Genomic DNA, 49,730 nt, shown 5'->3' on the forward strand with positions numbered 1-49,730 from the left:
ATGGATGTCTACGCTAGTGTTGGACATCGCGCCTCTTCCCGTGCTGTCGCTATCGATAAATACACGATAGACATCATAAGGCGCAACCTTATCCCAAGGCTGATAGGAAGCTTGGAGCCGTTTTTTGCTTATGTATCCGGATAGAAGCTCATTGGTGTAATATACGACTTTATGATTGGGCTCAATCCCAGCCTCTACTGCTTGGCTGCCGTCCTGAATCTGCTGCAATTGCTGCTGAAGCTGCTGGTAGGCTGCCCACCCTTTCGCTATCGCTTCTCTCTTATCCAGTAGCGGCAGGACCTCCGACTCTTTGTATGCCTGCTGAGCGGGTATAACAATTTGCAAGATAACAAATAATATAAAACCAATAACAGCTGCGATCGGCAGCGCCTTGCCCCGACGTTTCGGTATATTCCGACTGTCATGATGAGAGATCAAGGATATCCTCCTTTATATGAGAAGTTGTTCTTTAGCTTAGCGAAATGAACAAGCAACGTCAAGAAAACAAGCGATCTATTCTGGCAATGCACGAAAACAGGGTATTGTAAGCGTTCTTTATAGAGATTTTATTCGTTTTCAGTGCATTTTTGAACTTAAAATCGCTTTGTGAAGAATGAGCGAAACGTATATAATCTCGTTATGAATTGTATATGGCCGAGTCTCATGCAATATGAGAGCGGGGGAACCGATCAACTGGGGTGAATTTCACAGTTGGATCCAATGACATCAAGCTAATGACAGAGGGATCCCATTGTGAATAGGGCGTCTTGACGTGCCCGAATCCGTCAGCTAACCTCGTAGGCATTTCGTCAGGATACCAGCGAACACAAAGCACTGGGGCATCCCGTGCTTTTTTTCGTGATTTCAGAAGAGGTGACATACGGTTGGAAACGCTAAAAAAGAAGTTACAGGCTAGCATGCTAACACCACCGCGGATACTAGCAGGGGGCTTTGCACTCATTATTTTACTAGGAAGTTTGCTTCTGATGCTTCCCATCTCAAACGCGAATGGAGAAGTCCTGCCCTTTGTAGATGCCCTCTTCACAGCAACATCAGCAACGTGCGTAACGGGTCTAGTCGTTGTCGATACCGGAACGAACTTTACGATGTTTGGGCAGATCGTCATTATCCTGCTCATTCAGGTTGGCGGTCTTGGATTCATGACGATGGCTACGTTGTTCGCGCTTGCTTTTAAGAAGAAAATTTCCTTGAAGGAACGACTTATTCTGCAGGAAGCGATGAACCAAGGTTCGATGGAAGGGATTGTTCGCTTGATTCGCAAGGTGCTGCTTTATGCCTTGGCGATTGAAGGAACGGCAGCGGTCCTATTCACGATACGTTGGGCCTTTGACATGCCCTTTGGGCAAGCTCTCTACTTCGGGATATTCCATGCGGTTTCCTTTTTCAACAATGCCGGATTTGATCTGTTCGGACAGGTAAGCGGACCATTCTCCAGCTTAACAAGCTATGTTGGAGACCCTCTAGTGAATATCGTCGCGATGTCCTTGATTATTCTAGGGGGGATCGGGTTTATTGTGTTGTCCGACTTGTTTGAATATAAGACGAAGAAGAAATTCTCGCTTCACACCAAGGTCGTCTTGTCGATGACAAGCTTTCTCATTGTGTTTGGTACGATTGTCATTTTCATTTTTGAATTTACAAACCCGGATACGTTAGGCAGTCTGAATTGGTTCGAGAAGTTCTGGGCTGCATTGTTCCAATCCGTCTCGCCCCGTACAGCAGGTGCCAATACGATCGATATCGGCCTAATGAGACAGGCGTCTCAGTTCTTTATCGTGCTGCTGATGTTCATTGGTGCTTCGCCTGGTTCGACAGGCGGGGGGATTAAGACGACGACCTTTACGATCTTGGTCGGTGCGGTAATCTCGATGATACGCGGCAAGGAAGACATTGTGCTGTTCCGCAATCGCCTTGCGAAGGATCGCTTGAATAAGGCGGTTACGCTCGTCTTGCTAGCTTTAGGTCTCGTCATCACCGTGACTATGATCTTGTCGACCACGGAGGACCATTCGTTCCTTATGATTTTGTTTGAGACCGTATCTGCGTTCGGTACCGTAGGGTTAACGATGGGCCTCACGACAGATTTATCTTTGATCGGGAAGATTCTAATCAGTCTAACGATGTTCATCGGACGACTTGGACCGATAACGCTAGCATACGCTGTTGGACCTAAGAATGAACGTGAGCTGTACCGTCATCCCGAAGGGAAGATCACGATCGGTTAAACACATGCAATCGCCAACGTTTAAAAGTTTGAAAGTACGCAATGATAAGCAAAGGATAGGGGATACTAGGAGATGGACTCACAGCAATTCGCAGTAATTGGGCTTGGCCGATTTGGTTCGAGTCTTGCCGAGGAATTAATGAAGCTTGGTCATCAGGTGTTGGGCATTGATCGTGACGAGGAAGTTGTCGACGAGATGAGCGAGAAGCTGACGCATGCTGTCGTTGCAGATGCAACAGATGAAGAGGTGCTTCGCTCGCTTGGCATTCGCAATTTCGATTGTGTCATCGTGGCGATCGGCGATGATATCCAGACGAGCATTCTTGTAAGCATTCAGGTGAAAGAACTCGGGGTGCACAAGGTTGTGGGTAAAGCACTGTCTGATCTTCATGGCAGGGTGCTGGAGCGGATCGGCGTTGATCGGGTCATCTATCCGGAGCGGGACATGGGGATACGGGTTGCGCATCATCTGGTATCGCCTAACCTGCTTGATTATATTGAGCTGTCCAAGGAATATACGATTGCCGAGCTTCGTGTTCCTAGCTGCCTGGATGGAAAGGAACTGCGTGAACTAGATCCTAGAGCAAGATTTGGCTGCAGCATCGTTGCCTTGAATAAGGCAAGCGGCATGATTATTGCCCCAACAGCTGACGATAAGCTGGCTGAAAAGGACATTATGGTATTGATCGGAACGAATCGCCAGATTGAAAGGTTCGAAGAAGAGTATCGAGTATAATTTGCATCAAAAGAGCCTTCACAAGCGTGCTAATGCTTGTGAAGGCTTTTTTTGTACAATAACCAATTACTTAATTCGGGTTCGGTATAGGATATGGCCTGTGACAAAGAATGCGCCTGCGATCAGAATCCAAGAAAGCAAAAGTGGATATGATTGTCTTGTATAGTCCATGATGTCGTATCCACTCGGCCAAAAATTCATGGCCATGACAAGGGCGGCGATGCTGATTACCCCAAACCATGCTCCATATTGATAGAAGATGGTGCCAAACATAAAGAAGAAGCTTGCAACAAGGAAGTATATCGTAATGAGCGTAAGGAAGTTGGTTACATCTAAACTCGCTGATAACGCTTCCTGGTGACCAATAATCCACGCGAACGTCAAGCTGATGACAGTATGAATGACGGTATTGATCACCGACACGATGAACAAGGATAAAGTGATGCTGATCCAAGAAGATACGCGATTGAATCCAAGGCCTCGAAGCAGGGCGAAGGTGTTGGTTCCGCTAATGATCCCTGCAACAAGCATGTAAATAGCCGCAGATGTAATGTTGATGTACGGGGCAAAGAGCGTGCTCTCCACAACCCATTCATCATCTTTCGTTGTTTCTTTCAGGATATCCATGAGATTAAAACTGATGTGCATATCGCCTAAATAAAAGGAGAATCCATTCAGTATAAATTGGAACAAAATGTTCAAAGTCAGCATGATGCCCCAGAAGACCAATAACGAACCCATCCAATCCTTCAGCTGAAGTCCCACATTCTTTTTTAGATTCATAATGCTTTCCCTCCCTGGATTGGCGCTTGATCATCGGTAAGATAAACGAACAGCTTCTGCAAAGAAGTGCTGCCAACATCAAGACCTTGTTTCTGCCATGTTTGCATATCGGCCTCCGTTACATCCCATACGATCGCTCCAAGATGTCCGCCCAGTTGTTCCTCGTGCAGCACGGTTTTCCCTGAAGTCGCGGCTCTGACTTCTTCTTGTCTCCCAGAAATTGTGCAAGCGCGGTTCAAAATAGAGTCGGTCGATGCTTGCAGCATGACTTGGCCCTGATGAATCATGGTAATGCTTTCGAAGATTTGCTCCGATTCATCAATCAGGTGAGTGGACAATAGTATCGTCCGAGGATGTCTCGTATAATCCTCCAGCAGATCATCATAGAACATTTGCCGCATAGCTGCATCAAGACCGAGCACAGGCTCATCAAACAGCGTGAGCGGAGAGCGGGAGGCTAGCCCTCGAACGGCGCCAAACAAGGATTTCATCCCTCTTGATAATTGATTATATTTTTTCTTGGGATCAAGCTTGTATCTGCTCATCAGATGCATCGCATATTCATCATCCCAATGAGGAGCGGTCATTTTGAAGAAAGCAAGCAGCTTCTTAAGCCTATATTCCTCCCATGTCTTCTCGGTCTCGCGAACATAGCAGATCTGGCTGAGGAGATGCTGCTGATCCTTGAGAACGGTGCCGTTCATAACGACTTGCCCTTGATCCGCGAAGTGGTAGCCCGAGAGAATATTCAGTAGCGTTGTTTTGCCTGCGCCATTGCGCCCTAAGAGGCCATGAATCATGCCAGCTTCAAAGGTAGCATGAATGGGATGCAGCGCGGTTGTGCCCTTAAATTGTTTGCTGATGCCCTGTAGTGTGATTGTCGCCTCAGACTGTATAGTCATCGCGGTTTCCCTCCTTGAGATTGTGGATCATTTGAATGAGCTCATCCTTTGAAATATGCACCGCTTGTGCTTCATGAATAAGACGCGGAAGTTCGATCTCTGCAAATTGCTTGCGTCGTTTCGCTAATACCATGTTCTTCGCTCCTTCGCTGACAAACATTCCGACACCCCTCTTTTTGAACAAAATGCCTTCATCGACCAGCAAATTAATGCCCTTTGCCGCTGTGGCGGGATTGATTTGCAAAATTTTCGCAAACTGGTTGGTTGAAGGGACCTGACCATTTTCCTCAATCGAATCATTTAGAATATCGTTCTCAATCAGCTCAGCAATTTGTAAATAAATGGACTTCGATTCATCGAGCAGCAATACATTCACCTTCTTCCTGATGGAATAGCAAGTATGACAGATATAGAGTGTTATGGGGTTCGTTTGTTTATTGGTTAATTACTTATGCAACTAACCATATCACCTAAGAAGTGCGTTTGCAAGCCCAAATTACGATCTTCAGGTAAAAAAGTGTCTTAACGAAAAAGAGCCACATTACAGGACGTAATGTGACTGCGATTATTTATAAATGAAATGGAGGCGATTGTTTGCAGGGAAAGCTTCAATGATAGGTGTAGGCTCGTGATGCTGGGCAGTACCTGATGCATAGACAGATATTCCGTCACCACAGCATGATACGACCCTGAAAAAGAAGTAAAGCAGTGTCATGCGGCCATCCTACCAATCGGCTCGGCCTGCAGAATCCGCAATAAATTGGCGGAAGGAATCGCTAAGCAAAGCGGATTCGGCATAGATCAGCGAGGTGATTCTTTCTGTCTGCTCCAGCTCCTTTAAGTGAACTACGGTCAAATCATTATCCTTCAGCCACTGCGTCCTCAAATAAGACTTGGGAAGAAGGGCAGAAGCCTGACAGGTTGCGAGCAAGCGGCCGATAGCCTCGAACGAATCAATCTCCATGCGAATATCCGGCATTACCCGATATCTTCGAAATAAGTCATCGATCAGCTTGCGATACCATGTTCCGTTGGAGAACAGCAGCATAGGCAGGCCGTTAAGCTTCTCCATCGTCCACTCGCTAAGATTCGATAGCTCGTGATTGTTTGGTACAACAAGCTCCAGGTGATCGGACAGAAGCGGGATCGAGATTAGCCCCTGCTCATGAATGGCATCTGCTACAATGCCGAAATCCGCTTCTTTTTCGCGAATAAGCGAGACAATCTCATGCGTCTTGCCTGTAATTAGCTTAAGCTGGGCCTCGGGATACTGCTCCTTGAACAAATTCACGAAGATGGGCAGCGTCGTTTGGAGTGTCGTGAGGCTTGCCCCTATCGTTACGATCTTTTGCCCTTCGGATTTATAGGAAGCAATCGACTTTAGATATTCAAGCTGCCGCTTGCGGATATCTACAGCAAATTCATAGGTAAGTTGACCAACCCGTGTAACCTCGAGACGTTTGCCATTGCGATTGAATAATTCGACATTCAGCTCCTCTTCCAGTCGAGCAATTTGTCGAGATAAGGCAGGCTGCGAGATATTGAGCCGCTTTGCCGCCTGATTAAGGCTCGTGTGCTCTATGACAGTAGCAAACGCTTCGAGAAGGTCTAGCATGGCTGTGTTCCTCCTTATTTGGGATGGAAAAATAGTCCTTAAAGAGTGACTTATGCACGTTAGTTATCATTTTTATAATAATCTTGCAATTCCATTATAAGGCATACAGGAGTATGATGGAAGTGTCACAGGTTGTTCACAACTGTGCCGCAATTGTGATCATTTGATACTGCGAAAGTGTGTAAAAGGATAGAGAAAGGCATTTTTTGGACGACAAATTGTTGACGCTTTCGACAGGCACAGGTAAAATGAGGATGTTTTATTACCAAAATATTCTGGTACAGAACGGAAAGGGGAAACGGCACACATATGAAACGGGGTTACTTTTACTCGCGCAAGCTGCATTCTCTTCTAGGTATCATCCCGCTAGGCTTTTTTATCTTGGAGCATATGATTACGAACTATGCCGCATTTGATGGCGGGAAAGCAGCATTTCAGGACAGCGTTAAGTTTTTGAATGAATTGCCGCTCATCTTTTTCTTGGAGCTCTTTGGGATATGGCTCCCGCTCTTATACCACGGTGTATATGGCTTGTATATCGCGTATACGTCCCGCAACAACGTAGGCAATTACAACTACGGTCGTAATATTGCCTTCATGATGCAGCGCATTACAGGTGTCATTACGTTCATCTTCGTAACGTGGCATTTGTATCAAACGCGCTTCCAGATTGCGATTGGCGAAGTTAGTCATGAAGAGCTTGGCACTCACATGAACGATATCGTGACTCAGCCGCTGATGTTCGTTATCTACATCATTGGAGTATTGGCTGCATCGTATCACTTCACGAACGGCTTGTGGGCATTCCTTGTAAGCTGGGGCATTACCGTTGGTCCTCGTGCACAGAAGGTATCTTCGATGATCTGCACAGGCCTCTTCGTATTGATGTCCGTTCTGTTTATTCTGTCCCTCATTGGATTCCGCAGCCAGGAATTCGAAGCAGCGGCAGCAGTTGTACAACAAGTTCAATCGGTAATCGTTTAAGGAGGGTAACGCACGATGGCTAATCAGAAAGTAATCATCGTCGGAGGCGGTTTGGCCGGCTTGATGGCAACGATTAAGGCAGCGGAAGCAGGCGTGCATGTTGACCTGTTCTCCTTAGTACCTGTAAAGCGGTCTCATTCCGTATGTGCCCAAGGCGGCATCAACGGAGCGGTGAATACGAAAGGTGAAGGCGACTCCCCGTGGGAGCACTTTGATGATACGGTATACGGCGGCGACTTCCTTGCGAACCAGCCTCCGGTAAAGGCAATGTGTGAAGCGGCTCCAGGCATTATTCACTTGATGGACCGCATGGGCGTTATGTTCAACCGTACGCCAGAGGGATTGCTTGATTTCCGCCGCTTCGGCGGTACGAAGCATCACCGTACAGCATTTGCTGGTGCAACGACAGGACAGCAGCTGCTGTATGCGCTTGATGAGCAGGTGCGCCGTTGGGAAGCAGCAGGATTGGTTAACAAATATGAATACTATGAGTTCGTCTCTGCGATTATCGATGATGAAGGCGTATGCCGCGGTATCCATGCACAGGACCTTCGCTCCATGGAAGCGAAAGCGTTCCCAGCAGATGCGGTTATTCTTGCATCCGGTGGACCAGGGATTATTTTCGGTAAGACGACGAACTCCGTTATTAATACAGGTACAGCTGCAAGTGCCGTTTACCAGCAGGGCGTACGTTATGCAAACGGCGAATTCATTCAGATCCATCCAACAGCGATTCCAGGCGACGACAAACTTCGCTTGATGTCGGAATCCGCACGCGGAGAAGGCGGACGCATCTGGACCTATAAAGACGGCAAGCCGTGGTACTTCCTTGAAGAGAAGTATCCAGCGTATGGCAACCTTGTTCCTCGTGATATCGCAACGCGTGAGATCTTTCACGTTTGCGTTGATATGAAGCTTGGCATCAACGGCGAGAACATGGTATACCTCGACTTGTCCCATAAAGATCCGAAGGAGCTTGATGTGAAGCTTGGCGGTATTATCGAGATCTATGAGAAATTCATGGGCGATGATCCACGTAAGATTCCGATGAAGATCTTCCCGGCCGTTCACTATTCGATGGGCGGCATGTGGGTTGACTATAATCAAATGACAAACATTCCTGGCTTGTTTGCAGCTGGTGAGTGCGACTATCAATATCATGGCGCGAACCGTCTCGGCGCGAACTCCCTTCTTTCCGCGATCTATGGCGGGATGGTTGCGGGACCGAAAGCAGTAGAATATGTTCGCGGCTTGTCGAAGGCAACGGAAGATGTTCCTTCCTCACTCTTTGACAAAGAATCGAAGCGGGAGCAGGAGAAGTACGAAAAGCTGCTTAAGATGGACGGCAATGAGAATGCCTATGTCATTCATAAAGAACTGGGCGAGTGGATGACAAACAATATGACCGTCGTCCGCTTCAACGACAAGCTGGAGAAAACAATCGTTAAGATTAAGGAACTGAAGCAGCGCTATCATTCCATTAATGTAAATGATACAGCGAAGTGGAGCAACCAAGGAGTAGCCTTTACTCGTCAATTGTGGAACATGCTTGAGCTTGCAGAGGCGATGACAAAGAGTGCATTGCTGCGCGATGAGAGCCGCGGTGCGCACTATAAGCCGGATTTCCCTGAACGTAATGATGAACAGTTCCTGAAGAGCTCTGTTGCAACATGGACGCCTGATGGTCCAGAGATTACGTACGAGGAAGTTGATGTGTCCCTAATCAAGCCGCGTAAGCGTGATTACACCACGGACAAGAAGAAAGGAGAAAAGTGATGGCGAACACGATGACAGCAGCAAAGACCGTTAAGTTTATTGTGACACGCCAGGATGCTCCGGATGCGAAGTCGTATACGGAGGAATTCGAAGTTCCTTATCGTCCAAATATGAACGTCATTAGCGCGCTCATGGAGATTCAGCGTAATCCAGTAGATGCGACAGGCAAGCATACAGCTCCAGTGTGTTGGGAGTCCAACTGCTTGGAAGAAGTATGCGGGGCATGCTCCATGGTGATCAACGGCAAGCCGCGTCAAGCGTGCTCTGCACTTATTGATCAATTAGAGCAGCCTATCCGCTTGGAGCCGATGAAGACTTTCCCGGTTGTCCGTGACCTTGTTATTAACCGTCAACGGATGTTCGACTCCTTAAAGCGAGTGAAGGCGTGGATTCCAATAGATGGTACGTACGACCTCGGACCAGGACCTCGGATGGCCGAGACGAAGCGCCAATGGGCGTATGAGTTGTCCAAGTGCATGACTTGCGGAGTTTGCTTGGAAGCATGTCCGAACGTCAATGACAAGACGAGCTTTATCGGTCCGGCCCCAATCTCCCAAGTTCGCTTATTCAATGCTCATCCAACGGGTGAGATGAATAAAGAAGAGCGTTTGGAAGCTCTGCTTGACGATGGGGGAATTGAGGGCTGCGGCAACTCGCAGAACTGCGTAAGATCATGTCCAAAAGGTATTCCATTGACGACCTCAATTGCGGAGATGAACAAAGATACGACCAAATTGATGTTCAAGCATTGGTTTAAAATGTAATCATATCGATAAGCTTATACATGCAGACCTTCAAGATCACGTGATGTGTGATTGAAGGTCTGCTTTTGTTACCCACTAAATAAGGCTTGTTCGTCTTCATTGTTGATTAAGATATGCTATTGTCTATCGGTGCAAAAAAGCCTCCGACTTCTGCCTTCCATCCTTAGAAGCGCACTCCGTCATAACCTTATTTTTCGGAAAGAAGCCTAAACTAAAATAAATTTGATAGCGTTTTCTTATTATACTTCGAAACTTACAGAAGCTGAAAAAATTATGGTAGGCGAACCTAAACAATTACGTTATAGTAAGGATTGGGGATTTTACCCTTTTAATTAATTCTCTCTCAGAAAGTGTAAAAGCGCGTTCTGAGCCAAGATCATTGATACGATGGGAGGACATCGTTCATGAAGGTTCATTGTGAAAAAGGAGGACTGTGCTCATGCAGAACATCCGTGTGGAGGAATGTGAAGCCGCTCGTCAATGATTGGGATCCCTTAGGCTTGCTTGCACTCGGAGCGCCAGACGATGAGTACGATTGCTTAACCTCTTTTCTTACGAATTTTATGGAGCAGAACGAAGAATGGGAGGCAGCACAGCTGCAGCAGGAATTAGAGCATTTTGTGGAGACGCATTTTGGAATAGGACCTTCCATGATGAAGGCTGACCGGAGAACGCTGTGGCAAAGCCAATTTGCAGCATTCTCCAGCAAGCTATGGATGTTGCGTGACTCTTTAATCTCCTTAGCCAAATCCCAAGTAGAGGAATCTCCCCGATTGGATCATGGCCCTTCATCATAGATCTCCATCTGTTCTGCCTCTCCAGCAGCTCAAACTTTTCTCTAGATTTCCGTTTATGTTCTAAAATGAAACCGCTTCGATCTCCTACTTCATGATCTTTTTCATCCACTTTAACGCGTTTTTAACGCCAGGATAGCGAAGGGAGAGATCGAAGCGATTCGTTTGAAACAATACGCTCTTCTGATGACTAAATGTATCGAAGCTCGCTTTGCCATGATAGCTGCCAATGCCGCTGTCGCCTACGCCGCCAAATGGCAGATATGGTGAAGCAATGTGCATCAGCGTGTCATTTACACAGCCTCCGCCGAAAGACAGCTTCGAAAGCACGTTATCTTGAAGTTTTCTATCCTTAGTAAATAAGTAGAGAGCAAGCGGCTTCGAGCGAGCCTGCACCGCTTGAACGACATCATCTATAGATGAGTAGGTCATGACGGGCAGCAAAGGGCCAAAGATCTCTTCCTGCATGATGCCATGCTCCCAGCTTATGTTCGTCAGCACAGTTGGAGCGATGCGTCTTCTAGCCTCATCATATTGACCGCCCCAAGCGATCTTCCCATCCTTAAGAAAGCCCGCCAATCGTTGATAGTGCTTATCGCTAATAATGGATGGATAGTTCGTAGAATCAAGCGGCAGCTCTCCGTAGAATTGCTCTACAGCCTTTTTCATTTCCTGCAAAAGAGCATCCTTTACAGATTCATGTACAACCAAATAATCAGGCGCAATGCAGGTTTGACCCGCATTGGTCCATTTGCCAAAGGCGGTACGCTTTGCAGCAAGCTCTAGATCGGCGTCTTGATGAACAATACATGGACTTTTTCCGCCAAGCTCCAATGTTACAGGGATAAGCCGCTCAGCGGCTGCCTTCATAACAATTTTGCCGATGCTGGTGCTGCCCGTGAAGAAGATATAGTCAAAAGGCATTTGCAAAAGCCACTCACTTTCTTCTACAGCGCCCTCAACGACCGTGACCTGTTCAGGTTCGAATGCATGCCTGATCAGCTTAACTAACATCGCGCTCGTATGCGGAGCCCATTCTGAGGGCTTAATGACAGCCGTATTGCCTGCCGCTATCGCACCGATCAGGGGCGCAACCGCGAGCTGGAACGGATAATTCCAAGGTGCGATAATCAAGGTTGTTCCATAAGGCTCAGGCATAATAACGCTTCGACTGCCGACATGGGTGATCGGCGTTCTGACTCTTTTTGGTTTCATCCAACGTCTTAATGATTTCAACGTATGTCTGGCTTCCATAAGCGTAAAGCCAATCTCCGTAATATATGACTCGGTATCACTTTTATCTAGATCCTGCTTCAGCGCATAGGTGATCTCTTGTTCATAATGCTCGATCGCTTGAATAAGCTTATGTAAAGCATGGATTCTCGCTTCAACTCCACGTGTACGCCCTTGAAGATAGAACTGCTTTTGTGTGTGCACGATCTGTTCGATGTCTGTTCGATTCATAAACAATCCTCCTTCGTTGCATTGCCATACTCTCTTATCATAATGTATCTAAGTTTGCATTGCATATGCTCGTGATTCATAATGGATGAGAGATGGTAAAGGGAGGAAATCATATTGAGGATTTCTGCAGATAGGAGTGAGCACTTATCTGAGGCGAACCCCAGCTCTATAGAGGAGACCGGAAGGAAGCAGAAGATAAGCAGAAGGAAGTTTTTACTAGGTTTGCTAGGAGGAGCTGCTGCTGTGCCTCTTGTGGCAGGAAGCTATGCAAGATGGATCGAACCCGATTGGCTTCAGGATCGAAAGCTGACCTGTTATTTAGATCGACTGCCGCCCTCTTTTGATGGGCTTACGATTGCCCATATATCAGACCTTCATTATGGGGATCATGTACATAGCGAGGACATAGAGCGAATCTTAGAGCGCGTAATGTCAGCAAAGCCCGATATCATATGCTTAACCGGTGATTTGGTTGACGACCGTTCCGGTCGAACCAACGGGATTGTAGAAGTGATGTCGAAGTTCCGGGCTCCCTTGGGACAGTATGCCGTGCTTGGCAACCATGATTACAGCAGAGGGGACGATATTGCAACGGATTTGCTGATCCAAGCAGGTTTTGACGTGCTGACCAATCAGCATCGAATGCTTCAAGCAGGAGGCGCCCACCTCGCTATAGCCGGCATTGATGACGCACTGGATGGATCTCCTGATCTGGACCGTGCATTGGGAGGCATTCCAAGCGGGACATGCTGTGTTCTGCTAGCACATGAGCCTGATATAGCAGATTGGTCGCTCACGAAAGAAGTTGATCTTCAGCTCTCTGGGCATAGTCACGGTGGACAAATCCGGCTGCCCTTTATTGGACCAATATTTCTTCCAAATCTTGGCGAGAAATATCCAGATGGCAAGTACATTTTATCGAGACCGTTAGGGCATCATTCCATCGATACTCCACTTACTGTATATACGAGCAGAGGCACAGGAACGTCCCTGCTTCCATTGCGATTTAGCTGTCCGCCGGAATGGACGCTGATTACGCTTAGGGTTGTAGCCGTGTAAATCTAGGTGTATAGTATCATCATCAGCTGTTATAGGGTAAAAAAAGCAGGTTTTCTTTTGTGGCAGCAGAACGAAGGGAGAAGATTCAAGTTGCAGAATATAGCGATCCTTTCTGATATTCATGGCAATCTTCAAGCACTCGAAGCGGTTCTCGCCGACATAGAACGCCAAGGCGCAGATCGATTGATATGCTTAGGGGATATGGTAGGCAAGGGACCGAATTCCGTTGAAGTAATGGATCTTCTACTGTCGGAGTGCGATGTGATTGTAAGAGGCAACTGGGATGAGCTTGTTGCCCGCAAGCAGGACGAATTGATTTTTCGCTGGCATGCTGATCAATTAGGAGAAGCACGTGTCGCTCAATTAGACGAGCTTCCATTCTCCTTTGACTGTCTAATTAGCGGTCGTCATATCCGTTTGCTTCATGCCTCTCCACAAAGTGTATTTCACCGTGTACAGCCTTGGGATCCTATTGAAAAGCGGCTTGGCATGTTTGAATTCACGCCTAGCCTAACAGAGCCTTTGCATCCATGCCAATCGCCGGATGTCGTGATATATGGTGATATTCATAACGCCTACGTCCAGCATCTGGAAGGAAAGACGCTTGTCAACGTCGGAAGCGTTGGCAATCCCCTAGACATGACGCAGGCATCCTATGTGATGCTTCAAGGTCAATACGGCTCCGTGGAGCAGGCTCCCTTCCGTATGCAGCTATGCCGTGTGCCATACGATATTGAGGCAGCTGTCCAAGCGGCAGAGCGATCCGATATGCCAGATATCAAGTCGTATGTGAGAGAGCTTCGCACAGGCGTATATCGCGGACTTCAGAAGAGTGAAGACGAAGGGTAATGTTCTTTTCAACATATACAATCAATGATAGTATAGATCTAAGTAGAAGACTGTAACGAGCCGGCGCTGTCCATGCGCCGGCTTTGTTCGGCTTGTGTAAGCGGGAAGGGTGGAGCAGCAAGTGAAAGCAGAACAATGGTTTACGCACCCCGTCGGCTTGACGGTGAGTGCGATTGTGTCAACACTACTATGGGGCAGCGCCATGCCTGCTATTAAGATCGGATATAGCGAGCTCCATATTCAGTCAAGTCAAATGTTTGAGCAGTGGGTATTCGCAGGTTACCGATTTACCTTGGCGGGACTGATGCTTGTCTTATTTGCCCTGCTGCTGGAGAAGAAGTCAAACGCGCAGGAGCCTCATGCAGCTGCAAGCGCTAAGCCATTGTCTACCGGACGCAAATGGTTTCTTGTTGCCAGGCTGGCATCGATTCAAACGCTGCTTCAGTATTTATTTTTCTATATCGGCCTTAGCCTAAGCACGGGAATGCAGGGTGCAATCATTACAGGAGCCACCTCGTTCTTCCAAATGCTCGTCGCACGGTTTATGGACCGCAGCGAGTGCTTCAGTGCGAATAAGACGTCAGGCCTCATTCTTGGATTTGCAGGGGTTGCGATTGTTACCTTTACGCAGGGCGGATTCCATATGCAGCTTGGGATCGGTGACGTCTGCCTGATCCTGTCGGCTTTCTGTGGCGGGTTCGGCAATGTGCTTGCCAAGCATGAAGCGAAGCAGCTTCCGGTCTTGTGGCTAACAGGAAGACAAATGCTGCTTGGAGGCATCGTGCTGACAATCATTGGTGCAGCTAAAGTAGGGATTGCTCCGTTTGCTTGGGATGCAAGCTCTTTGCTGCTGCTGCTTTATTTGGCCTTTTTGTCTGCAGCTGGGTTCGGACTGTGGAATCTGATTATGAAATACAACAGTGTAGGAAAGGTATCCATGTTCCTATTCCTCATTCCTGTATTCGGCGTGTTCTTGTCCGTTCTACTGCTTGGCGAACAGTTCAATGAGTGGATTCTGTTAGCCCTGATGCTTGTAGCAGTAGGAATCCTGGTTGTGAATCGCACTCCAAAGCATGTGAAGAAGTCGCAAGCCGCGCCTTCGTTAAATGTTACACAACCGTAATATTCCTGTTATCGTCACATAATGTTCTGGAGGTAATATAATAGGCAAGACCCCCTTTTGATGAAAATATATATCCCTTGAAGTGACCTGCGTTCGTGCAGGTCTTTTTTTTTGCGTATAAAAAAAGCTATCCGAGCAGCGTTGTCTGCTGACGAATAGCGATACCCTTACGTATGCAAGGGAACGATTTGCTTTTGCTTCTGTCTATAGAACACCCAGCGCTTAAAGCCGATTTCGTGCAGGCGCTGTGCGACCTCTTCCCACTCATCACCAACGCGGGAAGGCTTATGGGCATCGGAGCCAAACGTAACATCAACGCCAAAGTGAAGGGCACGCTCCAGCATATCATCAGATGGATACCAGCCGCCGCTTAGCTTTGTTTTGCCTGAGGTATTGATCTCGATCGCAACATCGCTCGCTGCGATAATCTTTAGCGTTTCATCAATCACTTCAGGCGTGCTGATATCGGAGAAGGCGGGATAATTACCTTTCATGGCGTCAATATGGCCAAGAATCTGGAACATGTTCGATTCAGCAGAAGCCCGAATGAGACGATAATATTCGGACTTCGTCTCCATCGCCTTCTCGTTAGACAGGCCCTTCCAGCGTGATTTATTGAAGATGCTGACCCCATAGGTATGATGAATCGAGCCGATGATATAGTCAAACGGGTATTGGGCGAGCGCTTGGTGATAAACATGTGCAGACTCAGGGAAAAAGTCAGACTCAATTCCAAGCAGAACCTCGATCTTTCCTGCGTATTCCTCTTTTAGCTTCAGAACTTCTTGGACATAGCCGCTGAATTCGCTCTTTTTCATCGTGATCTTAGGAAAGGGCTGATCCTCTTCGTAAGCAAAGTAAGGGGAGTGATCGGAGATACCGATGACTTGAAGGCCATGCTTGATGCCTGCCTCGATATAATCTCGTATGTTGCCATCTGCATGTCCGCAGCGAAAGTGATGGGTATGCAGGTCAAATTTCATGATGAGTCCTCCAATCCTGTAAGCTACTAACATTATGGTTATAAGCGCATGAATTATTCAGACGCATAAAAATGATCTTCCGGCATCCCCTTCAAGTCATTCAAAAATTGCTGCATCGCAGAGTTCAAATAACGGCCTGACCGATAGATGACTCCGACGGGATGAGCGGTCTCAAGCTCCTTGATATGCACCATCTTGAGGGAGCCGCGCTTAAGCTCTGCAGAGACGGACAGCTTGGAGATGATGGCTGCGCCAAGATCAAGCTCGACCATACGCTTTACTTCTTCACTGCTTGAGAGCTCCATGACAATATGAGGTTGGAAGCCATGCTCACGGAATACATCATCTGCGAACCGTCTTCCGACTGTATCTGGTGAGAGCATAATCAGCGGAACATTTTCCAGCATGTCAATGGTAACCGTTGTGGATTGCGCTAGAGGGTGCTTCGGATTCACAACGAGCTCAAAGGTGTCGTAGTAGAGGATAGATGTGATAAGGTTAGGATTTTGATCCGTGAGATATCCGATTCCGATGTCTACACTGCCGCTCTCAATATGTGCTGCAACCTGTGAGGAGGACATCGAGAAAATGCTTGTCTTGATGAGGGGATATTGGTCTTGAAAATAAGATAGGATGCGAGGCAGAATCTGTATCGCAATCGATGTAGTCGTTCCCAGCACGATGTGCCCTTGAGGGATTTGATTGAGATCAGTCAACTTCTGCTTGAGATCTTCCACGACACGCAAGATGCTCTCTGCATGTTCGAGAAATACTCTTCCACTGTCCGTTAAGGTAACCGGCTGGTTTCGATCGATCAGAACGGTCTTGAATTCATCCTCCAGACTTTTGATCTGAGCCGATACGGCTGGCTGTGTCAGATTAAGCAGCTCTCCTGCCTTGCGAAAGCTCATCGTCTTCGATATCGTGATCAGCGTTTCCAGTTGGCTTAAGTTCATCTAACATCCCTCCCCATTGGTTTATGTGTGGTCTTATGCATAAATCATGTGGCAATCGCATGATATACAGCCACAGTTTCGAATTGCTAACTTTTGCATGAATAGAAAACTCATTGGTCAGTACCAATACGAAAACATGCGCACGACTGTTTTACCCAAATTAGAATGGATAAGTTTCGTACGGTTGAACCGAAACCAAGCGTTCGATGTGTCGACAGCCTCACTTCTTAACGCAGCTGCTCAACCATGCATGATTTCATAAGCGTCATGATTATATTACCCGTCACAAAAAACATTTATCAGCTTAGCCGGATCAATAAATAAAGTTTCTCGTTACACTAATTATAGTGTATGATCCGTTTAGGGGCAATGCTAGGAGCTCATGGGAACCCGCACCGCAGCATATGCATCAGTATCTTTACAAATTCTTGAATAGTCTATGCAACTGATTATGCCATACGATGAAGTTGAAATTTGATCGAAGGTGGAGATACGTATGCAGGCAAAGCAGCTGCGCTATTGGATGCTGTATGATTGGGCGAACTCAGCATTTGCAACAACCATGCTGGCCGCCGTACTGCCGATCTATTATCAGACGGTAGCAGGAAAAGGATTGGAGCAAGCATCAAGCTATTGGGGATTCACGCAAACGATCGCAATGCTGCTCGTTGCTCTATCGGCACCTGTACTTGGCGCGATGGCCGATTTGTCACAGCGAAGAATGGCATTCTTGCGCGTATTCGCCTATATGGGAGCCTTAAGCTGCGTGGCCATGAGCTTTGCAGGCGAAGGGGATTGGGTCCTTGTATCGCTGCTGTTCATTGTTGGGACGCTAGGCTTCTCAGGAGGCAATACGTTCTATGATTCCCTGCTTCCTCAACTTGCGCCCCCCGAACACCGGGATGAGGTCTCGGCAAAGGGCTATATGTACGGATATATTGGCGGCGGCGTTCTGCTTGCGCTGAACATCGTCATGCTTGAAAAATTCGCATGGTTTGGGCTGCCAGATAAGATTGCAGCTACGCAAACGGTGTTTATTACCGTAGGGCTCTGGTGGTTTGTATTCTCGTTGCCGCTGTTCCGATCCCTAAAGGATCCTGTAAGCGTTCGCTCAAAGCCTGTAGGCTTTTATGTAAAAGAAGGCTTTGGACGGGTGGGAACGACGATAAAGCGTCTGCCCAAGTACCCGGAACTATTCAAATACTTGCTGGCGTTTTGGTTTTTCAATGATGGGATTTCCACCATTATAAGCATGTCCGCAATTTATGGGGCTGAGCTTGGCATCGGCACGACCCATCTGATCGTAGCTTTATTGATTACGCAGTTTGTAGGCATTCCGTTTACATTTTTATTTGCGAAGTATGCTAGTGCGATCGGATCGAAGCGTGCATTATATGGCTCCTTGCTTGCTTATATGGTCATTGTAGGCATGGGTTACTTTATGCAAAATGCACTTCACTTTTATCTGCTCGCTTTCATGGTAGGCATTGTGCAGGGCGGAAGCCAAGCAGTGGCACGTTCAATCTACAGCCAGATGGTGCCGCAAGCCTATGCAGCCCAATTTTTTGGCTTCTTTAGCCTCTCGGGCAAAGTGTCTGCCTCTATCGGACCTGCTGTATTTGGGACGGTTGGCTTGCTAACGGGTTCGACGAGAACCGCCATTCTCTCCATTCTTGCTTTCTTTATTATTGGAATCATCCTACTTCGCTTCGTTAATATTGAGAAGGGACGCCAAGAGGCAGAATCGAATGAGAATCTGGATCAGGATCATAGCACCCATCCTCCTGCATGGAGTGGAGCATCTAGTAAACCAAAAGATGAGGACACATCCTTATAATAGATGAAACACTGAGTGAACTCAGCGTTCCTGCAGCGCCTCGTTTAGGCCTATCTTCTTCGACATGAGCTGATAAGCTGTATAAATATAAAAACATCCCCATCGTGTAGGATTGCTCCTTCTACGATGGGGATGTTTGTTTTTAATGTAACATCTTCGTTCTATCGCTGATTATTTTTTGCCGGACAAGCGAACGAAGAGCTTCACAATCTCAACCAAAGGAATGATCGCAATTGCACATCCGATGACGATAAGCCACTGCTCAAGATTCAACTCCACGACACTAAACAGGTCATTCATAAATGGAAGCAGGATAACGAGAATGACCAGCAGTCCTGAGATGACGGCAGCACCGTTCAAATAGCGGTTCGAAAAGAAGCCGATCGTAAACAGCGACTTCCGGTTCGAGCGAACGTTGAAGGCGTGTGTAAGCTGGATCAAGCCAAGGGTCGCAAAGGCCATCGTAACGGCATGGGGCTCGGAATAATGTGTATGGCCCCACCAATAGGCGAAGAGGGTTAAGGCAGCCTCTAAGATCCCTTGATAGATAATGCCAGCGCCGACACCATCCGCGAATACGCTTGTCGATGATTTGCGTGGCGGCTGCTTCATGATGTCGTTCTCCGCCTTCTCAAAGCCCAGAGCAAGCGCAGGCAGCGTATCGGTCACCAGGTTGATCCAAAGGATGTGAATCGGGAATAGGATCTTCCAGTTCACAAGCGTTGCGATAAATAGGGTCAACACCTCGCCAAGATTCGCCGAGAGCAGGAACTGAATGGACTTTCTTATGTTGCTGTATACTTTGCGCCCTTCTTCCACGGCAACGACAATGGTGGAGAAATTGTCATCGGCAAGCACCATATCAGATACGCCTTTCGATACATCCGTACCGGTGATTCCCATCCCAATCCCGATATCCGCAGACTTGAGAGCAGGGGCATCGTTGACGCCATCGCCTGTCATTGCAACAATCTTGCCACGCTTTTTCCATGCCTGCACGATTCGAACCTTATGCTCAGGGGACACTCGGGCATAGACCGAATATTGTGTGACCTTCTCCTCGAAATCCTTCTCCTCGATCTGGTTCAGCTCGCTGCCCGTCAATACGCCCGTATCGTCCTCAATGATATGAAGCTCCTTCGCGATCGCAGCCGCTGTATCTCGATGGTCTCCCGTGATCATAATTGGGCGTATGCCGGCTTCTTTACAGATGCGAACGGCTTCCTTCACTTCTTCGCGCGGCGGATCGATCATGCCAACGAGACCAGCAAAGATGAGATCCTGCTCAACGTTCTCAGAGCTTAGGCCCTCTGGCAGCTTCTCGATGTCCCGATAAGCTGCGGCAAGCACGCGCAGGGCCCTGTCTGCCATTGCCTTGTTGGCCGCGGCAATCTCTTTATGATGCGCTTCGGTTAACGGCTCGACCTTGCTGTCTCTGATGATATGCGTACAACGCTCTAGAAGCACATCAGGCGCACCCTTTGTCATGATACGAAGCGGAGTACCGTCTTCTCCGTGCATATCATGAATCGTTGTCATGAGCTTCCGGTCGGAATCGAAAGGCAGCTCGGCTACACGAGGGTACTGCGCTTCTAATTTGTGTTTATGCAGGCCTTGCTTAAGCGCATAGTCGATAAGTGCAGTCTCCGTAGGATCACCGATGAAGCGTGTATTTCCTTCCTCCTCGGTAATTTTGGAGTCGTTGCACAGTGTCATAATATAAAGGAAGCGATCACCATCCGTATGGCCAAGTATGGTCTTCTCGGCATCCGTCGCATGCTCGCCGATATAAGCTTGCTGAACGGTCATCTTATTTTGCGTAAGCGTACCGGTCTTATCGGAGCATATAATCTCTGTGCTGCCCAGCGTCTCAACTGCAGGCAGCTTGCGAATGATGGATTTGCGTTTCGCCATCTTCTGCACGCCTAGCGCCAAGATAATGGTAACGATGGCAGGGAGGCCTTCAGGAATGGCTGCGACCGCAAGCGAGATGGAGGTGAGCAGCATATCCAGCCATTCACGGCCCTCGAAGTATCCGATGCCAAACATGATAGCCGCAACGACAATGATAATGATCGTGAAATATTTACCAAGCTCATTCAGCTTCTTCTGAAGCGGAGTGATCTCATCTTCCTCTTGCGAGATGAAGTTCGCGATCTTCCCGACCTCGGTGCTGATGCCCGTGCCCGTAACGACGCCAACGCCGCGGCCGTAGGAGACGTTGCTGCTCATGTAGGCCATGTTGACACGGTCACCGATAACAACATCCGCTTTATCGAGGGGAGCCAGCTCTTTCTCAACGGGAACGGACTCACCGGTAAGTGCAGCTTCCTCGATCTTCAAGGAAGCGACCTCGATTAATCGCATGTCGGCAGGCACAACATTTCCGGCTTCGAGCAGCACGATATCGCCTGGAACAAGATCCTCGGCTTTGATCGTGATCGTTTGCCCGCCGCGCCGAACCTGAGCATTTGGCGAGGACATTTGCTTCAAAGCAGCAAGTGCGTTCTCGGCTTTGTTTTCCTGTACAACTCCTAAGATGGCATTGATCAATACGACCACGACAATAATAATGGAATCTGTCCATTCACCCAGCAAGCCTGAGATCACAGCAGCGACAAGCAGGATGATAATCATCACATCCTTGAACTGGGCAAGCAGCTTTTGAAGCAATGTTTTTCCTTTTGCTTCCTGAAGCATATTCTTGCCATATCGTTCAAGCCGAGACTTTGCTTCTGAGCTTTCCAAGCCCTGTACCTTTGCATTCAAGCGTGCAAGGCTATCTTCGACTGTGAGCGTATGGAAGGCTTGTTCTTGCTGTGATTCGCGTTCGTGGCTGTCCACCAGCATCCAACTCCTATCGTATGTATTTATGTTTATATGAGCATTTACTACTATATAACCACTGTCGTCTGGCATTAATCCTCAAGCGGCATTGGCACTGACAGTTGGGTCATTTGCTACTATTCAATTCAATGTAACCCTTATCTCTAGCTTTTACCATTGTTCGGCAAGATATGTGACGATTCCATCCGCTATTTTGCTTCTGACCAGATTGGATCTTCCACCGTGATTGGACGATTGCTTGACAGATCTAGCCCCGTCTCATAGGAACGATTGCCAATAATACGCTCAAGATTCGCATAGGCATGATTGCGTGAAGCTTGATGGCTCTGGAAGTGGGGATGCCAAATTATATCCCATAGCTCAATTACGGCGTGGATGGCTTGCAGCCCATCGGCCCGCGCAGTTTCCCACATATCCCATACGGAGGTGCTGTATGTCTCTCCTGTACCCGTCGGATCAAGCCAAGGGCGATGCTTCGTATTCAGAACATCATAGCGGGGAGGGTTCCGCTTGTAGACAAGAGCTTCTGCTTGATAGAAAGTCAATGCTCGCTTCCAGCCATAGGGATCAAAGCAAAGCTTCTGAACCTTGATCATATCTTGTATTGCTTTATTCCAAGCCCCTTCTGGTATGTGTGTCTTGAAGGCGGGGTAATAGGCATGGACCACGCGGTTGAAGCCAGCAAGGACACCATCAGGAAGCGTTCCGCCAATATCAATGATCTTCCATACAGGCGTATTCCACGTCTCAAGCTGCAGCTTCTCTCGCACAACGTGAGTATCCATCAACACCTCAAAGCGCTGATGATCCCATTTGCGTGAGCCAGAGCGAGAGAAGACGTATGGATGCATATGGCGATCAAGAATATGATGCAGCAAAAAGCCAAGGGTATACAGCGCTGTAGCGCGATCATTGGATCGAACATGGCTAAGCAGATTAAGAAGCACAGGTCCGCACTGCTCGTTATGCATAGCGCTCCCAAGCTCATTCATCGTTTTACCTTTTTCCCAAGGCAGAAAGTTATGATAGAACAAGAAGTCAGGCCCCTGACATCCCATATTGAATACATGCTGCTGCTCTTCTGTACGAATCCAATCGTCGAGATTCGCTTCCGCGAGCAGTTCCTGACCAAAGATTAGATGCGTCCAAATATTAGGCATAGTTACACGTCTCCTTCTCAATAACAGGTAAACCCCATTCCTATAAGCATACCGTTTTTTGGATGAAAGGGGGATAAAAGCTTTGTAAAATGATTACGTTTTCGTGAAGATGAAAGGGTTTGCATTTACATCGTATGATCCCTGTGTGATGATAGATGTAAGCTTTGTGCAAGGTAACTTCATCACCATGCAAGCAGTCATTGCTACTCGCGTGTAGAAGGGGAGAATGCTTAATGGAAGCAGGTCGCAAGCCCAATGTGATCATACTGGTTGCTGACGATCATCGTTACGAAGCAATTGGCTGGCACGGCAATGAAGATGTAAAGACTCCTGTGCTTGATGAATTGGCAAAACGAGGAGTCAGCTTCTCGCATACTTACATTAATGGTGGACTTGATGGAGCGGTGTGCGCACCAAGCCGGGCATGCCTGAATAGCGGCTGCACGATTATGGGGGCAACGGTCAGTCAATCCTTAGAGGACACGATGGAGAAGCTGACCATCGGCAGTAATCGAGCAACGCTCGGCGAGACGTTCAGACGAAGCGGGTACCATACTTATGCGGTTGGAAAATGGCACAACGATAAAGCGAGCTTTCAGCGGAGCTTTGAGAATGGAAAAAATATTTTCTTTGGCGGAATGAGCGAGCATCGCCAGGTGCCTGTATATCCTTATGATCCAACAGGGGAATATCACGCCTCGCTGAAAACGATAGAGACTACCTTTTCAACAGAGCTGTTTACAAATACAGCGGTTGAATTTTTGGATCGCTATGAACGTGAGGAACCCTACCTCTTATATGTAGCGTATACATCGCCGCATGATCCGAGAACTGCACCGGAGCCTTATGCATCGATGTACGACCCAGCATGCTTAACGCTGCCGCCGAATATGTGGGCGGAGCATCCTTTTGACAATGGGGAAATGCAGGTAAGGGATGAGCATCTTACGGCTGTACCAAGAAATCGCGAGGACGTTCAGCATGAGGTGGCCGATTATTATGCGATGATATCTCATATGGATGCTGAGATCGGGCGGTTAATAGAGAAGCTACGGGAGAAGAATGAGCTTGAGCATACGATTATTGTGTATACCTCAGACCACGGGCTTGCTGTTGGACAGCATGGGCTTATGGGCAAGCAGAATGTATATGAGCACAGCGTTCGCATTCCATGGATCATGAGCGGACCAGGTATAGGAGAGGGCGTGAAGCCGTCTGGTCAGGTTATGCAAATGGACATTTTCCCAACGCTATGCGCGTTAGCGGATGTCCTAACTCCACTATCTGTTGAAGGTCGGAGCATGGCGGCAGCTGCTCAACAATCTGGACAAGCCCCGTTCCGCGATACCGTGTATTCCTTATATAAAGATACGCAGCGTATGGTAAAGGATGAAGCGTGGAAGTATATTCGTTATCGCAAGTCTTCTCACAGTGGAGAAGGCACAGATGAGATTCAGCTGTTCTTTGTCAAGGATGACCCTTGGGAAACAACAAATCTTGCCCACGATTCGCAGTATAGCGTGAAAGTGAAGGAGATGCAGCAGAAGCTGGAGCGATGGATGCATGAAGCGCATGATCCTTTTGTACAATATTTTTCAGAGAAATAGACGATGATTAAGGTCTAGCCAGTGAGAGCGTATACATGTAAACTAAGAGATGTTATGGGGTTATCGCTATCATGACCTATCTACTTAAATAGACAACGATAGAACAATGTGGAGGAGAAATCATGGAGAATTTTAGACTGCCTAAGATCGATATGCCTAGATTTGAATTGCCAGAAGCGGTAAAGCAGGTGCTTGCTGAGGCTGAGAAAGAGCTTGCTCACCGTCCAAAGCTGTTGCAGCTGTTCAAAAACTGCTTCCCAAATACACTTGAGACGACAACGAAGCTGATGGAAGACGGCACAACGTTTGTCATCACAGGAGATATTCCTGCGATGTGGCTTCGTGATTCCGTTGAGCAGGTTATCCATTATGTACCGTTTGCGAAGGAAGACAAAGAGCTTCAACGCATTATTGGCGGATTGATTAAGCGCCATATGTACTATATTAATCTTGATCCTTATGCGAATGCATTCAACGAGACTGCGAATGACTGGCACTGGGATGCAAATGACCAAACGGATATGAGCGCATGGGTATGGGAGCGCAAATATGAGCTTGATTCCCTTTGCTTCTCGATTCGTCTTGCTTATACGTACTGGAAAGAAACAGGCCTTACCGATATCTTCGATACCAACTTTAAAACCGCGATGCGTAAGATTGTGGACCTGTGGAAGGTGGAGCAGCGCCACTTTGAGCAATCGCCTTATCGCTTTAACCGTGAAAACTGTCCGGATATCGACACGCTCCGCAATGATGGCATGGGGATGCCGGTCAACTATACAGGCATGACGTGGTCTGGCTTCCGTCCTTCTGACGATGCTTGCGACTTCCATTATAATATTCCTTCGAACATGTTTGCGGTTGTAAGCTTGCGTCAAATGCAAGAAATTGCTCGCTACGGCTTCCGCGATGAGCTGTTTGTTGCAGAGATGAAGAAGCTCGAAGATGAGATCAACCACGGTATCCAGCTGTATGGTGTCGTAACGCATCCGAAATACGGCCGCATCTATGCCTATGAGACAGACGGCTACGGCAACTTCTGCCTGATGGATGATGCAGGTACGCCAAGCTTGATCGGTATCCCGTATATCGGATATGTTGGCAGCGATGACGAAGTGTATCAAAATACACGCCAATTTATCCTTAGCAAGGACAACCCTTATTACTTCGAAGGAAAAGCGGCGAAGGGAATCGGCAGTCCGCATACGCCAGACGGCTACGTATGGCACATGGCGTTGTCGATGCAGGGCTTGACAGCAAGCACTGATGAAGAAATGGTGGCTATGGTCAACATGCTTGAAGCAACTGACGCAGATACAGGCTTTATGCATGAGGGCTTCCATTCTGATGATCCAACGATCTTCACGCGCAAATGGTTTGCTTGGTCCAACAGCTTGTTCTCCCAGCTTGTGTACAAGGCAATGAAGCGTGACTTGTTGAAATAATTGGCATCAAAGGACGGGACTTCCCGTCCTTTTTGCTTCTTTCGGCGTATTGTGAATCGTTTCGAGTATAGGACGTTTTGGATATTTAATTGATTTATCTAGTTCTTTATTCGTGTTTTCAGTATAATAGTCATTAACATCATAAAAGGATGAGTTCGATGCATGTCGATTAGACTGATTTGATGTCGGAAGGGGCGAAGAATTATATATGGAAGCTGAATGGATGAACCCATTTCTTCATTCTGCTTGTTCGGTTATTGAACAGGTCGTACAGGTTCGCCCTGAGCGCGGTGAGATGGAGATGGCCGTATGGAGCGGAGATCATGATCTTCTAGTGAAGATCGGACTTACTGGTCAATTGTCGTTCGAAATAGCGTTTGGTTTAAGTGAGGAAGTCGCGGTGAAGATGGCATCTGCCATGATGGGAGGCTACCCTCTTGAGTCTTTGGACATGATGGGGGAGAGTGCAATCTCAGAGCTAAGCAATATGATTAGCGGCAATGCATCCACCTTGTTATATAATCAAGGCATCATCGTAGATATTACACCTCCGTTGCTATTAAGAAGCGAAGCGTTGGGTCAAGCGAGCGTGATGACCGTTCCACTGCACCTCGAACATATCGGTCGGTTCGATGTCTTGATGCGAGTCGGCTAGAAAGGCAGAGCGTGACAATGAGCTTACGGAATAAAGTCGTATGGATTACAGGCGCCTCAAGTGGTATTGGCGCATTGACGGCAAAGTACATATCAGAGGCTGGTGGGATTCCCATTCTAGCTGCACGGTCGGAAGCCAAGCTTCGAGAAGCAGCACAAGGCATCACGGGACCCCATGAATGCGTGGTGCTCGATGTTACCGATAATGAGCAGATCCATATGGTTCTAGAAGGCATTCTAGAGCGGCATGGACGAGTGGATGTGCTCATTAACAATGCGGGCTTCGGGTTGTTCAAGACCGCGATGGATCTAACTCTTCAGGAATTCGAAGAGATGATGGATGTCAATTATATGGGAGTTGTGCGCTGCACGAAGGCGGTTCTGCCTTCTATGCTTGCTCGCGGCGAAGGGCATATCGTCAATATCGCCTCTATTGCGGGCAAGATCGGGACACCGAAGTCAACCGCGTACTCGGCATCCAAGCATGCGGTGCTCGGCTTTACGAATTCTCTTCGCATGGAGCTCGCTCAATCGGGCGTGACGATTTCTGCGATCAACCCAGGACCGATCGATACGCCCTTTTTTGACAAGGCGGACCCTTCAGGCCAGTATGTAAATAATGTTCGATGGTTTATCATGCCTCCAGAGCGTGTGGCAAAGAAGATAGTATCCGTGATCGAAAAAGGCCGGACGGAGGCTGATCTTCCAGGATTGGCTTCGTTTGGCGTGAAGCTGATGCAGCTGTTCCCGCGTCTATCAAGCGGGGTTGCTGCTAAGGTACTGAATAAGAAGTAAAAGGTTACCAATATAAAGGTCCGCAGCTAAAGTTTGTGAAGCATGGATCACCAAGCAGCCAGTATACGCTGCTTGATCCTGTTCCTTCTTAGCTGCGGACCTTTTGTCGATAGTAAAGGCATTGGACGTTCGTTGGTACACATGGACAGAATAAACAGAAGGCGAAGTATTGGCTTTAATCTTCGTTCCTCTCAATATCATGCTCTGTCCTATCTCGACCTTGATGCTCTACTCCTGCTTTCCAGCCTGACGGAGAACTTCGTTTAGGGATTTGACTTCCTCGAAGATGCCCCTCATCGCAGCCTTTGCTTCAGGATGGCTGTCGTGCCAGTGACGAATGAGGTTAGGCATCGTTTTATGGATATGATTAAACATCGCCCATTTTTTGATCATTTCAATGCTCTCCGGGTCGTCCTTTCCTATTAGTAACTCGGTATATTTTTGAAGCAAGCCGTCAAATGCGGTTTCTGCTTGTGCATCCCATGATTGACTCATGATGAATTCCTCCTTCATATGGTTTTGCAAAAGCTCATCTTAAAAGGGTGCAAGATGAGCTATACTAAGGTTAGCATATCCTTCCATGATAAGAAAGTTGGAGGATCGGACCTGTTTTCGTTATAATGAAGCATAGAAATATTACGGCATCGCGATTAGAGAGGAACGATGGATTTGACATTAACATTTTCAGAATTACACATACGCGAGGATTATGTAGCGCGCTTAAATACGCGTGAGATTACTACAGCCTCCCCGGTTCAAGCAGAAGCGATACCTGCGGCACTGGACGGCAGAGATGTCCTCGCTCAATCCCAGACGGGAACCGGCAAGACATTAGCTTATTTATTGCCCGTACTTATGAAGCTTCGTCCTGAAGAGAAGCGCACGCAGGCTGTTGTGGTTGCGCCGACTCAGGAGCTTGCCATGCAGATTGTACGCGAGGCGGAATTCCTCGTGGAATCAACAGACATTCGTGTTCTGCCACTGATCGGGGGAGCAGCTCTTCATCGTCAGGTGGACAAGCTGAAGCTTCGTCCAGAGCTGGTCGTTGGTACGCCTGGGCGCATTCGTGAGCTTGTAGAGATGAAGAAGCTAAAGATTCATGAGGTTAGCATAATCGTGATCGATGAAGTGGATCATGTGCTTCAGCAGGGCGGCGGAGCGGACATGGACATCGTGTTGAACCGAGCGCCGAGAGATCGTCAGCTGCTGTTCTTCTCCGCGACGGTTCCCGATGAGGTGCGTGGACTAGCGGACAAATGGATGCAGGATCCGGTATACATCGGGATTGATCCGGATAAGCGTGTCGCGGATACCATCGTTCACTCCTTCTTTGTGACGGAGGAGCGGGAGAAGATCGACATGCTTCGCAAGCTCGTGCGCCACTGGGAGCCAAAGCGCGCGCTTGTGTTTGTGAATGACTCGAGCATGATTGGAGAATGGGAAGCAAAGCTTCGCTTTGCCAAGATGTCCGTAGCTTCCTTGTATGGAGATGCACCTAAGCAGGAGCGTGTGCGCGTGCTTCGCCAGTTCCGTGAAGGGGAGTTCCAATTGCTGCTTGCGACAGATGTGGCGGCAAGGGGCCTTGATATTCCGGAGCTGCCATTTGTATTCAGCCTGCAGCCAGCAATCGATGCCGAGCATTATGTGCATCGAGCAGGTCGAACAGGTCGAATGGGTCGCAAGGGGGTATCCGTCAACCTGATCACGGAGAAGGAGCGCTTTATTATGCGCAAATTCCAAAAGCAATTGAACATTGTGATGCATGAGCAGGTGTTTAACAATGGTCATGTTCAACCGGTAGAACAAATGAAGAAGCCTGCTAAGCCTCAGCCTAAGCGCAATGCTGCAGTAAAGAGTGTTGACAACAAGAAAAGCGATCGTCACCGTGATCGCAAGAACAAGGGTGCGCCAAAATGGTTGAAGGAGAAGCGCGGCTCGTCTCCGTCTAAATAATCGCACGAAAGCTATGCATGCTAGCTTCATTGTTGGTGTTGGAACAAAACATATGAAGAATAGACAAGGAGCTTAGATATTGGAAAATAAAAAGAAGCCCTTTGATGATATTAAAAGGTATTTGATTATTGCGACCTATACGGTCGTCCTGTATTTATTATTAACGAACCTGAATACAGTGAAAAATTTTATTTTAGAACTATCAGGCTTATTGAATCCTGTTCTGCTGGGGATTGCGATCGCTTATGTGCTTAACATCTTGATGAAGCTCTATGAGGAGCGTATCTTTGCTCCTCTTAATCGACGCAATTATCCCGTGTGGAACCGATTTAGACGTCCTGTATCACTGATGCTAACCTACATTACGACCTTTGTTGTCTTTATCCTGTTAGCCTGGTTTATTCTGCCGCAGCTGTTCGAGAGCTTGTCCATGCTGATGAACAGTATTCCAAGCTCGATGGAATCCGTGAAGGTCTGGATTGAAGGCTTGATTAAGCAAGTGCCGTTGGAGAGCGAGGCATTGGAGCGCATCGCATTCAACTGGAATGAAATCATGCAGAAGGTCGGAGAATGGATGGTTAATATCATTCCTTACGTCTTGACCTTTACCAAGAACTTCACGTCGAGCTTTATCAATGTCATTATGGGCCTGATGCTGTCCGCATACTTGCTGCTTAGCAAAGAGAATATTATTCGCAGCTGCAAGAAGCTTCTGTATGCATTTCTTCCTAAGGAAAAGGCAGACAAGACTGTTGAGGTCAGCACCATCACGAATAAGGCGTTCAGCGGTTTTATTGCAGGGCAATTGACTGAGGCATTGATCCTTGGATGCTTGTGCTTCATCGGCATGACGCTGTTCTCATTCCCTTATGCGCTGCTCATTAGTGTTATTGTGGGCGTAACAAGCGTGATTCCAATCTTTGGGGCCTATATTGGTACGATTCCAAGCGCATTTATTATTCTCATGATCGACCCGCCCAAAGCGTTCTGGTTCATCATCTTTATCCTGGTTCTTCAGCAAATTGAAGGCAATCTGATCTACCCGAAGGTTGTCGGCAACTCGATCGGCTTGTCAGGGGTATGGGTATTGATGGCGCTGCTCATCGGCGGCAGCCTGTTTGGATTAATGGGCATGCTGCTCGGTATTCCGGCATTTGCCGTGCTTTATACGCTTCTGCGTACGATCACGAATAAGAGACTGAAGCAGCGAAAGATTCATATCGAGTAGCGGCGGTCAACTGGGAATACACCTATCATTAAGCATATTGGTATTATTAAATAACGTGAATATAAGGGCATAGATTTCGAAAGTATCAGCTGTTTCCGTCAGCATTTTGATTAGAGGGTGAACTTTGATCATAAGGAACGGTTGCTTGAAGAGATCTTTGCCCTTATTCATTGGCAGTAGAATTGCTCTCCGCTTATTGCTTGCATGCTGTACGTAGAAAAGGGTTCACAACCCTTCATATCAACCGTTTACAGTTTTGTCATTTGTCATCATGAACATATACCCTTATACTCATTTGTATATATTTGTATAAGGGGGTATTATTTTGTCATCGCGTTACTCGAAGAAATGGTCAGTCACCTTGTGTTGTGTGCTTTTAATGATGACGGCGTTGCTCCAAGCATGCTCAGGAGAGAAGGAAGTGCTCCCAGAGCTGCCTAAGGACGGGACAGGCACACTTCGTGTCATGTACTATGACGAGGATCAATTCTATCGCCAATATGGCGCTTATTTTGCGATTGAGTATCCGGATATTGCGATCGAAGTCGTCAGCACAAATGATATGTATTCGAATGAAGAGTTTCAGAAGGATCCTCAGAAGGCGATGCTTGACTTTGTGAATAAAGAAAAGCCGGATGTCCTGATGCTGGATCAGGAGAATCTTAAAAAATTCGCAGAGGAAGGGATCTTGTATAATTTAGATCCGATCATTCAGCAGGAGCAATATAAGCTGGACGATATGCTTCCTGGCCTTGTCGAATCGCTTCGCGAGATGGGCAACGGCAATCTGTACGGACTTTCTCCTACATATAGTGCACAAGCGATCTACTACAACGCAGATCTCTTCAAGCAGCACAATATCGAGCCTCCGACTCACAAGATGTCTTGGGAGGAGGTCTTGAACCTTGCGGCTCGGTTCAATCAGATCGGATCGGGCGAGGATCAAGTATACGGTCTTTACAGCCAGTATGCGGATGCATCGCAGTATCTCATGAATGTCGTGAATACGATGCAGCTTCGTCCGGTTGATGCAAGCGGCAAGCAGGTGGTTATGAATTCCGATGGATGGAAGCAGGCCTTCAAGCTGGTTGCGGACAACATTCGCAATAAAACGATTTATACGATTCAGCGTCCAGAGAACGGCGTTATGGAAGGCAATAATGATATGTTCGCGAAAGGCAAAGCAGCCATGGTGTTGGAGTACTCTTGGTATGCGAATCAGATTGACAATCAATTCAAGTATGATAAAGAGCTGAAAAAGTTTGACTGGCAGATGGTGACGGTCCCGGTTAACCCCGCGACTCCAGATCAATCACCATCCGTTAGTTTCTATAATATTATGGGTATTCATCAGGAAGCGGCAAACAAGCGGGAAGCATGGGAACTTATTAAATTTATTAACAGTGATAAGATTGCTAAAATCAATTCCAAGATGTCGTATGGAGAGCTTCCAACGCGCGTTTCCTTTGTGAAGGAACTGTCTGGCAAGAATGCTGAGGCATTTACATTGCTTGCTCCATCTGCCACACAGAACATGTTCTACAACCTGTATTCGAACAAGGATATCCCTGAAGACTTCTATATGACGATGAGCACAGGGCTTAATGATACGCTTGATGCGATTGTGAAGGACACGAAGTCTGTAGATGAAGCAGTACAAGAGCTCCAACAAAAGCTGCAAACAGCTTTGGATGAAGGCAAGCGCAAGAAGGCTGAAGAGAAGGCAGGCGGAGCTGAGGGAGCAACAGAAGGAACAAGTGAAGGTTCCACGACGGAGCAAAGCGGCACTACGACACCTTAGGTTCTTGAGCATTTAGTAATTGTATTCTGCTAAATGAAGTTATACGATTCATGAAGTTGATTGATAAGACAAGCTGCCACACAAATCGTGGCAGCTTGTTTGCATGTTGTTCGAGGGGGTGGATGTGTTCCGTTCGCATCTCTCTTCTTAAGCCGATATAATAGAAGCAGAGGTGAACGTTTACATGAATCCACTATTGGAAGTCAATCAATTAACAGGTGGCTACAGCATTGGCAGACCGGTGCTGCATGATATCAGCTTTACCCTGGAGCCTGGAGAAATGGTCGGACTTATTGGCCTTAATGGTGCGGGAAAGAGCACCACGATGAAGCATATATTAGGACTCTTAGAGCCTCAGGCCGGGCAAGTTCGCATAGGAGGAAAAACGCTGGTTCAGGAGCCAGAGCAATATCGGGCAAGCATGGCATATGTGCCTGAATCTCCTATTCTGTATGATGCGTTAACAGTAAGAGAGCATTTAATTTGGTCGGCAAGTGCTTATAGTATTGAAGAGTCTGTATTTAAAGAGAGGCTTGAGCACCTTGCGAAGCTGTTTCATATGACGCCTCATTTGGATAAAGCAGCGCAGCACTTATCAAAGGGCATGCGTCAAAAGACGATGCTAATGAGCGCGTTTGCGGTGAGACCGCCGCTATATGTGATTGATGAACCGTTTCTTGGTCTTGATCCGCTTGGAATTCGCTCGCTATTAACCTTTATGAAGCGAATGAAGGGGGAAGGGGCTTCCCTGCTTGTGAGCTCACATATTCTGTCTACGATTGAAGATTACTGCGACCGATTTGTGCTGCTCCATCAAGGGCGTGTTCTTGCTTCGGGCACAGCAGATGAACTGCGTGAACAGCTTGCTGCCCGTGGAGGAAGTGCTGCCAAGAGCGAGCGGCTTGAGGATGTGTTCTATGCTTGGGTTGGGGCTAATGATGAAGAAGACGGTGGGGACCTGCTATGGCGCGATTAGATAGAAAGGTTCGCGCTCCGAAATTTCAGGCAGGACTGTTGTCCAATACGGAACAGCTCTGGCGCTACCGAGTGAATGAATTCTGGAGCGAGGTTATCCCGTATCTTGGTTATGTCATTCAGAGCGGCCTTGGATTTGTACTGGCCTTTGCTTTTATAGGGGGCACGGCGCTCTACGCATCCTTTCTGGATCACATTCCGCCTGGCTTCCCTGTACGTGAACTGGGCTGGATCTTGCTGTCCCCTAGCGTTGCGTATATGACTTATCGTACCTTTTTGCAGTCTGCGGATCTCGGCTATTTGCTTCGAATCGAGCATCGCATGAATGGCTACATAAAGCGGAGCATTCGCTACAGCCTTACACCAAGACTTAGCCTGCTTCTCGTGCTGTGTCTCGTGTACTGGCCGCTCTATTCAAGAGCGGATCAGGCTCCAAAGCCATTGTTGCTCCTCTTGCTTGCCTTTGCGCTAATGAAGCTCGTAACGGCCTATGGTGCGTGGGGAGAGCGTCATATGCATGATTCCAGGCTGAAGCTGATCGCTCGACTTATTCGGTACATATGGTCTTGGGGAGCTGTTGCCTGCTGGCTCTGGCTCGATATTGGAACTGCCGGCCTTGTAACAGGAGTAAGCGGACTCCTTTATATGGCTGTTGTGTGGAAGATGCCGAAGCTTCGCTTCCCTTGGGAGGAGCATAATGCTCTGGAACAAGTACATCGCAATCGCATCTTTACCTTTCTAAGCGGCTTTGTGGACCTGCCAACGATGAATGAGCGCCGCTTTAGTCGTCCATGGCTGAATGGGCTCGGGAATCGGTATGCCTTTCAGAAGCCATACGCCTATCGGTATTTGCTGACCAAGACCTTTGTTCGCAGTGAACTGCTTGGGATTCTTGTGCGTCTTATGGTGATTGGCGTTATTCTATTATGGTGGACAAAACATTCGGTATGGAGCGCGCTTCTGCTGCTCTTCTTCCTGCTTGCGATTCATGCCCAATCCAAGGCGATCCTTCAGCTGCATCGTCATGATGTATGGCTGAAGCTGTATCCCGTGACTAGAGAGGAGCGCTCCTCTGCAGTCCTTGCGCTGACACGCCAGGTGCTGGGGATTAGTGTGGTTCTGCTCATGCTTCCGTTATGGTGGGGGAGCACAGACCTCCGTTTTAAAGGAAGCGTGCTGCTCGGTGCTGTGCTTGCAGGACTATTCTTCTATTGGAGAAGAAAGAGCACCCTGCAGCGAATCGCATTGAATGAGGAAGAGGAAGAATGATGAGCAGGTGAAGCACACCAGCCTCGAATGAAGGTGTTTATTCATGGAAAGATCAATATTGCCGCCCACATGAAAAAAGACGCTTTCCATCTCCACTGCATCGTGGAAACGGAAGGCGTCTTTTGTTTGCTATACAAAAAGTGAATTCTCGTAGATACGAACTCATCATCCGTATTGGCGCAAAAAATACTCTATAGTCATGGTTGTCGTCGTTGCTCTTGAAGGTGTTTAACATCGAAGATTTCCTACAGGATTAAGCTTTAAGGTCCAATACCCCTTTGTAGATTGTATCGAACAATTCCTCTAGATCCTCTTCCGCAATACAGGAGAAGGCGACTCGAAGATCTGTTTCTCCAAGCGCAATCGTACCAATTCCGTACTGCTCAAGCAAATGGGTGCGAAGCGTTTCGGCATGCACATCATTCAGCTTCAAGCACATAAAGTAGCCAGAATTGAAGGGATAGTAGCTCCATACGTCTCCGTATTTGCCGCTGTCGAGCAAGGACTTCACCTTGTTCGCACGGCCTTTCATGATCGTGAATTTCTCCTGCTTTTGCTGCTCAAATTCAGGAGATTTCAGCGCATGTACGACGAAGGTCTGAGATGGATGCGGACCGCTTGAGATGGTAGCGCGTATAATGCCTATCGTCTTCTGCTCTAGAGCGGCTAACAACGCCTTGGAAGGGGAGGAATACGTAATGAATCCTACACGGAAGCCCCAAACATATTCTTCCTTCGTCGCGCCGTCGACTTTGACAGCCAAAATATTCGGATGGATGGAAGCCAGGGAGCCAAACAACGACTCATGGATGGAATCCTCGAAGAATAAGCCGAAGTATGCATCATCCGTAACCGCTACGATCTTCATGCCTGCTTCTGCAGCCTCTGTGAGAACTTGAACAATCTCACTGCACTCTTCGCGTCCTGGCGTATAGCCTGTAGGGTTGTTTGGGAAGTTCAGCACGACAATCGCTTTGCCTTTTGGCTGCTGCTCGAGAAGCGCTTGACGCAGTCCTTCGCTATTGAATTTCCAATCTTCATTGTAGAGTGGATAGTAGACCATTTCAGCTCCACGGCGGATATTAAAGGTCAGCTCGTAGTTCTCCCAATTCTTATCCGGCATGATGACAGGGTCACCTGCCTCAGCAAAGAGGTCTGCAACAATGCTAAGCCCGTGAGTCAGTGCATTGGTTACAATTGGATTGCTGATGGCTTTGCCTTCTAATGACGGATTCTCCTTCAGCATCTTCTCCTGCCACAGCTTGCGAAGCTCAGGCTTGCCGGCAGGCGGCGCATAAGGGTAAATGTCCTTAGGATCAAAAGCGGATAATGAATCTTGAATGACGGATAAGTGCATTGGAGCGCCACCTTCTGTGGCAATTCCAATCGTTGCATTGAATTTCTTTGCTTTGCTAGAGGCTTCAGCGGACTGGCTTAATATGCCTTCCTTCGGAAAATAAATGTCTCGGCCTAGACGTGACAGCATAGCATACACTTGTTCATTCTCTTGACGAATCGTTTCGTTTAATTGGTGAGCGAGTGAGTTCATCTCTAACATCCTTCCAATATCTTTCTTACCATATAGAAAGGGTCCAATATCGGAGCGATAAGGAAGTATAATTCCTTTCTAACGGCGAATAAACGTACCTTGAATGCGGTCACTCTCTTCGAAATACCTCGGTAAGAGGTCATCTTCAAAGCGTTGCCCCTATTATAGCCCATTCCGTGCAGGTTCGTCATCGCTATTTGGCAGGCATTGGTCGAAAATCTGATGAATTTGTCTTCGTTAGAATGACAGATGTATTCCTGATTTGTACAATTTTATTCTTGATCCTGCTGATGAAAAGGACACCGCTTCGGATCCAGCTCTTCCATCCATTGTATTGTTTCAATATCGCCCGGTGCCTGTCTTTCGAGCAGTCCTTGGGTAACGAGATTGCGCTGTTTATCATTTAGATTTTGACCAAATTTGAACTTGGCGGTCAGCTCGTGGATCTTAAGCTTGTATACGATAATAGCGGCCTCCTGCTTCGCATATCCTTTCATCGTCCAGTCAAATGGTGCGTAGCCTCCCTCTGGTTGAAGCTTTTCCATGAAGGCGGTAAAGAACATCGTCTTTTCATTGGAATCGGATACGATCTCCATCTGTCCTCTCGCATGTACAGAACGAAAATAAGTTGTTGCAGGACAAGCGTAAACGGGATCCAAAAACGAAGAAGGAATCATTGCATGTATCTCCGATACGCTAAAGGCTGCATGGCTGCAGGCTTCAAGCTGTCGAACCTTTTCTCCCTTTCTGCTGCTGTGAAAATAAAAGGCTTCCTGCTCGGGAATATATACGAACAAAATAGGAGTGAGTCTTGGAAAGCCATCCTGTCCGATCGTACCTAATACACCGAAGCGCTGTTCCTTTAGAAAGGTATGCATTTGTTCTTGATTATCGATTTGGAATTCAGCTCTTCTCATTACGGTTTGCTCCTTTATTCGAAAAAGATTGGTATCAGTGTAATTCGCAATTGGTTATGCAAAAAGATCCAAAATGCAGTATTATGATTGTACCAGTCAAGCGGAACGTGAACGCGGTAATAAAGGCGGTAGAACGATGAATGGTCTAAGCGGCTATCATACATGGCTTGCCCAAGGGTACGGCAAGGAGGAATCCCTCTACCGATGCCTGCGGCAGAAAATTATAGAAGGAAAGCTTAAACAAGGCGATACGCTCCCATCGACGCGTGAAGCTGCTCGAGAGCTTGCCTTATCAAGAGGAACCGTAATCACGGCCTATGATCGCCTGCGGGCAGAGGGTCTTGCTCAAGCACAGCAAGGCGGCTACACAACGGTAGCTTATTCATTCGAAGCAGAGCCAGTGGGGGAACAAACAGAGCCAATACCGAAGCTATCCCCATTCGGAGATCGGATTCGACAACTGGCTGAACAAGAGGCAGCAGCTAGTAGCTTAAGCCCAAGCAGTTGTGATCTATTGGATCTTTCACCTCATGCTTATACAGGACTAGAGGTATCTGTACATACATGGCAGCGCTGCTTGCGTGAAGCCGTTCGCGAGTTCGATTGGCAGCAAAGCGATAATGACCACAGCAACAACCGCGCTGCTTCATTGGAAGAAGCCATAGAGCTTCATCTTATACGCCATCGCGGTATTCAGACGAAGCGCTCGCATATTCGGGTAACGAGAGGCTCTCAAGAAGCCATCCTGCTGCTTGTTCAAGCGCTAGTTCGTACGGGTGACCATGTTTTAATCGAAACGCCAGGCTACCCAGGAATACGCCATATCGTAGAGGCAGCAGGCGGAATTCCTGAGTATTGCCAAGTGCAGGACGGCAGTTCCCTTCAGGAGCAATTAGAAAGAAGCCGTGCACGATTGATGATCCTAACGCCGAACCGGCAGTTTCCTACGGGTGCAACGATGGAGTGGGAGCAGCGCAGTCAGGTGCTGCGTTGGGCGGAGCAGAACGATGCATTCATAATCGAGGATGATTTCGATAGTGACTTTGGGCTCGGCGGTAAGCGCTATGAGCTTCTTCAGTCCATGGATCGATCAGAACGAGTCCTATATGTGGGTTCCTTCTCCCGCACGATTCATCCCAAGCTGCGATTAGGGTATATGGTGCTGCCCAGTCGCCTTATTCCGATTATGGATGCCATGCTTCGGGTATATCAACGATATGAGATTGTCTCCATTGAACAGCGAGCACTTGCTTTGTTTATATTAAGCGGCTCCTATGAGCGCCACTTGCGGAGAGTGAGTCGGCTGATCAAACAGAGAGCAGCTTTATACAGTCGGCAATTAGCGGAGGCTGTCGGCTCGTTGCTGGAATGGGACACCGATCATATTGGGCTGCATTTGTATGCGACATGGACAGGCTCGATTGCTTCTTATGAATCCTATCGAGAGCGTGCATTAAGCTATGGGGTATGCTGGAAGGAAGGGAAGGGATATGACCTTGGCAGCGAATATGGGCATCCTCCCCCTGTAAGCCGTCCAAGCGTCTTGTTTGGAATTGCACGCCTGGATGAGGAACAGTGGAAGCTCGGTTGTGATCGGCTTCGGATGGCCGCAGCTCATTTTGAAGATCATAGAGCGGTAAGGGACGAAACATCTTGCTATCCATAACAGCATGCACATAGAAGGATAAAGGATCCAATTCATGCTGTGCTTATAGAGCTTGAGATGAATACGGATATAAAGGAGGCCAACTCGTGTTAAAAGCTTCGCCAGATGCTTATGTATGGAAGCCGTTTATTGCAAAAATTACGTGCGAGCCGAATTGGAAATGGCAAAAGCGGGAGAAGCCTATGGCCAATTACGACCTGTTCTATGTCTGGAGCGGGGAAGGGGAGGTCGTGCTGAACGATGTTGCTTACCCTGTCAGCAAGGGCAGCTGCTTTTTGTTTCGGCCAGGAGACCACACCAGTGCAACGCATAACCCTCAGAAGCCGCTGACGCTGACCTATATTCACTTTGATGTGGAAGAGCCTGTCGAGCATGTTCCAGAGCCTTACCGCGTGATCCGTGAAACGGTTGATTTTGAACATTTGCTGTCGCGGTTTGTGCGTTTATATTTGACTAAGCCTTATGGCTACGAGACAGAGCTTCAGCTTGTTCTAAAGCAGCTGATGATCTCGCTCCTTCGCGCTGATCAAGAGGAGCCAGGAGAACGAAGCACGAGTCAGCAGCTTTCCGTCTCCATCTATGAGATAGCAAATTATATTCACCAGAATCCAGGGATTGCGCATCGTATCGAGGATCTAGCTAAGCGGGCTCAGCTGTCGCCGAGGTACTTCTCGGTAAAGTTTAAGGAGATGATCGGTGTGTCGGTGCAGTCCTATATTATTCGCTCGCGCATTGAACGCGCGGAGCATCTGCTGCATCATGCCGGGATGAATGTGACTGAGGTAGCGGATGCGCTTGGCTACCGGGATATTTTCTTTTTCAGCAGACAATTCAAGCAGTATACGGGTCGCAGTCCTTCTGAGATCCGATAGTTGGTTGTACACGGAAAGGGGCTGTAGCTGTGCTGTGGCTAACGGGCATTCTTCAAGTTCTGCTTGGAGCAGGATTTATCGGCTTTGGCGCTACGAAGCTTCTTACGAATACAATGGTGTCCGAGTATAAGCGGTTTGGTTTGCCGATCTGGTTCAAAGGGATAACCGGTTCCATCGAAGGGCTGTGCGGCATTCTATTAATCGTTGGTCTTTGGTACCCGCTGCTTGCGATAATCGGTGCGTTGATTCTAGTCTTCATGATGCTTGGCGCGGTTATCACGCATGCACGTATCCGAGATCCGATATCGAAAATGGCTGTGCCGATTCTGCTATTCGCAGCAGGAGCCGTCATTGTCATTGTCAACTACGGCATGGTCAATATGAGTTGAACCTATGCTACATTTATGGAATTACACGGAATAGGGATCACACTTGTTTGTTCCTGTTTGATTGGTTTGGACTAAAGGGCTCAAGCCTTCATGGTTCATATGGAACTGGAACGATGTGGGGTGAATATGCAAGGCGGCATGTCCATTAGTAGTGGACATGCCGCCTTTTTATCCCATAGAGATGGTCGTCACTTATAGATAAGCTGAAGCTCTGCGCCATTCGCAGGATGCATGAAGGCCACAGCGAAAGTTGACGATGAAGCATCCCAGTCACAAGTGCATGGGAGCTCATCCTGATCACGTCTAACGATGACTTTAGCTGGAGGCGCCGCTGCAGAGAAGCGGAGCACGGCACGAACGCCTTCAGGTCCACGGACTTGATAGTGAAGGCCGCCCATTTCGATGTTTTTTGCATCTCCCTCGCTTGTAGGCGACATCTTTGTCACTCGGCCTGCCGCCGCAACTAGTACAGGCTCACTTGCTTCATGAGGATTGACTTCGTTCAGGTCATACAGCAAAGCCTGCTCCCCCGGAGCAACGGTCCATTCCGTTACAGCGGACAGATTGCCGTCGAACAGGTTGACGAAGCGGCCCTGAAGAACGAGCGGCTCTTCGCTTACGCTTTCCTCAAGGACGGCTGCGATTAGGTACGGTCCGCGCTTCGCCACCAAAGCATGGCTCGGCTCAAGCCCTTCGCCTGATCCGTGCTTCCAAGTCCATCCCTCTGCCACATGGCGAACGAGCCGTGCAGCGTCCTCGGCTGAACGGGTAAAGGCGGCTGGCGATTCATGAAGACAGATAACGCCGCCTTTGCCAACGGAGTGGAGCGTACTCTTATTCGCTTCAGAGAGTGCCTTAAGATCAAGGCCTAGCGTCTCAAATAAATGATGAGCAGGACTTTCATATGGAGACTCTCCTTTATTCCACCATTCTCTAACAGAATGATAGGGGTCGCAGCCATCACCTATGTATAGAAGAATGCCTCCGCTCTGTACCCATTGTGCCAAGCCATAATGCAGGTCCATCGTTTCCGGCTTCATATATTCGTAGCTAAGCAGCAGCACTTGATAGGATGTCAAGTAATGCGGAATGCGCCGCACATTGTCCAGCTGGACAGGGCGTACAGGATATCCCTGCTTGAGGAGCGGCATCGCAAGCCCGAAGAAGCCATCCCACGTGATATGCTCCATTTCCGAGGCAAAGCGCGTCTCCTCGTCGACATTCTCCCAATCGAGCGAGAGGTCGAGCCGCTGATACATCGCGGAATCGGCAACGAGCACGCCGATCTCGGGGCGAGATGAATACGAAGCGCGACCAGTTCCAACATGCTGGTGCGGCTTGCCGGAATGGCTTGGCTGCTGGGCGAGTTGCTTCTTTGCTCCATTATGAACATGCGGAGCAGACAGCACCTGTTCCGGCGTGCCAACAATGCCGCCGAGAGGCATCTGCTGAAGCATATGTATCGTACTTAGCAGTATCGTTCCATATGCTTCAGGCAGGGGCTGTTTATCTGTACAGCCTTCCTTCGCATAGGCGCCTTTGTATATCCGATGCGGCCACGGCGTGACCTCGTAATGATTGATATGAGGATGAAGCAGGGAAGCTACGACGGTCTTTTTATAATTGGACTCGTAATCCTCCCAAGTATGGCCAGGATGATCCTCGATCGGGTCATGTAAAAACCACATTCTGCGGTCGCTGCCTCGAACAAGCTCCTGCATGATGCCGTATTCCAAATAAGCCGTTTCAAAAGTACGCTCCTTGCGCTTGCCCTGATAAACATTAGGCACACGGGACGTGCCCGTCCAGACCTGTGCGATATAGCCATCGATGCCATCCAGTTCCATGAGCTTCGACTCCGGGCTTACAATTCGCCACTGGCAGTAGTTTATAAGGCTGTGCGTCGGAATGAAGAAGCGAATTTGCTTCCTGCGAACATGTTTGGCGTATGATTTCACAGCGGTGCTGATTCGATCCAAGGCTTGCGCGTAGAGATGCGCCTTCAGCTTGGAGGCACGATACTGGGCATCAGGTGATTGATGCGGCGGCATCCAAGGCTCCTGATAGAACAGTTCCCATTCTCGTTTGAAGGCTTCCGAATATCCGCCTTCGACCCAAAATTCAGGCTCCTCCATGAAGAAGGCTTCAACGCCTGCGTCAACCGCAGCCATTAAGCGCTTGGTGATATACTCGGAGAACGAAACCGTAGGGACCATATAAGGAACGTCATCGGTCTCGTGTATAAGGCGGGTTCCATTCGCTCTTGTCTGAGCTTCTTCCCAGTGCTCTATGCCATCCACATGGCCGTTCAGATAAGGCTGGTATTCTCCCCACGCCGTTCCGGTCATTAAGCCGACGGTGTAGCCTTCCTCTTTCCATCCTTTGATCCTAGCTTCCATGGTATCATCGATCCCATAGACCATGACCATATCTGTCTGAAGATCGATAGCAGGCTCATAAGCGTGAATTTCTTGAAAGCTTGTCTTTTCGTTCGGTCGCTGTCTTTCTAACATGAGGTTCCCTCCTGCGAATGATGTAAGACAAAGTGATGCTTTTATTGTATCAGAGCATGCTCAATCAACCAAAAAACAAGCATGGCGAGTCGTTGACCTATGCTTGTATGAAAATCTACTTGAATCAAAATCTATCATCTTACAATATGGGATTTACAGAATTTGACATATTATTAGAGCTATTTCAAAATGGATGGGTAAACATTCGGAGGGAGTGTTCGTGATTCATGACTGATCGTAGCCATACTTACGAGATGCCGTCATTATTGCAAGAAGTAATATTGTGGGAACAGACACTCATTCTTGAGGTTCCTTATCTGGAGAGCAGCGTGAACAGTCGAGCTTGCTTCAAATACAATATAGGCATGGCATCATGCCTTTGATCAGTAGTCAATCGCAAACAGAATATATACGGCATCCTTGGTATGAGTAAGATATAGAATATGATGACTTGCAGTTCCTCGAGACGTTTCTCACCAATAGTCCGTTAGAGACGGTCTTATCTTTTGTTAGGGATTATCAGTTCCAAAGAGCAGTTCATGAACCCTACTTACAGCTAACATACGACACTTTAGAGCGATACGGATTGAAGATAGAAGCGAAAAAAATGCAGGATACCATTCATTCCTTCTTGGACCAAGAGAGGAGAGTCTCACAAGTGCTCTCCATTGGTGTGACCGTAGAGGTAGGGGAATGAGAGTATAAAGGGAGGCGGCGGATCGATGGGTGCACGAATTCAAATAGACAGGATAATCATTTTGAGTTTAACAATTATATTAATGGTGTTAATTCTTATTACTTCGCCAATATGGCGGCTTTGCTTACCTGGCCCAGATGTTACGAAGGGGTACTTCCAAGACATCTATTATGTAAGGGTGTCGAATGTAGAGACAGAGGCTGAGGTATTTCATCGATATATGGCGAAGCAGGGATGGTTATTCATAGACTAGCAAGGAAGTCTATACCGTTATGCCAAGGAACAAGAAACTCTAGAGGTCAGGAGTACACAAATTAAAATGTTGGGAAAATAGGACTAGACTAGCCCAACTATAAAACCGCGGCAGCCACGGGATAAGAAAATAAAGTTCTAGACTACCGCGGTTTTATGAAGCAGCGTCTTCCGTTAATGGAGACGAGAAATTGATGGAGAAGTGTTGGGAAGTGAGGAAGCTTCCTTCAGAGGAATCAGGACTATATCCAGTAACAGACGAAGTGTTGAACTTTGTGGAACGCAGTATTGCTTACGCTATAGAAAAAGGGACGAAACCAAGATAAGTGAATGAGGGTCCGTGAATTGACGTTGCGGTTGCGATGCTCTAGAATGTCGATGAACTAACTATAAGTTATGATTGAAATGAGGATCAGTATACAATGGATACAGCGATAATTCGAACAGAGAAGCTTGAAGATCATGATAAGGTGCATGCTCTTCTTGTGGATGCCTTCGAACAACGAGAAGATGAAGCACGGCTCGTCGAACGGATTCGGCGATCGGAAGGCTTTATTCCTTCACTTAGCATTGTAGCAGAACGCGATCAAGATATCGTTGGCCACGTGCTAATCAGTAAAGCAAAGATCATGAATGGTGCTGAAGCGCATGAAGTACTTGCCTTGGCTCCTGTAGCGGTGCATACCGATATGCAGAAACAAGGCATTGGAGCAGCGCTGATTAAGGAAGGTCTAGAGCGCAGCCGCGCACTTGGGTACGATCTCGTATTATTGATCGGTCACCCCACGTATTATCCTCGTTACGGCTTCAAGCCTGCTCGCCAGTTCGGCATTGACCTTAAGCAGTATGAGGTTCCTGAGGAGGTCTTTATGGTCTACGAGCTTGCACCAGGAGAGCTTGGGAAAATCAAAGGCGAGCTTATTTACCCTGCGCCATTTTTCGAATAGGACCTTGGTTTATTTGATACATATAGAAATACGGAATATTACCCACAACAAGAATAGAAAAGAGGTTTGCGATGAATACGATTCATATCAGCCGTATCAAGCAGGAGGATTTGCTGAAGCTTAAGGTACTATATGAAGAATTAATAGAGGAGCCTACCGATCTCACTCAATTAGAGGGACAGTTTATGATTATGGATCAGGACCCGCATTATTTTTTACTAGGCGCTAAAGATAACGATGATTTGGCAGGCTCGGTTATGGGCGTTATTTGTCGAGATTTGATCGGAGACGGCAGGCCGTTTATGGTGATTGAAAATGTGATCGTTTCAAAGCATCATCATCGTAAAGGCGTAGGACAGCTTCTTATGAATGAGCTTGAGCGGATCGCAAATGAGCATCGATGCGGATATATGATTCTAGTGTCCAGCGGACATCGGACTGCAGCCCATCGTTTCTATGAGAATCTGGGATATACAGAGGATGTGCGAGGCTTTCGGAAGATGCTGAAATAATATTTCCCGGGAAACGTTGCCCGTGAACGATTATATGTAAGAGGGTCTCCAAGAAATATATATGATTAACTAGAGTTTGGAGGCATTAGACCCCTATGTATGTGAAAGTGTATCGATATCATGTTCAGCATGATCAGATTGAGAAGTGTCTAGATATTATTAATGAGTCTGACCTTCTGTATAAGCAATTTGTTAATTACACGATGCTGATCCGACGAAGTCACGAGCATCCTTCGCAGCTAACTGAAATTCATCTTTATGAGAGTGAAGAAGATTATGTTGAAGCGATGCGAAAGATGAAGGATGATGCACGCGTCCAATCCCTGTTTGAGCAGTTCCTAAATACGCTGAATCCAGAGGACCCGGAAATTAAGGAAGAAACCTATCAAAAAGGAACGTTTTTTCAAATCGAATAGATGCTTAGGCCCAGCTTGTTATTGCTCGTTCGAAAAGTTATCTAAGGGTTAAGGTTCTCTATGATAAAAAGATAGATTTTAATCCTGTAGTGTAATAAAATGTGTGTTACAATGGGTAATCCTGCCAAAAGGAGTGCTGTAACATGACAACTGGAATTGAAGCTGGGATGTTTGGACAATTTGGAGGAAGCTTTATTCCTCCTGAACTTCAAGGTGTGATGGATCGACTAGCTAACGCATTCCATCACTACAAGAACGACCCTGATTTTAATGAGGAATTCCGCTATTATTTGCGTGAGTTTGTTGGACGCCCGAATCCACTGACATATGCCGGGCATTTGACGGACAAGCTTGGCGGCGCGAAAATTTACTTGAAGCGCGAGGACTTGAACCATACAGGCTCGCACAAAATCAATAATGTGCTAGGGCAAATTCTGCTAGCAAAGCGAATGGGAGCCCACCGCATTATTGCGGAGACAGGTGCTGGGCAGCATGGGGTCGCAACGGCGACAGTGTGCTCCATGTTTGATATGGAGTGCATCGTATATATGGGTGAAAAGGATATCGAGCGTCAGGCGCTTAATGTATTCCGAATGGAGCTTCTTGGGGCAAAAGTAGTCTCGGTATCAAAAGGACAAGGTCGTCTGAAAGATGCAGTGGACGAAGCCCTTGGCGATCTCGTTCAGAATTATCAGAACACGTTCTATCTGCTAGGATCAGCGGTTGGACCTTATCCGTATCCAGAGATGGTCCATCATTTTCAGGCCATTATCAGTGAGGAGTCGAAGCGTCAGATTGTCGCATTAGAAGGCAAGCTTCCAACTGCTGTCATTGCTTGTATTGGCGGCGGCAGCAATGCTATTGGTGCGTTTGCGCATTATATTGATGAACCTTCGGTTCGACTAATCGGAGTTGAACCGGAAGAGGCTGCCACGATGAAGTATGGTGTTCCTGGTGTCATCCAAGGCTTTAAATGCTATGTATTGCTTGATGAGGAAGGCAATCCAGCGCCAACCTATTCCATTGCGGCTGGTCTTGACTATCCGGGAGTAGGGCCTGAGCACAGCGCCATGAAGGAAAACGGACGTGCGGAATATGTAGCGGTTACCAAAGAAGAGGTACTGGAGGCCTTTCAAGTGCTGACGAAGACTGAAGGCATCATTCCAGCGCTAGAGAGCTCTCATGCAGTGGCATACACGCTTAAGCTTGCTCCGCAGCTAAGCAAGGACGATGTCTTGATCATCAATATTTCAGGCAGAGGAGACAAGGATGTCGAGCAGGTTTACGCCATGCTGAGATAAACGTCCATGATCATAGGGGCAAGATGATGATATATGGTTGCGAATTCTATGATCGCAAATCGCTGGTCATATAATCCTTTAATCCAGATTGCTTACACGAAGTGTGTATGTTGGAGAATAAGAAAGGGATGAATCCCATCGTGATGGGGTCCATCCCTTTTGTTCGTATATATGCTAGGCTTTAGACTCAGGAGCAGGCTTGCAATGAAGAAGGCCAAGCGGTTCTCCCATCTTCACCTTATCACCTACGTGAAGCTCTTTGCGCGGATCGAAGGTGTGATTTTCCGTCAATAGCACGACCGTGGAGCCGAATTCAAAGTAAGCAAGCTCCTCGCCCCGCTCATACTGTGGCATTACTTTATCATCCACGTAACGAATGCTGCTTACATTGAGCGCTCCTACCTTCACGACAGAAACCTCTCCATAAGCATGGCGAATATACGTAATTAAACGTTCATTGCGGCTTAATACGCGAGGCATATGCTTAAGGCCAAAATCATTCACCGGATAAACCTTTCCTGGAACATGCTCGCTTTCAACGGTCTGGCCTGATACAGGAGAATGGATCCGATGATAGTCTGTCGGGCTCAAGTAGAGAACCCAATAATACCCGCGTTTGTACTTTTGCAAGTGAGGGGACTGATGAAGCAATTCCTTAAGCGTGTAATCCTGTCCTTTTACATTCAGCAGCAAGCCTTCTTCAATAGGCCCCATGCCAGTAATCAGTGCATCCACTGGGCTGACTAGCAGATCAACTCCATCCGCGATCGTTCTAGCACCAGGCTTCAAGCGCCGCGTAAAGAAGTCATTCAGGCTCATGTACTCGGAGATGTGCTTCTCCGCCTCCTCAATGCGAATGCCGTAGGACTTTGCAAAGGTAGGAATCAGCTTTCTGCTCATGCGCGAATTAGCGAATCTCCCAGTCAATCGGGATACCCACTTGCGCGAAGACAGCTCCGTAAGCAGACGCAGCAGTCGTTTCATCATAATTGTTGATCACCTTAAACGAGAACACGAGAGCGTTCTGTGAATTTATGGATGTCGAAGACGAGTCCATTGGTCTATATTGACACAGAGTGCTCTTTTTTTCAATAACGCCTTTAATAACTGCCTTTGGGTACGAATGGGTGATCAACGAATCAGCCCACGGGATGCTTGCTATTCAGCAAATGAATGCCATATGACATTGGATTCTCATAGGTCATTCTCCAAGTATCGATCAGATGGGCTTCGCGGAAGCTGTAACGTTGATCGCGCCCGTTGCATTCTATAAAGAGGGGGAGGCCTTCTTTAGAAATCCCCATATCAAGTCCGAGATCAGCCATATGCGGCAGCGTGTCGGAAAGCGTTTGAGCAATGCGAAGGGATACCTCCTCTATATGCTGCTTCATTTGTCTATAGGACAGATGAGGGCATGCTGCGGCTGCAATCTGCTCAAACGTATAGACGGTGCCGCCTTGAGCGACATTGGTGACAAACGTGTGCTGAGGGGCGACTTTCCCCACGATGCCGGCTACCTGCCACTGCCCGGTATGATCCCGCTGTACGGATACGCGAAGATCGAAAGGGCGGCCTTCATAAGTAGCCAGCGGAAGTGTCTCTTGAACAAGATAACGCGTGCCGGTGATTCGTTTTATCACAATAGGCGGAAGCGTGTGTTCATGAAAATGCTGGGTGCGCCAGCGTTTGCCGTATTTGCGGCTGACGACTGCATAGCAAGCCTTCCAGCCGTTCTCTGTCCAATCGAGCTTCATGAGGCCTTTGCCGATGCTGCTGTTATCCGGCTTTAGAATCAAGGATGAATGTCTAGACATCATGGAAGTAACAGCGCTTTTGGTTGCAAGGAGCGTTTCAGGCAGATGAGGAAGCAGGGCAGCATCCTTGCTGATGAGATCATGAATGGTCATTTTGCCATAGCGATTGACTTGATTGAAGATCTGAATGCCGCGGTGAACGAGCGACTCGACTTTCTTAAGTGAACGCGTACGGAAAAAAATAGCTCGATTATGGATGACATCAGGAATCGGCATACTCTGCTTTACATAGCGGTGATGCTGACGAACATAAGCAAGTACTCGCATGGATGGAAGATGAACATCCTCAATGCGAAAGAATACAGGGGTAACGCCGTGTCGGCGTGCGGCATCCTCGTAGAATGCGATCGCTTCGTGGCGAGTTCTGCCGCGGGCGAGCCCCTTTAGCATATTTGTATTAAACATAACGCCGATGCGGCTATCGGACATGTTCGTTCCTCCTCTTCGTCTAAGGGCGCCCAAGGCGCCTAAGCAAGCGGCATGTACTGCATCCTATGTATGTCCGCTTGAATGTGTATGGACGAGTGATGAAGACGAAATGTCTAATTTTGTGATGATGAGGTGAAGTGCATGCGGCTTCCCCGTGTGGCAGTGATCACGCCAGGAACGTTTCCCATTCCATCAGGAGCAAGCAGTTCAGTAGAGCGGGTCGTTGAATACGTCGTTGGCTTAGCCAGCGACCGCATCGAAGCGCGTATATATGCGAGGCTTTGGCCGGGGCAGGAGTACTACGGGATGGTACGTGGGGTGCCATGCGAGCGGGTTCGGGGCCCGGGAGGGAGCCGATACATTTTGGGTGTTATCTCTAAGCTGCGCCAGTTCGATCCTGATCTTATTCAGGTGGAGAATCGGCCGCGCTTTGTCTTGACGATCAAGCAGGCGATGCCTGAAAAGACGATTTGGCTGAATCTGCATTCAACCACCTTTATGAGCAGACAGCATATTCCTGCTCGGAAGCTGAGGCAGGCGTTTCGGACCGCAGAGAGGATCTTTGTGAACAGCCGCTACCTGTATCAGCAGGTCGTACAGCGAGCGCCGGATTGTGCGTCAAAGGTCGTTATTAACCCGCTTGGCGTAGATGGGGACCGGTTTAAGACGAGATGGGATGAAGAGGGGGAGCGGCGATACATTGCGGGGAAGCAGATGCAGGGCTGGAGTCATCGCAAAGTCATCTTATATGTAGGGCGATTGATTCCGCTTAAAGGGGTCCATCATCTGCTGCAGCTCATCCCAAAGCTTAAACATGCTCATCCAGACGTCCTGCTCGTCATCGTGGGCAGT

42 protein-coding genes, 2 pseudogenes and 1 riboswitch are annotated in these 49,730 nt (G+C 47.8%); of the genes and pseudogenes, 28 read left to right on the top strand and 16 right to left on the bottom strand.

Annotated features, from left to right (window positions below; translation table 11 throughout):
- A pseudogene (locus I2H74_RS18865) lies at nt 1-438 on the bottom strand (hypothetical protein); the annotation flags it as partial.
- Nucleotides 439-642: 204 nt separating this feature from the next.
- A riboswitch (cyclic di-AMP (ydaO/yuaA leader) is annotated at nt 643-818 on the top strand.
- A gap of 99 nt (nt 819-917) precedes the next feature.
- Here I2H74_RS18865 and I2H74_RS18870 point away from each other — a divergent pair.
- Both I2H74_RS18870 and I2H74_RS18875 read left to right on the top strand, forming a co-directional pair.
- A complete protein-coding gene (locus I2H74_RS18870) occupies nt 918-2,246 on the top strand; it encodes a TrkH family potassium uptake protein (RefSeq protein WP_195575791.1) in 1,329 nt (442 codons plus the stop codon).
- A gap of 72 nt (nt 2,247-2,318) precedes the next feature.
- On the top strand, nt 2,319-2,981 hold the full coding sequence (locus tag I2H74_RS18875) for a potassium channel family protein (RefSeq protein ID WP_195575792.1): 663 nt from the start codon (nt 2,319-2,321) through the stop codon (nt 2,979-2,981).
- 66 nt (nt 2,982-3,047) lie between these two features.
- On the opposite strand, the gene I2H74_RS18880 is transcribed toward I2H74_RS18875, so the two are convergent.
- The 4 genes from I2H74_RS18880 to I2H74_RS18895 form a co-directional block, all read right to left on the bottom strand.
- On the bottom strand, nt 3,048-3,764 hold the full coding sequence (locus I2H74_RS18880) for a hypothetical protein (RefSeq protein ID WP_195575793.1): 717 nt from the start codon (nt 3,762-3,764) through the stop codon (nt 3,048-3,050).
- Complete coding sequence (locus tag I2H74_RS18885; RefSeq protein ID WP_195575794.1) at nt 3,761-4,666, bottom strand: ATP-binding cassette domain-containing protein; 906 nt, start codon at nt 4,664-4,666, stop codon at nt 3,761-3,763. Before I2H74_RS18885 ends, I2H74_RS18880 begins: the two co-directional genes overlap by 4 nt.
- Entirely contained in the window at nt 4,650-5,033 is a 384-nt protein-coding gene (locus I2H74_RS18890) for a GntR family transcriptional regulator (RefSeq protein WP_195575838.1), read from the bottom strand. The genes I2H74_RS18885 and I2H74_RS18890 overlap by 17 nt, the downstream gene beginning before the upstream one ends.
- Before the next feature lie 357 nt (nt 5,034-5,390).
- Entirely contained in the window at nt 5,391-6,281 is an 891-nt protein-coding gene (locus tag I2H74_RS18895; RefSeq protein ID WP_195575795.1) for a LysR family transcriptional regulator, read from the bottom strand.
- Between the two features lie 309 nt (nt 6,282-6,590).
- Here I2H74_RS18895 and I2H74_RS18900 point away from each other — a divergent pair, with 309 nt between their 5' ends.
- From I2H74_RS18900 to I2H74_RS18915, 4 genes are all read left to right on the top strand, one after another.
- Nucleotides 6,591-7,265: a succinate dehydrogenase cytochrome b558 subunit gene (locus I2H74_RS18900; protein ID WP_195575796.1), complete on the top strand. Its 675-nt coding sequence runs from the start codon at nt 6,591-6,593 to the stop codon at nt 7,263-7,265.
- Nucleotides 7,266-7,280: 15 nt separating this feature from the next.
- Nucleotides 7,281-9,041 (top strand): succinate dehydrogenase flavoprotein subunit, encoded by a 1,761-nt coding sequence (gene sdhA / locus I2H74_RS18905; RefSeq protein ID WP_195575797.1) that lies wholly within the window; start codon nt 7,281-7,283, stop codon nt 9,039-9,041.
- Nucleotides 9,041-9,805 (top strand): succinate dehydrogenase iron-sulfur subunit, encoded by a 765-nt coding sequence (gene sdhB, locus I2H74_RS18910; RefSeq protein ID WP_195575798.1) that lies wholly within the window; start codon nt 9,041-9,043, stop codon nt 9,803-9,805. Before sdhA ends, sdhB begins: the two co-directional genes overlap by 1 nt.
- A 404-nt stretch (nt 9,806-10,209) precedes the next feature.
- Nucleotides 10,210-10,602: a hypothetical protein gene (locus I2H74_RS18915; protein WP_195575799.1), complete on the top strand. Its 393-nt coding sequence runs from the start codon at nt 10,210-10,212 to the stop codon at nt 10,600-10,602.
- 84 nt (nt 10,603-10,686) lie between these two features.
- Here I2H74_RS18915 and I2H74_RS18920 read toward each other — a convergent pair whose 3' ends face one another.
- Complete coding sequence (locus I2H74_RS18920) at nt 10,687-12,063, bottom strand: aldehyde dehydrogenase (protein ID WP_195575800.1); 1,377 nt, start codon at nt 12,061-12,063, stop codon at nt 10,687-10,689.
- 114 nt (nt 12,064-12,177) lie between these two features.
- On the opposite strand from I2H74_RS18920, the gene I2H74_RS18925 reads away from it, so the two are divergent.
- The 3 genes from I2H74_RS18925 to I2H74_RS18935 all read left to right on the top strand — a co-directional run bounded on the left by I2H74_RS18925 (nt 12,178) and on the right by I2H74_RS18935 (nt 15,094).
- Entirely contained in the window at nt 12,178-13,122 is a 945-nt protein-coding gene (locus I2H74_RS18925; protein ID WP_229106838.1) for a metallophosphoesterase, read from the top strand.
- 90 nt (nt 13,123-13,212) lie between these two features.
- Nucleotides 13,213-13,971 (top strand): metallophosphoesterase family protein, encoded by a 759-nt coding sequence (locus tag I2H74_RS18930; RefSeq protein WP_195575801.1) that lies wholly within the window; start codon nt 13,213-13,215, stop codon nt 13,969-13,971.
- Nucleotides 13,972-14,092: 121 nt separating this feature from the next.
- Complete coding sequence (locus tag I2H74_RS18935) at nt 14,093-15,094, top strand: DMT family transporter (RefSeq protein WP_195575840.1); 1,002 nt, start codon at nt 14,093-14,095, stop codon at nt 15,092-15,094.
- Nucleotides 15,095-15,261: 167 nt separating this feature from the next.
- On the opposite strand, the gene I2H74_RS18940 is transcribed toward I2H74_RS18935, so the two are convergent.
- Together I2H74_RS18940 and I2H74_RS18945 are read right to left on the bottom strand one after the other, a co-directional pair.
- A complete protein-coding gene (locus I2H74_RS18940) occupies nt 15,262-16,077 on the bottom strand; it encodes a histidinol-phosphatase (RefSeq protein WP_195575802.1) in 816 nt (271 codons plus the stop codon).
- A gap of 53 nt (nt 16,078-16,130) precedes the next feature.
- Entirely contained in the window at nt 16,131-17,033 is a 903-nt protein-coding gene (locus tag I2H74_RS18945; RefSeq protein ID WP_195575803.1) for a LysR family transcriptional regulator, read from the bottom strand.
- 496 nt (nt 17,034-17,529) lie between these two features.
- On the opposite strand from I2H74_RS18945, the gene I2H74_RS18950 reads away from it, so the two are divergent.
- Nucleotides 17,530-18,870 carry an MFS transporter gene (locus I2H74_RS18950; protein ID WP_195575804.1) on the top strand — a complete coding sequence of 447 codons (1,341 nt, stop codon included), beginning with the start codon at nt 17,530-17,532 and terminating at the stop codon, nt 18,868-18,870.
- 171 nt (nt 18,871-19,041) lie between these two features.
- Here I2H74_RS18950 and I2H74_RS18955 read toward each other — a convergent pair whose 3' ends face one another.
- Both I2H74_RS18955 and I2H74_RS18960 read right to left on the bottom strand, forming a co-directional pair.
- Entirely contained in the window at nt 19,042-21,714 is a 2,673-nt protein-coding gene (locus tag I2H74_RS18955) for a calcium-translocating P-type ATPase, SERCA-type (RefSeq protein ID WP_324254108.1), read from the bottom strand.
- 191 nt (nt 21,715-21,905) lie between these two features.
- Entirely contained in the window at nt 21,906-22,877 is a 972-nt protein-coding gene (locus tag I2H74_RS18960; protein ID WP_195575806.1) for a zinc dependent phospholipase C family protein, read from the bottom strand.
- Between the two features lie 233 nt (nt 22,878-23,110).
- Between I2H74_RS18960 and I2H74_RS18965 the strand changes: the two genes are divergently transcribed.
- The 4 genes from I2H74_RS18965 to I2H74_RS18980 all read left to right on the top strand — a co-directional run bounded on the left by I2H74_RS18965 (nt 23,111) and on the right by I2H74_RS18980 (nt 27,378).
- Nucleotides 23,111-24,484, top strand: a complete 1,374-nt coding sequence (locus tag I2H74_RS18965; protein ID WP_195575807.1) for a sulfatase-like hydrolase/transferase — start codon at nt 23,111-23,113, stop codon at nt 24,482-24,484.
- Between the two features lie 122 nt (nt 24,485-24,606).
- Entirely contained in the window at nt 24,607-25,929 is a 1,323-nt protein-coding gene (locus I2H74_RS18970) for a glycoside hydrolase family 125 protein (protein ID WP_195575808.1), read from the top strand.
- Nucleotides 25,930-26,137: 208 nt separating this feature from the next.
- Nucleotides 26,138-26,584, top strand: coding sequence for a chemotaxis protein CheX (locus tag I2H74_RS18975; RefSeq protein WP_195575809.1), 447 nt, complete (start codon nt 26,138-26,140; stop codon nt 26,582-26,584).
- Nucleotides 26,585-26,601: 17 nt separating this feature from the next.
- On the top strand, nt 26,602-27,378 hold the full coding sequence (locus tag I2H74_RS18980) for an SDR family NAD(P)-dependent oxidoreductase (RefSeq protein ID WP_195575810.1): 777 nt from the start codon (nt 26,602-26,604) through the stop codon (nt 27,376-27,378).
- A gap of 228 nt (nt 27,379-27,606) precedes the next feature.
- Here I2H74_RS18980 and I2H74_RS18985 read toward each other — a convergent pair whose 3' ends face one another.
- A complete protein-coding gene (locus tag I2H74_RS18985; RefSeq protein ID WP_195575811.1) occupies nt 27,607-27,873 on the bottom strand; it encodes a DUF2573 family protein in 267 nt (88 codons plus the stop codon).
- Between the two features lie 168 nt (nt 27,874-28,041).
- Between I2H74_RS18985 and I2H74_RS18990 the strand changes: the two genes are divergently transcribed.
- From I2H74_RS18990 to I2H74_RS19010, 5 genes are all read left to right on the top strand, one after another.
- The gene (locus tag I2H74_RS18990; RefSeq protein WP_195575812.1) at nt 28,042-29,331 is read left to right on the top strand and encodes a DEAD/DEAH box helicase; all 1,290 of its coding nucleotides are present in this window, start codon (nt 28,042-28,044) and stop codon (nt 29,329-29,331) included.
- A gap of 79 nt (nt 29,332-29,410) precedes the next feature.
- Nucleotides 29,411-30,559 (top strand): AI-2E family transporter, encoded by a 1,149-nt coding sequence (locus I2H74_RS18995; protein WP_195575813.1) that lies wholly within the window; start codon nt 29,411-29,413, stop codon nt 30,557-30,559.
- Between the two features lie 325 nt (nt 30,560-30,884).
- Entirely contained in the window at nt 30,885-32,360 is a 1,476-nt protein-coding gene (locus tag I2H74_RS19000; protein ID WP_195575814.1) for an ABC transporter substrate-binding protein, read from the top strand.
- Between the two features lie 184 nt (nt 32,361-32,544).
- Nucleotides 32,545-33,336, top strand: a complete 792-nt coding sequence (locus tag I2H74_RS19005; protein WP_195575815.1) for an ABC transporter ATP-binding protein — start codon at nt 32,545-32,547, stop codon at nt 33,334-33,336.
- On the top strand, nt 33,324-34,604 hold the full coding sequence (locus I2H74_RS19010) for an ABC transporter permease (protein WP_195575816.1): 1,281 nt from the start codon (nt 33,324-33,326) through the stop codon (nt 34,602-34,604). The genes I2H74_RS19005 and I2H74_RS19010 overlap by 13 nt, the downstream gene beginning before the upstream one ends.
- Nucleotides 34,605-34,857: 253 nt before the next feature.
- Here I2H74_RS19010 and I2H74_RS19015 read toward each other — a convergent pair whose 3' ends face one another.
- Together I2H74_RS19015 and I2H74_RS19020 are read right to left on the bottom strand one after the other, a co-directional pair.
- A complete protein-coding gene (locus I2H74_RS19015) occupies nt 34,858-36,153 on the bottom strand; it encodes an aminotransferase class I/II-fold pyridoxal phosphate-dependent enzyme (protein ID WP_195575841.1) in 1,296 nt (431 codons plus the stop codon).
- Nucleotides 36,154-36,425: 272 nt separating this feature from the next.
- Complete coding sequence (locus I2H74_RS19020) at nt 36,426-37,070, bottom strand: pyridoxamine 5'-phosphate oxidase family protein (protein WP_195575817.1); 645 nt, start codon at nt 37,068-37,070, stop codon at nt 36,426-36,428.
- 136 nt (nt 37,071-37,206) lie between these two features.
- Between I2H74_RS19020 and I2H74_RS19025 the strand changes: the two genes are divergently transcribed.
- From I2H74_RS19025 to I2H74_RS19035, 3 genes are all read left to right on the top strand, one after another.
- Complete coding sequence (locus I2H74_RS19025; protein ID WP_195575818.1) at nt 37,207-38,736, top strand: PLP-dependent aminotransferase family protein; 1,530 nt, start codon at nt 37,207-37,209, stop codon at nt 38,734-38,736.
- A gap of 86 nt (nt 38,737-38,822) precedes the next feature.
- Entirely contained in the window at nt 38,823-39,608 is a 786-nt protein-coding gene (locus I2H74_RS19030; protein ID WP_195575819.1) for an AraC family transcriptional regulator, read from the top strand.
- A 29-nt stretch (nt 39,609-39,637) separates the two neighbouring features.
- Nucleotides 39,638-39,997, top strand: a complete 360-nt coding sequence (locus I2H74_RS19035; RefSeq protein ID WP_195575820.1) for a DoxX family protein — start codon at nt 39,638-39,640, stop codon at nt 39,995-39,997.
- A gap of 188 nt (nt 39,998-40,185) precedes the next feature.
- On the opposite strand, the gene I2H74_RS19040 is transcribed toward I2H74_RS19035, so the two are convergent.
- Nucleotides 40,186-42,510 (bottom strand): hypothetical protein, encoded by a 2,325-nt coding sequence (locus I2H74_RS19040; protein WP_195575821.1) that lies wholly within the window; start codon nt 42,508-42,510, stop codon nt 40,186-40,188.
- Nucleotides 42,511-43,638: 1,128 nt separating this feature from the next.
- Between I2H74_RS19040 and I2H74_RS19045 the strand changes: the two are divergent.
- The 5 genes and pseudogenes from I2H74_RS19045 to trpB all read left to right on the top strand — a co-directional run.
- Nucleotides 43,639-43,785: pseudogene (locus I2H74_RS19045) on the top strand (MerR family transcriptional regulator); the annotation flags it as partial.
- A 96-nt stretch (nt 43,786-43,881) separates the two neighbouring features.
- Nucleotides 43,882-44,406, top strand: a complete 525-nt coding sequence (locus I2H74_RS19050; protein ID WP_195575822.1) for a GNAT family N-acetyltransferase — start codon at nt 43,882-43,884, stop codon at nt 44,404-44,406.
- 71 nt (nt 44,407-44,477) lie between these two features.
- Nucleotides 44,478-44,918, top strand: coding sequence for a GNAT family N-acetyltransferase (locus I2H74_RS19055; protein ID WP_195575823.1), 441 nt, complete (start codon nt 44,478-44,480; stop codon nt 44,916-44,918).
- 95 nt (nt 44,919-45,013) lie between these two features.
- The gene (locus I2H74_RS19060) at nt 45,014-45,334 is read left to right on the top strand and encodes a hypothetical protein (protein ID WP_195575824.1); all 321 of its coding nucleotides are present in this window, start codon (nt 45,014-45,016) and stop codon (nt 45,332-45,334) included.
- Nucleotides 45,335-45,477: 143 nt separating this feature from the next.
- Nucleotides 45,478-46,635, top strand: coding sequence for a tryptophan synthase subunit beta (trpB, locus tag I2H74_RS19065; RefSeq protein WP_195575825.1), 1,158 nt, complete (start codon nt 45,478-45,480; stop codon nt 46,633-46,635).
- 174 nt (nt 46,636-46,809) lie between these two features.
- Here trpB and asd read toward each other — a convergent pair whose 3' ends face one another.
- Both asd and I2H74_RS19075 read right to left on the bottom strand, forming a co-directional pair.
- Entirely contained in the window at nt 46,810-47,622 is an 813-nt protein-coding gene (gene asd / locus I2H74_RS19070; RefSeq protein ID WP_195575826.1) for an archaetidylserine decarboxylase, read from the bottom strand.
- A 152-nt stretch (nt 47,623-47,774) separates the two neighbouring features.
- Nucleotides 47,775-48,878, bottom strand: a complete 1,104-nt coding sequence (locus I2H74_RS19075; RefSeq protein ID WP_195575827.1) for a YheC/YheD family protein — start codon at nt 48,876-48,878, stop codon at nt 47,775-47,777.
- 141 nt (nt 48,879-49,019) lie between these two features.
- Here I2H74_RS19075 and I2H74_RS19080 point away from each other — a divergent pair.
- On the top strand, nt 49,020-49,730 hold a 711-nt coding region (locus I2H74_RS19080), incomplete at its 3' end, for a glycosyltransferase family 4 protein (RefSeq protein WP_195575828.1).

It is taken from the genome of Paenibacillus sp. 1001270B_150601_E10, assembly GCF_015558675.1.
Lineage (GTDB): Bacteria > Bacillota > Bacilli > Paenibacillales > Paenibacillaceae > Paenibacillus_B.

Coding starts and splice junctions, on each gene's coding strand:
- I2H74_RS18870 (WP_195575791.1), top strand. CDS start 918: ATGCTAACACCACCGCGGATACTAGCAGGGGGCTTTGCACTCATTATT.
- I2H74_RS18875 (WP_195575792.1), top strand. CDS start 2,319: ATGGACTCACAGCAATTCGCAGTAATTGGGCTTGGCCGATTTGGTTCG.
- I2H74_RS18880 (WP_195575793.1), bottom strand. CDS start 3,764: ATGAATCTAAAAAAGAATGTGGGACTTCAGCTGAAGGATTGGATGGGT.
- I2H74_RS18885 (WP_195575794.1), bottom strand. CDS start 4,666: ATGACTATACAGTCTGAGGCGACAATCACACTACAGGGCATCAGCAAA.
- I2H74_RS18895 (WP_195575795.1), bottom strand. CDS start 6,281: ATGCTAGACCTTCTCGAAGCGTTTGCTACTGTCATAGAGCACACGAGC.
- I2H74_RS18900 (WP_195575796.1), top strand. CDS start 6,591: ATGAAACGGGGTTACTTTTACTCGCGCAAGCTGCATTCTCTTCTAGGT.
- sdhA (WP_195575797.1), top strand. CDS start 7,281: ATGGCTAATCAGAAAGTAATCATCGTCGGAGGCGGTTTGGCCGGCTTG.
- sdhB (WP_195575798.1), top strand. CDS start 9,041: ATGGCGAACACGATGACAGCAGCAAAGACCGTTAAGTTTATTGTGACA.
- I2H74_RS18915 (WP_195575799.1), top strand. CDS start 10,210: ATGAAGGTTCATTGTGAAAAAGGAGGACTGTGCTCATGCAGAACATCC.
- I2H74_RS18920 (WP_195575800.1), bottom strand. CDS start 12,063: ATGAATCGAACAGACATCGAACAGATCGTGCACACACAAAAGCAGTTC.
- I2H74_RS18940 (WP_195575802.1), bottom strand. CDS start 16,077: ATGAAATTTGACCTGCATACCCATCACTTTCGCTGCGGACATGCAGAT.
- I2H74_RS18945 (WP_195575803.1), bottom strand. CDS start 17,033: ATGAACTTAAGCCAACTGGAAACGCTGATCACGATATCGAAGACGATG.
- I2H74_RS18950 (WP_195575804.1), top strand. CDS start 17,530: ATGCAGGCAAAGCAGCTGCGCTATTGGATGCTGTATGATTGGGCGAAC.
- I2H74_RS18960 (WP_195575806.1), bottom strand. CDS start 22,877: ATGCCTAATATTTGGACGCATCTAATCTTTGGTCAGGAACTGCTCGCG.
- I2H74_RS18965 (WP_195575807.1), top strand. CDS start 23,111: ATGGAAGCAGGTCGCAAGCCCAATGTGATCATACTGGTTGCTGACGAT.
- I2H74_RS18970 (WP_195575808.1), top strand. CDS start 24,607: ATGGAGAATTTTAGACTGCCTAAGATCGATATGCCTAGATTTGAATTG.
- I2H74_RS18975 (WP_195575809.1), top strand. CDS start 26,138: ATGGAAGCTGAATGGATGAACCCATTTCTTCATTCTGCTTGTTCGGTT.
- I2H74_RS18980 (WP_195575810.1), top strand. CDS start 26,602: ATGAGCTTACGGAATAAAGTCGTATGGATTACAGGCGCCTCAAGTGGT.
- I2H74_RS18985 (WP_195575811.1), bottom strand. CDS start 27,873: ATGAGTCAATCATGGGATGCACAAGCAGAAACCGCATTTGACGGCTTG.
- I2H74_RS18990 (WP_195575812.1), top strand. CDS start 28,042: ATGGATTTGACATTAACATTTTCAGAATTACACATACGCGAGGATTAT.
- I2H74_RS19005 (WP_195575815.1), top strand. CDS start 32,545: ATGAATCCACTATTGGAAGTCAATCAATTAACAGGTGGCTACAGCATT.
- I2H74_RS19010 (WP_195575816.1), top strand. CDS start 33,324: ATGGCGCGATTAGATAGAAAGGTTCGCGCTCCGAAATTTCAGGCAGGA.
- I2H74_RS19015 (WP_195575841.1), bottom strand. CDS start 36,153: ATGAACTCACTCGCTCACCAATTAAACGAAACGATTCGTCAAGAGAAT.
- I2H74_RS19020 (WP_195575817.1), bottom strand. CDS start 37,070: ATGAGAAGAGCTGAATTCCAAATCGATAATCAAGAACAAATGCATACC.
- I2H74_RS19025 (WP_195575818.1), top strand. CDS start 37,207: ATGAATGGTCTAAGCGGCTATCATACATGGCTTGCCCAAGGGTACGGC.
- I2H74_RS19040 (WP_195575821.1), bottom strand. CDS start 42,510: ATGTTAGAAAGACAGCGACCGAACGAAAAGACAAGCTTTCAAGAAATT.
- I2H74_RS19050 (WP_195575822.1), top strand. CDS start 43,882: ATGGATACAGCGATAATTCGAACAGAGAAGCTTGAAGATCATGATAAG.
- I2H74_RS19055 (WP_195575823.1), top strand. CDS start 44,478: ATGAATACGATTCATATCAGCCGTATCAAGCAGGAGGATTTGCTGAAG.
- I2H74_RS19060 (WP_195575824.1), top strand. CDS start 45,014: ATGTATGTGAAAGTGTATCGATATCATGTTCAGCATGATCAGATTGAG.
- trpB (WP_195575825.1), top strand. CDS start 45,478: ATGACAACTGGAATTGAAGCTGGGATGTTTGGACAATTTGGAGGAAGC.
- asd (WP_195575826.1), bottom strand. CDS start 47,622: ATGATGAAACGACTGCTGCGTCTGCTTACGGAGCTGTCTTCGCGCAAG.
- I2H74_RS19075 (WP_195575827.1), bottom strand. CDS start 48,878: ATGTCCGATAGCCGCATCGGCGTTATGTTTAATACAAATATGCTAAAG.